Below are 57,671 nucleotides of genomic sequence, written 5' to 3'. Positions count from 1 at the left end.
GCTCACTAACGGGTTTGTTTTGATTGCTATTACGCCAATGTCTAACTAATTGCTTTTTATATTCTGCAAAGCGTTTGGCACAAATTTTTACGTTAAATAGTGCATCAATCAGCTGATCGACTAATTCGAGTTGGCTTGAAGAAAGCCCCGCAGTATGAAGCGTTAAGCCACCTTGATGAGAGGTTAAGTGATAACTTAAGCCCGCAAGTTCCGCTGGGTAAAACTGTTCGCCAACACTGTCCATGAATAAATCTGAAAATAACCGCGTCAGGGCCATATGTTTCACATCTTTTACTGCAAAGTCAGAGTCCATGGCTAAATAAAAATGCCCTTTGGCGACTCTAAAGGTGGCGTCTTGTTTAAACCAAAAGTCAAAGCCTGCTTCTTTTACCAGTAATGTTGGATGTCGTTGCTGTGATTCAACCGGATATAAAATGACATCTTTAGCTAAATAAGGATTAGCCGTGGGCAATAGCATTTCACTTTGTGGCTGGCTAATCTGTGCAAGTGCTTCGAGCCAATGTAGCGACAATTTTTCAATTTTATAGGGGGTGTTATACCAAGCAGCTGTGTGTTCAGGCTCTACATCAGGATGAATAAGCACTAAACGCATGTTGTGCGGAGTTAACCACTGCATAGCCATTTCATGCGTGCTGGCTTTAAAGCCCTCCATTAAATAGTCACCCTGTAAGTAATTAACTTCATCGTAATGTTGCATGTTAATACTTAAATTACTGACCCAATCAATTAGGCGAGACTTTTCTTGGTTATCAAATGCGATTTGTAATAGTTTTTGCTTATCTTGATATAGGCGAGGTAATTTGCTGGTGTTGTTATTAATTAAACAAATGTATTCAAACACCATTTCAATAATATCTTCGTAGTATTCAATGCCTTCATCGGTCAGCGCCATACTAATATTAAAGTCTTTAAAATTACTGCCATTAATTCCGCCACCTGCAGAGAGGGCATTGATCCAACCTTGCTCTTTAAGCACAGAATACAACGAGCCTTGCCCCTCATAACCTAGTAAGTGCGCAATAAAGCTGACCGTTTTATGACGATAAAAATCGTCAATGTTTGGCATGGCAAAGCTAATAATCAGCTTTTGTACATGTTTGTGTGGCTCAATATGAAGCAACTTACCCAAGTCTTGGCTGCGATAAAGCGGCGCTTCTATAGGTGGCTTTAATTGGTGTTTATCTCCCTTTATCTGGGAAAAATACTGGGTTGCCCATGCCTCAAGTGTATCTAATGACTCATTGGCACAAATCACTAACGTCATCCACTGAGCTTGGTAATGCTGATTAAAAAAGTCACGTAATTCATCACTAATACAGCGCTTTCTATCTGCTAATGTTTGCAAGTTTCCCACTGAGAACTTAGCAAAAGGATGTTCTGGGTTAACCGTTTCTTTATGCACTTGATAAATTCGACGGCCATCGTCTTTAATTTTTAATTTAAACTCAGCCTCAATAGCATTACGTTCTTTTTCTGTTTCTGCTGGGTTTAATGTAGGCGCTATAAAAAACCGGCTAAATTGCGCTAATGCTGTTTCAATATGATGGTTATTAATATCAAAGAAATAGCAGGTATGCTCTGTGCCAGTCCACGCGTTGGTATTGCCACCAGACTGCGAGACAAAATTATTAAAACTTCCTGATTCAGGATAAAGGTCAGTGCCTAGAAACAACATATGCTCTAAAAAGTGCGCTAGGCCTTGTCTATCAAGCGGATCATCAAAGTGACCAGCGTTAACAGCCATGGATGCGGCAGCTTTTGCTGAGTCTTGATCGTGCACTAAAAGTACTTTTAGACCATTGTCCAGTGTTAGTGTGCGGTAAGCTCTGTTATCATTGGTGCTGATTTTCAAATGATGCTCCTGAAACTAAACGTATAATTGTTAACAACAGATGATAACTTCAGGAATGCAATGCTATTTACCTGAACATCATGAAAGAACTATTTTAAGAAAATAAATAGGTTTGAGTTATTAATATAGCGGAAATTCGAGCAAACTGGCTACTGTTTTATATTCTTTAATTGGTTGATTTTTTATGAAAACAATCTTGATAATGCGTCATGGTGAAGCAATACCGATGCACTCTGATGATGTCAGTAGAAATTTGACTCCTTTGGGCCATCAGCAGGTAGAAAAAATGGGGCTGTGGTTACAAAAAAAGCATGCTCCAACGGGGTTATTAGTGAGTCCTTATGTAAGAGCGCAGCAAACAGCTGAGGGTGTTAAAAAAAATAATACCTTTTTATTTGAAGAGACCTGCCAAGATATTATTCCTGAAGGTAACCCGCAGGTTGCTGCAGATTACTTAGAAACGTTAATTGCGCTTCATCCAGAATGCGATACTTGGCTTGTGGTTGCCCATATGCCTATGGTGAGCTATTTGGTTGATCAGTTGTGTGCTGGGCACATGCCTATTTTTAATACCGGCGCTGTTGCACAAATTAGTTATGATGAAACTCGCCACAAAAGTGATTATATCACCATTAATGCACCAGCGAATGTAGATGCATAGTGTGTATATTAGCATTTAGCTAAGCCACTTTCTGTTAGATAAATGCCAATACTTTTAGGTATTTGTCTACAGTAGAATTGTTAACCACATACTAAAACTCACCACACTCAAAACTGTCGATAAAACAACCGCACTGGCTAACGTATCTTGATGTTGTTTTATTTGGCATGCAATTAAGTACGCATTAACCCCTAAGGGGGATGCGCTCAATAATACGAGTACTTTTAAGAGTGACTCATTAATAGCAAATACATGTGAGCCTAACACTAATACTAAGGCGGGCAATATAACTAGCTTTAACAGGCTGGCAATAGCTGCCGCTTGCCAGTTATCGCTAATTTTATAAAAAGCTAAGTTTGCGCCTAAAACAAATAACGCACAGGCAATGGCAGGTTTAGCTAAAAGCGCTAAGCCATTAGTTAAATCAGCAAATAAAGTAATCCCTGCTAAATTTACCAACAAACCCGTGCTAATACTCAATACGACAGGGTTGAGTAGCATATTTTTGGCAAATGTTGACCAAGAAAACACATGACTGGTACTGTTTGCACTAATTAAAAAGGTAAGGGTGAACAATAGCGCGCTATGAAAGGTGATGATCATAAAGATAATGCCCATCATTTGCTCACCTAATGCTGCAATAATAATGGGCAAGCCCACCAATACGGTATTTGAATAACTACTGCCAAGGGCAAATACACTGTGACGTTCATATTGAGGATGTTTAGAGAGAGTGTAGCGGTCAATAATGAGCGCAAAAAAATAAATTAAAATAACGGGAATATAAAAGCTTAAAAAGCCATTTAAGCTCACGCTGGTTTTTAGGTCTGCCTGGGCCATATTTAAAAATAAAAAACTGGGTACACTAATGTAAAAAGTAAATTTACTGAGCCCTGTTATATGAATGCGTTCTAAAAACTGACTTCGGCTTGCTATGTAGCCGCATAACACAATAAAAATAAGCGGAAATATAATCGAAAATATATGCACTAAAAAAGACTCTTATTGATTGGCTCTAGTGCTCAGCGTCTAAACTCATCACTTTGCGGTAAGTTAATTAATATGAGTACCGCCCCTTTACCGCCATACTCAAGCGGAGCTTGGTGCATAGCAATTACATCGGGGTGTTGCACTAAATATTGCGGTACTTTATGCCTGAGGATATGGCCGCCAATTCCGTGTACAACACAGGCACAATAGTAATGCTTTTTTTTACACTCATGAATAAGCCCTGCGAGTTCATCTTTGGCTATCTCTTTATTTAAGCCATGCAGGTCGAGGGTTAAATCAGGAATAAAATCTCCTCGACGAAGTTGTTTGGCTAAAAAACGATCCTGACCCTGTTGCACATAATTAACGGTACCATGTGTGTCTATATCGGGCACATATTCATCAGAAAAGAAAAATTCTGACTGTTGTTGCTTTTTTTGCTGGGCAAATTGCTTCGCTTGTGACACTTTAGGTTTATTGCTAAAACGGTGAGTGTCTTGTTTAAATACACGCGCACCACTGATACTTTGACGGAACAAGTCAATGTCGTCAGGACTAATTAGGCTGTTTGAGTGGGGATCTTTTTTCATAGCGGCAGTCTAAACAAAAAAGCGGTAAAAATCGAGTAAAAAGGTGTGATACCCAAGCAGCTTTGAGGTGCATAGTACAGCGCCATTAAGGTTAGTTTAAAAGCGATTTATACTGCGTTATTGATTTGAACAATAGAGTGACTATTATTTGCAATCAAAGCCTTACCTAAATCGCTTTTAACACTAACTGCGCTCGCACCTAGAGGTGGCTTGGGTATACAATAGGGCAATCATGGGGCCAATGATGCGCCCCGATTGAGTTTATTTTTTTTGAAAGTAGCAGGCAGATAATACTGATGAGTGAATTACTAATAGAAGAAGCAACCCTAGATGAAGCTGTTGCAGAACTTTCAACCTTACACGATTGGCTTCGTTGGACAACTAGTCAATTTGCAAGTAGCGGTATTTTCTTTGGTCATGGCACCGATAACGCATGGGATGAAGCGGTAAGTTTGTTATTACCGGCGCTTAGTTTGCCTATCGATGCACCCAAAGAGCTGATGCATGCGCGTTTAACCAGTACTGAAAAAAATCGTTTAGCGGGCTTGATTGCCGAGCGCATTAACGATTTTACCCCAGTACCTTACCTTACCAACATTGCATGGTTTGCTAACATGCCATTTTATGTGGATGAACGCGTATTAATTCCTCGCTCGCCTTTTGCTGAGCTTATTAATAATCGCTTCACCCCTTGGTTAGAAAAACCAGAGTCAGTAGGGCGTATTTTAGATTTATGTACAGGCTCAGGTTGTATTGCTATTGCCTTGGCACAAGCGTTCGAGAATGCGCAAGTTGATGCGGTTGATATATCCTATGAAGCGCTTGAAGTGGCTGATATTAATATCACTGACTATCAACTAAGTGATCGCGTACTACCGATTCAGTCTGACGTATTCAGTGGTGTACCTGGGCAAAAATACGACTTAATCGTAGCAAACCCACCGTACGTTGATGCTGAAGATATGGCTGATTTACCACGTGAATTCCACCATGAACCAGAACTAGGATTAGCATCGGGACACGATGGCCTTGATGTAACACGTACTATTTTAGATCAAGCTAGTGAGCATCTAACAGATAACGGTTTGTTATTTGTCGAAGTAGGTAACTCTATGGTACATATGGATGCACTGTATCCAGGCGCACCATTTGAATGGATTGAGTTTGAACAAGGCGGATTAGGGGTGTTTGTTATTAGCAAACAACAACTAGATGCCTACTTTGCACAGTAACAATTAATACTAGCCATTCATCCGAAATGGCTGGGCAAAACAATAGCCGAGTTAATCCTCGGCTATAAGTCATTAGGAATGAGGAAAGTTAATGGCAGGTAATAGCATAGGGCAGTTATTTAAAGTGTCCACCTTTGGCGAAAGCCACGGCGTTGCATTAGGCGGCGTAGTGGATGGCACGCCCGCAGGCCTTGAAATCACTGAGGCCGACATACAACACGATTTAGACAGACGCAAACCTGGGCAAAGTCGCTATACCACGCAGCGCCGTGAGAGCGACCAAATCAAAATTTTAGCGGGCGTTTTTGAAGGTAAAACCACTGGTACTAGCATTGGTTTATTAATTGAAAATACCGATCAACGTTCACAAGATTATGGCAAAATTAAAGACGTATTTCGCCCAGGCCACGGTGACTATACCTACTGGCACAAATACGGCCTTCGCGATTACCGTGGTGGTGGCCGTTCATCTGCGCGCGAAACCGCTATTCGGGTTGCCGCAGGCGCTATTGCTAAAAAGTATTTAAATCAATTTCATGGTATTGAAGTACGTGCGTGTTTGAGCCAATTAGGGCCAATTAAAGCTGAAAATTACGATTGGGATGAGGTGGAAAATAACTTATTCTTTTTCCCAGACGTTAGCAAGCTTGAAGCACTCGATGAATATATGCGCGAGCTTAAAAAGCAAGGCGACTCAGTGGGCGCGAAACTCAAGGTGGTCGCTAAAAATGTGCCTGTTGGTTTAGGTGAGCCGGTATTTGATAGGCTAGATGCCGAACTTGCACATTCATTAATGAGTATTAACGCTGTAAAAGGCGTTGAAATTGGCGATGGCTTTGATGTGGTTGAGCAAAAAGGCTCAGAGCACCGTGATGAGTTAACCCCTGATGGTTTTACCTCAAATCATGCCGGCGGCGTATTGGCAGGTATTTCTACAGGGCAAGATATAATCGCATCCATTGCGCTTAAGCCAACATCAAGCATTACCATTCCCGGTAATAGTATTAATACCGAAAATGAAGCGGTCGAGATGATCACCAAAGGTCGTCACGATCCTTGTGTAGGCATTCGTGCTATTCCGATTGCTGAGGCAATGATGGCCATTACTTTAATGGATCATTTACTACGTCAACGCGGTCAAAACCCACATGTTAACCACGAACATGGGCCAATTAAAGGCGCTATTTAAGCGCGCTTTACTATAAATTAATAATAAACGCGCACTAGCGCGTTTATTATGTACAGGCTATACATCTTTATTGCCGCTCAATAATTTCCATGTGCTTAGCGCACCTAAAAATAAAGAGCAGTTATTATGCAAAAAAATAATCAATCTCACGTTACACAAGCTGAATATAAAGCCACCATAAAACGGCTTGAAGAGTTTAGCCGCTTTACCGACAGCAGCATTGGTATTCCGTTTACTAAATTTAGTTTCGGTGTCGAATCATTGATAGGGCTATTGCCAGTGGTAGGCGATTTAGCCGGGCTTATTTTATCTGGGTATGTACTAATTGAAGCGCAGCGATTGGGTGTTGGTAAGCGAGTAAAAAGCCGGATTATTTTAAACATGTTAGTTGATTTTGTAGGTGGGCTTATTCCATTTTTTGGTGATATTTTTGATGCTATGTTCAAAGCAAATACGCGCAACACCCGCATACTTAAAAAGCATTTAAGCGATAAGCTAACCACAAATCCATAAACCATTTAAGTTAATAAATGTGTAATTAGCTCCCATTATTAATTATTTATTTGGTATCAAAGAAGTACTTAGCGATGACCTGTTTTTGTTGCCCAAACTGATCAGAAATTCCAATTCCAATCCCAATTATTTCACCTTGTGCTTGCGGTGGCTCAGCTTGCATGACTTTATTAAACGCAGCCAATGCAGGGTTTTGCTCATTTGCAAGTAGGGTTAAATGTGGCTGAAAGTTTTGAAACACATTTGGGCTACCATAACGCTCAAAGGCCACGAGTTTATTAGGGTAATGCTTTACCCAACTTGGTACTGGCGCTTGATGATCGCGAAGTGGCTCAAGTTTAAGTGTCACTTCATCGGCTAAGCGTTGTAACTGATAAGATTTTTCTAAGTCTATAAAGGCCCAATTACTGGCAGATACACTAAACCCATTGGCTTTAATTTCAAAAGGTTGATGTTTCTTTACAATACGCCCCACCACCTGCTTAATTTCATTTTGTGCCTCTTGCGGATAATCAGTCAAATATAATGTGGCATGCACGGGTAAGCCTTGCTGATAAAACGTGGTTATTTGCTGTTTGGCTAGTTCATTGCTGGTTGTAGCCATGAGCTCAACAATTGGCGAAGAGGGAATAGCAAACACGTTAATACTCACGCTTTTTGCATAACTATTGGCAGAGGCACTCAGTAGCGCTAAAAAAGTAAGAATGCTAACTGGCCATGCTTTAGTGGTGTGTTGTTTAACCATAAGAGTGTATTCATTTAGGTTTTTAGTTTGCATATGGTAAGCGCAATTAGGTGTTCAGTAAATAATGGCATAAAGTTTTTAAATTTCTGATTTTGTGACTAATATTATTTTAGCTCAAACAATTAATGATTAACTTACTTCATAGGCTTTGAATATTGCTAAATTGCAATTTTCAACGACGTATATTTACTGCTTTTAAAAGTGTCGCAAGGAACGTTCAATGATATTTAAAGCGCTTAAAAAGTTAACAAAAACAGTACGCTTTTCTATTCGTTTAACGGTTGTGGCAGTATTTGTGTTGGCAACGTCTATTACCGCTATTATAGCCACGAGCTTACAGTATTATTTCAGTGAAAAAATGGCGCTCGAGTCGAATGTGCAACACTTTAATATGACCACTCAATCGGTTGCTGATTACCTAACACGCATTAATGAAAAATCTGAAAATACTTTATATATGATGGTAAAAAACACCTCGTTAGTCGGTGAAAACCTTTCAGATAAAACAGAGCTACGAAATGTATTAAGTGAAATGATGGATTTGAACCCTTTGTTTTATGCTTTTTATATGGGCTATAACAATGGTGACTTTTTTGAGGTTATTAATCTTGAAAGTAGTGCGATGGTTCGTCAGCGCCTTGGTGCAACGGATAATGACCGCTGGGTCGTTATTCAAATAAAATCTGAAGAAGGGCAAAGAATACAGCAAACGCTTTATTTTGATGCGTCATTTAGCTTAAGAGAAAAAACCAAAAAACCGACGTATTTTGATCCCCGCGAGCAAGCATGGTTTAAGCAAGCAAACTCACAGCAAGTAAACAAAACCAAGCCTTATCTATTTACCCATTTACAAACCTCTGGGCAAACGTATTCGATTAAAATAGCGGGTAAAAACCATGTGCTTGGCTTAGGGATTATCGTTGATAACATGTCTAATTATTTAATCGAACAGCAACAGCGTTTGGAGATGCACAGCTCAACACAGTTACTTATTTATAACCGAGAAGGAGAAATTATTGCATCAAATCAGCCCTTTAGCTCAACGGTTGAGGCAAGGCTAAATCGGTTGATACTGGATGAGCAACAGCAAAAAATAGTTGCCAAATATCCTACTATCACAGTTTCAAATGAAACCAATTGGGCACCTATGGATTTTAGTGTCAGTGGTAAGCCTAAAGGCTACAGTGTTGAATATATAAATGCGATTGCTGAACTGTTGGGTATTAAGGTTAATTATATTAATGGACTCAGTTGGCAAGAATTACTTAATTTATTTGAAAATAAGCAGATAGATGTGATTCATCCGGTACTTAATACAGCATCGAATAATGCATTGGGTATGCTCAGTATACCCATGGTAACTTTGCCTTTAAGTATTGTTAATCAACAAAACAATCCACCAATTACCCATATGCAGCAACTTGCTGGTAAGTCAGTTGCGGTGGGAGAGGGCTGGTCAATTGTAAAAATATTACGAGCGCAATTTCCAGAAATTAACCTCGTGGAAGTTCCCAACACAAAGGCGTTGTTAATGCATGTTGCCAATGGTGATACTTATGCGGGAATAGACAGCAAAGCCGTATTGCAATATATACAGCAGCAATTTTTTATTGAGGGGATCCAATACAATCCGCTTGATGAAGACAGTGCCGCGCTTTTTTCAAATGACTACCATTTATTGTTTCAAAACCAAGACGCGCAATTAAAAGCTTTGTTTGATTACGCAGCCACGCAACTTCCTCTGCAATTTAAACAACAGCTTAGTGATAAATGGCTCAATACTAACTCAGGGAAAAAATCAAAAATTGTAGGCACTGTTCCTGATGAGCAATTAATCACTTTATTGGATGATGATAGTAATTTCTCTAAGCTACAGTTAGTGAACATTAATGGTAAAGAACAGTATGTTTTTATTAAGCCACTATCTGATTATTTAGCGCTAGCTAGTACGGGCTATTTAGCCATTATGGTTTCTAAAGAAGATGTATTGAGCTCCACAAGAGAAAAAATAAAGCTTTCAATAATAATTACGGTTGCCTGCTTAATTATGATGTTACCAGTGTCGTGGTTTTTTGCATCCCCCATTGTCGGTCCTATTAAAACGCTGGTGGGTGAAAACAATAAAATTAAAAATCGGCAGTTTAAACAAGTCTCGACTTTAAAAAGTCATATTAAAGAAATTAATACGTTAGCTTACTCTATGGTTGATATGAGTAAGTCGATACAGCAACATGAAGACAGTCAAAAAGCACTCATGGCGTCGTTTATCGAGTTAATAGCACAAGCCATTGATGATAAATCTCCCTATACAGCGGGGCATTGCGAGCGCGTACCTGAGCTCGGTATTGAGCTTGCTAAGGCCGCTTCAGAGTCAGAGTTACCCGCTTTTAAAGGGTTTAAGTTTAAAAATGATGATGAGGTTGAAGAATTTAGTTTAGCCGCTTGGCTACATGATTGCGGTAAAATAACCACTCCAGAGCACATAGTTGATAAAGGCACTAAGCTGGAGACTATTTATAATCGTATTCATGAAATTAGAACGCGTTTTGAGGTACTTTGGCGAGATGCCGAACTTGATTACTATAAATCATTGCAACACAGTCCTCAAAATCAGCTCGACTTAACCAAGCAGTTGGCAGCTAAACAGCAACAGTTGCTGGACGACTTTGCTTTTATTGCACAATGTAATATTGGCGGCGAAAAAATCACAGAAGCTGCCCTTGAGCGTTTAACTGCGTTGAGTAATATTACTTGGCAGCGTCATTTTGACGATAAGTTGGGGCTTTCACCAGTAGAAATGTATCGCTATGAAGGGACTGATGACACGCTTCCCATCACAGAAAAATTACTCAGTGATAAACCTTGGCACTTAATTCCTCATGATAAGCCGATTGAATATGATGAGCGTTTAGGGATTAAAATTGCCCCATGTAAATATAAATATAACCTAGGGGAGCTTTATAATTTAACAGTTTCAAGAGGCACTCTTACTAAAGAGGATAGGTTTAAAATTAATGAGCACATGATAAGTACGATACGTATGCTCGATACACTGCCGTTCCCTAAAGAACTTGAGCGCGTACCGCGTTATGCCTCTACTCACCATGAAACATTAAAAGGAACTGGCTACCCGCGTAAACTCAATGCGGATGACTTATCGATACCAGAACGAGTATTGGTGCTAGCTGATATTTTTGAAGCCCTAACGGCGGCCGACAGACCCTATAAAAAGGCAAAAACACTCAGCGAGTCGATGAGTATATTAGCCAAAATGGTGGCCGATCATCATGTTGATAAAGCCGTGTTTGAACTGTTTTTAAGTTCAGGTATTTATCTTGATTACGCTAAACGCTACCTCAGTGCTGAACAAATAGATGAGGTAGATATCTCTCAATACTTGTCATAACAACAATGAGCATGACTTAGCGTGTGTAAACTTAAAGAGATTTATGTGAACATCGCTTTAAATCGCTAGCTTTTTACTTTGTGCAGAAAAGTACGTACAATTCGCCTCGTTTTTAGTGCGCTTTATATTAGTTTTATATGGCTATAAAGCATCGGGTTCAAACGAGTATACGAAATATTTATGCATCAAATAGCGGATTTAATTTCTATTTTCGAACACACTTTTTTCCAAAGCTATAATACGCGTTTGGTAAAAGGTGAGCACGAGCCTATCTACATTCCCGCAAATGATACAACGCCTTATCATCAAATTGTATTTGCCCATGGTTTTTACGCCAGTGCGCTGCACGAAATAGCCCATTGGTTAGTGGCAGGTTCTCAGCGCCGCTTAGTTGAAGATTATGGTTATTGGTATTGCCCCGACGGGCGCGATGCTACACAGCAAGCAGAGTTTGAATCTGTAGAGGTAAAACCCCAAGCAATAGAGTGGGCATTGAGTGTGGCTGCCGGGTTTGATTTTAACGTATCGGTAGATAATTTAAATGGTGAGCAAACTTGTCGATTTGCGTTTCAATCGCGTGTACATGCAAAGTTATTAGAGTTATTGCAAAACGGGTTTAACCCAAGAACAACCTTACTATTAAAAGCACTGTGTAAATTTTATAACACAACGTGGCCTTTAAATGCTGCGCAGTTTTCATGGCATTCTCCCGAGGAGCTAAAAGATGCAGTTTAAGTTAGGGCTGATTGTAAACCCGGTTGCAGGATTGGGCGGTAGCGTGGCGTTAAAAGGCAGTGACGGCGAAGACACCGCCGCTAAAGCCATTGCATTAGGCGCTGAGCCTAAATCAAATAGCCGCACTAAAGCTGCACTTGAAGTGCTTGTACCTCATCAGTCAAATATTACTATTTATACTGTTAATGATGAAATGGGGGAGCAAACAGCAAAATCACTCGGCTTTAATACGCAAGTGGTTTATCAAAGTAGCTCACCCACAACCAGTGACGATACTGAAGCGGCAGCACGTTTATTACAGCAGCAAGGTGTAGATTTAATTTTATTTGCAGGTGGCGATGGCACAGCACGTAATATTTGCCATGCGGTAGAAGATTCTGTACCTGTGTTGGGCATTCCTGCAGGGTGTAAAATTCACTCTGGAGTATATGCCATAACGCCAAAAGCTGCAGGCCGCGTAGTTGAAATGTTAGTTAAAGGTGAGTTGGTAACGCTAAGCGATGCCGATGTCATGGACATTGATGAAGTCGCCTTTCGCCAAGGAACAGTAAAAGCAAAACGTTATGGCGAAATGCAAGTACCCAGTGAAGTGCGCTATGTACAAGCGGTTAAAAATGGCGGTAAAGAAACTGATGAGCTGGTGCTAGCAGATATAGCTGCTTATGTCGTTAGTGAAATGGATGCCGATACCCTCTATGTAATGGGCAGTGGCTCTACCGTTGGCGCGGTGATGGAAGAAATGGGGCTTGAGAATACGCTGCTCGGTGTTGATTTAGTTGAAGATCAAGCTTTAGTAGGCCAAGACTTAACAGCTCAACAATTACTTGAACTTACGACAGGGCGTGAGACAAAATTAGTGATCACTCTAATTGGCGGTCAAGGGCATATTTTTGGTCGAGGCAATCAACAACTCAGTCCTGCGTTAATTAAAGCGATAGGCCGCGACAATATTATTGTCGTGGCAACAAAAACCAAATTACAGGCTTTAAATGGCCGACCGCTAATTTGTGACACCGGCGATAGCGAGTTAGATGATGAATTAAGCGGTTATATCCGTGTAACCAGTGGGTTTAACGACCATATTATGTATGCAGTAGGTCATCAAGATGGGCTGCACCTTGAGGAGAAGTAACACATGAGTTTAGTAAATTACATAGATGCTGCGCAGCAATATTTTGATGATTTAGTGATAAAAGCCACTGATGATGAGCTATTTGCCGGCGGTTATTTACGTGGTCACTTTGATTTAGCGGTAGGGTATGCCCAAGTTGAGGAGCTAAATTTAGAAATTACTGAGCTAAACGACACCGTTGAAAAAAGCCTAGTAAAAGCCTATCGCAATGGCGAACTTAATGAAGACGATAAAGCACTCGTAGTAAGAATATGGGATGAAGTAAAAGCACTCGCATAAGCTTTTTTATTCATTTATAACTGCGCGGCCACTGAGCCGCGTTTTTTTGTGCCTAAAAAAGAACTTGTTTATTCAGTTAAAATTTACCTCATTCCTTAGATACGCTAAAGTAGCACAGTCTAAATTCTAGGGAACAAGTGAAATGAATAACAATAATGATGCGACAATGCCAACGGGCATAGTTGCGCGATTTTTAAATTTTGTTGAGCGGGTAGGTAATAAGCTGCCTGATCCAGCAATTATCTTTTTGTTTGCCATGTTATTAATCTGGTTTTTGTCTTGGTGGTTTTCAAGCGTCACATTTGATGCAATAGACCCTCGTACTGGCGAAGCCATTATCATTAATAACATGCTTGCCAGCGATTCGTTGGCCACTTTTTTATCTTCTATGGTAAAAACATTCACCGGTTTTGCACCACTGGGTGTAGTGCTGGTTGCAATGCTAGGTGTGGGCGTTGCAGAGCATTCGGGCTTTATTAATACCGGCCTTAAATTAATGCTCAAAGTAACGCCTAGAAAATTACTAACACCCTCAATTATTTTAGTGGCTATTGTGAGCCATACGGCGACCGATGCAGGGTATGTGCTGGTTATTCCACTTGCTGGGGTAATATTTTTTGCAGCAGGTCGTCATCCGCTTGCCGGTATTGCAGCGGCATTTGCTGGGGTAAGTGGTGGCTTTGGGGCTAACTTTATTCCATCTGGAATTGACCCGTTACTGCAAAGCTTTACGCAAAGTGCAGCACAAATTATTAATCCAACAATGAGCATTAACCCGCTTAATAACTGGGGCTTTGCTTCAGCATCAAGTTTATTTATTGTGATGCTAGGTTGGTATATCACCGATAAAATTATTGAACCACGTTTAAAAAATTCACCCGTTGATGGCGAAACTCAAGACCTACCAGCATTTGAAGATGCGCGTAGTGACGAAAAGCGCGCCTTTTTTATTGCTAGTTCCGTAATGATTGCAGGTATTGCATTATTAGCGTATGTATCTGCACCAGCTGATTCAGCGATGCGCAGCAGCGATGGCTCTTTAACAAACTTTAGCTCACCACTAATGCAATCAATAGTACCGCTGATATTTTTGTTATTTTGGATCCCAGGCGCAGTATATGGTTTTACCGTAGGCACCTTTAAAACCTCTAAAGACATGATAGATGCAATGAGCAAAGCCATGAATGGTATGGCGTATTACATTGTTATGGCATTCTTTTGTTCATTATTCATTGCTGCATTTAGTAAATCAAACCTAGGTGCATTGCTGGCAATTGAAGGGGCTCAAGTATTAAAAGCAATGGAGTTACCGAGCTCTGTAACGGTCGTAGGGATTATTTTCTTAACTGGTTTTGTAAACTTATTTGTTGGTTCAAGTTCGGCTAAGTGGGCACTATTAGGTCCGGTATTTGTTCCTATGCTAATGCAACTCGGTATTTCGCCAGACTTAACGCAAGCGGCGTACCGTGTGGGAGATTCTAGCTCTAATATTATCACTCCGCTCATGCCATACTTCCCACTAGTTGTGGTGTACTGTCAAAAATACGTTAAAGGTACAGGCATAGGTACGCTTATCGCGATGATGCTACCGTATTCAATCGCCTTTATGATTGGCTGGAGTATCTTCTTGCTAGGCTACTGGGCACTGGGTATCCCATTAGGGCTTGATGCCAGCTACGTGTACCCAGCAGTAGCGCCTTAACTTAAATCTTGATTCATAAACCTCACTCACTCGAGTGAGGTTTATACAAAAGTGCTGTAATATTCAAAGTAAGTCTAAGTTACCTTTCTAAATCTCTCACTATATAGCCAAACAAACTGGCCTCACCAAAAATATAAACATAATCGTTTTTGTTATTGATTATTGTAGACTTATCTTCGTACCATCTAAAATCATGAGTTTCGTTTGTTTTAGGATCTTTAAAATATAAACGAGTACAACTATCTTCATAATCAGAACCACACTTTTGTACATCAGTTAGGATATATTCCTTATACCAATAGTCGCCTTGCGTGTAGTAAGCCCATAACTTAATGGGCTCAGAGATAAAAATATAGAGTGTTCCATAGATTAAAAAAGGGATTAATGGATACGTGAATATTAATGATAATTTCGTTTTTGTATCTGAGAAACTATATTTAAGATGCTCCCTGTATTTACTGCAGCGTCTATATTTATTGAATACAAGTATATTTAAATAGATGAATGATGCGCCACAAATAATAGGGAGTGCTATAAAGAAAATAACGTCGTATATTTCATTTGTGATAAATGGTGGATCTGTAAAGTCCATTAAGATAGGAATAATGATACATAATAAAATAGGGAACATTATTGCTACAAAGAGTAAGTTGTCGTAATTTCTTTTCAATTTTTAATTCGTCCATGAATTATAGCCTTTGCTTAGTTTACATAAATTTTATTGTTTTAAAAATCAAAGAAAACATGTTTATACACATTAAGTAATCTGAGTTTTGGATAATAAAGCTATCTCAATCAGCTTTTTCAACGCTAATTGCGTTGAATTTACTTACAATAGGCTAGCTATTGACGCGTAATTTCGCCTTGTTTTCACTGCAATCTCTGGTTAGAGAAAACAAAAAAATATTTTTTAATTCAATCTGTTAGTTAAGTGCCTAATACTGACTTGCGGCTTCAAGTTACGGAAATTAAGCTGATACCTGAATTCCAGACACAAAAAAGCCTTGGCACTTTCATGCCAAGGCTTTTTTTCTAAAGAGTCGTTGCTTACTTAGCGGTAAAGCTAACTGGGCGACGTTCTTTACGAGGGCCGCTACGCTTATCAGGGCGTTGACCATCTTTATTAAAGCTACGCTTCTTGTCACCAGCAGGGCGTTCAGAACGCTCGCCGCGTGGCTCAGAAGGGCCTTGATCTTGTGTTAATGTCATACCCATTGGGCGTTTACAAATAAACACTTTTTGGAAGTGATCAAGTACATCTTTAGGCATGTTTTGCGGTAATTGAACCGTACTGTGACTGTCGTGAAGACGAATGTCACCAATAAACTTGCTTGAAATGTCTGCTTCGTTAGCAATTGCGCCAACAATGTTCTTAACCTGAACACCATGCTCACGACCTACTTCGATACGGTATGTATCCATAGGGCCTGCATCACGGCTGTTACGCTCGCGTGGTTTACGCTCAGCGCGCTCACCACCGCGTTCAGGGCGTTCGTTACGACGACCACGGTCATTGCTACGAGGATTACGATCATTACGTTCGTTACGCTCACGCGGTTGAATCTTAACTTCTTCAACTTTAATTGGTGATTGTTGCTGTGCTAAACACAGTAACGCACCCGCTAAGTCTTCAGGAGCAAGCTCAAGTTTTTGTGCCATGTTAGCAGCCACTTCATTGAAGAAAGTAATATCTTTGTTTTCAAGAGCAAGCGTAAGCTTTTCTTGTAAGGCATTGATACGTTTTTCTTCAACAACTTTAGCTGTAGGTAATTCAACTTGTGCGATTTCAGATTTAGTATGACGAATGATATTTTTAAGTAAATAACGCTCGTTATGCTTAACGAAAAGAATCGCTTTACCAGTACGACCAGCACGACCTGTACGGCCGATACGGTGAACGTAGGCTTCAGAGTCTTGTGGAATGTCGTAGTTGATAACTAAGCTTAAACGGTCTACATCAAGACCACGTGCCGCTACGTCTGTTGCAATAACAACGTTTAGCATGCCGCTTTTTAAACGATCAACCGTGCGCTCACGCGCTTGCTGGTTCATGTCACCGTTAAGTGGCGCTGCAGAGAAACCTTCGCGCTCTAATAACTCAGCAAGTTGCACTGTGTCGTTACGCGTACGTACGAAAACAATAGCACCTTCATATTGTTCAGCTTCTAAGAAACGAACAATCGCTTTATTTTTATGTACGTGTGCATTCCAAAACACTTGCTCAACTGATGATACAGTTGAGTTGCGCGCAGAAATATGAACCTGTTCAGGGTTATTCATATATTTGCTGCTGATGTTTTGAATTTGCTTAGGCATAGTCGCAGAGAAAAGACATGTTTGCTTTTCACGCGGTGTTTTTTCCATGATGCTTTCTACATCATCGATAAAGCCCATACGTAGCATTTCATCGGCTTCATCAAGTACAAGTGCTTGTAAAGCATCAAACTTGATAGTGCCACGGTTTATGTGATCGATTAAGCGACCTGGTGTAGCAACGATAATCTGTGCGCCACGACGAAGTGCGCTCAGCTGGATGCTGTAGCTCTGGCCACCATAAAGTGCCAATACTTCAACACCACGAGTGTGTTTTGCATATTGTTCAAATGCCTCAGCTACTTGGATCGCAAGCTCACGGGTAGGTGTGAGTACAAGGATCTGTGGCTGTTTCACAGACGGGTCAATATTATTTAGTAATGGCAGTGCAAATGCTGCTGTTTTACCTGTACCCGTTTGTGCTAGTCCCAGTACGTCCTTTCTTTCTAGCAATAACGGTATACATTGAGCTTGGATTTCAGATGGTGTCTTGTAACCCAACTCTTCAACTGCCTTTAAAATTGCAGGAGAAAGATTTAGAGATTCAAACGTGACTGGTTCTGACATTAATACGCCTCAACGAATTTAAAGAGGCGCGCATTGTATAGGAAATGCGAGGCAAATGCTTGTATAAATTACAACTAATTTATATGTGTTTGATGTTGGTCGAAATTTAACCAGTCTCAATTGTGCGTTAATTGAGCTGGTTAACACTCTGTCTACAAAATTACTGGTAAAGGCCTAGGTTTTCTTTAGCATAAGCTTCAAATTCAGTGAATCCACCAATATGAGTTTGGTCTACAAAAATCTGCGGTACGGTTGGGCATGGTTTGCCTGCAGACTTCTCTAAATCTTCTTTACTGATACCTTCTTTGATGATGTCAATGTAGCGGTATTTAAAATCATCGCGATCATTAGCAAGTTGCTCTGCAACATCTTTAGCGCGAACACAAAAAGGGCAGCCTTCACGGCCAAAAATTACTGTTAACATAACGCTCTCCTCAAATTAGTTGACCCTAGTGTAACTAATTTCATTTTTTATTACAGTGCAAAAAAACGATTATTGCGTTCGCTTTTTTTAGGGCCTGTAAAAAAATAAAAATATTTTATAAAAAAATCTTGAAATAAAATTGCCCGCCCATAAATAGTTATTTGAGGACGCCTGATGGGTCTTCAGTAAATCAGAACTATTTGAAAATTATATTATTAATTAACTTTTGCCGTTACTTGTTCAAACGAAAAGTAGCAGCAATATATCGCTTAAATATGAGGATATTATTATGCGTACAGTAGATTTATCACCCCTATACCGTTCATTCATTGGTTTCGATCATTTAGCATCATTAATGGATGCCGCTGCACGAACTGATAAGCAGCCAAGTTTTCCTCCTTATAACATCGAAGCGCTTGATAAAGACAAGTACCGTATCACTATGGCAGTCGCTGGATTTAGTGAAGACGAGTTAAGCTTACAATCTGAAAACAACACTTTGGTTGTATCAGGCACTAAAGCAGGTAAAGAGCAAAATGATGAGCGCAAATTTATTCATCAAGGGATTGCCGAGCGTAACTTTGAGCGTAAGTTCCAGTTAGGCGACCACGTTAAAGTACTCGGTGCAGACTTAGCCAATGGCTTACTAAGCATCGACCTTGAACGTGAGATCCCAGAAGCGCTTAAGCCACGTAAAATCGAGATTGGCTCAGGCAATATGCTAGAAAGCAAATAGTTAAGCTAGCACATGTATTTTCCCTGTGAAAAGCCGCCATTTGGCGGCTTTTTGCGTTGTTAGTCTTTTAAGTTTATTTGCATTTGTTTTAAAGCGTTAATTTTATCTATCGCAACTTGCAGTTGTTCTTGTGAAAGCTTTTTTTGTCGGCCTTTAGCCAGTAATTCTTCAAGTTTTAATATTTTGGCTTGTGCAGCAATAACAAAACGTTGCTCTAGCTGTCTTTGCTGTTCAAGGTGGAAATCTTGATATGCCTGGTGATTATTTAAATCACCGCTGTACTGAGCAACTGGCTGAGTATTTTTTACTATGTTGGGTAAATAGGCAGGAGAGGTTATTGGTGGCAAAGGCTGAGGGCTCGTATTGTTAGTTGTAACCGTGTTTAATTGCGTGCTTTTCAGCTCTTGGGTCATGTCAGCAGTAGTCAGCTCAAGTGACGTTATTTGCTTAACACTTTTAGCTTGGTTAAGGGAATCAATATTCTTTATCGTTGGTTTACTAGTATATTGAGTAAAAAGTGCGTACATACCAACACAAGCTACAACAACAGAAACGAAAACTTTTTTGCTCATAAAATTACTCCTGTCTTATTTTGCCACTTGAGCCAAGTATCCTCATACTGTTGTACCGCTTTTTGTTTTGCGATGGCCTTTGTTGCTTGGTATCGAACGGTTTCATCTTCTGGCGAAAAGTACTCAAACTGATGCTCATAACTGTGTATCACCACCCATTCACCACTGGGTGTACGTATAACAGGAGAAATGGTGTTTTCTTTAGTTGTGAACGCAAGTTGTACAACCCAGCTACTTTTGTTTTTACGGTTTAATTCACTGTTGTATTGAGCATATATATCTTGTTTTCCTGATATTACTAATGCTTGTTTTAGCGTTTTGTTACCGGCCAAGGTGCGAAAACCTACAGCATTGGCTCGATGAGCAAATTGAGCTCCATGTGCTTTTACGTGGCTTAAAAATTTAAACTGCGATTTATTGGCTTGATAAAACGCTTTAATTTCGTTTTTGTTTACTTGTTTCTCTAGTTTTTCAAGAACGGGGCTTTGCATATGCATCATTGTATTTATGCCTAGCCAGCTTTGAATGGAGGGGCGCAGAATATCTCCTTTAGCTATTTCATACAGATGTTCAATATCAATATTCTGTTTTGCCAAAATCGGTTTGGCTTTTGAAAACGCTATATTGAATTGCCGTTTTTTTATTAATTCACTTTTGAATAGTTCACTATCTCCTTTGTGGAGTTTAAAGCGTACCTGCATTGATAGTGAATCGACAAATTCATATAAATTAATAGCGTTATACAAAAGAGGGGTTAAATCAAACTGCTGCATTTTTTTGATGGCGCTTTGCACATACTGGCCATTTTTAGGGTAGGGCCCTAATGTGTGTTTAAGCCATTGGTTATCATAAGTTTCAAGCTTTATCGGGCTTGACCGTGCGCTTATAGCTAATTGTGAATCGAACAGATTTTTTAAGTAACGTTCAACATGGTATTGAGTACTAAAACCAACGGCAGATTGTCGTTTTATTATCGCAGGTGTTTTTAGCGCAGCTTGTTGTAATAAAAACTGATTCTCATACAGACGAGTTTTAACTTCATTGACTGTAATATCAGGGTTGTGCTTTAAATAAGCACGATGCATAAAGTTAATTTCATCACTGCTGTATTGTGTAAATGATGCCATTACTAGGGAGTGGTAAAACACACCTAGTAATGTAATCACTAAAATAGCCATTTTTTTCATTAGCGAGCAACCATGGCGTGGTTTAATAAGTGCACCACCATTGCTATTGCATGGGGCACGACCTGCTTAGCTACATTAAGGCGATCAAAATGATCTTCTGAGTTGAGTACAATCCCACCTTGTGCATAAGAAAATGAACCGCCTTGAGTTAATAATGGGCGAACATCTTGGCTATTTTTATCTAAAGGCGAGAACGTTTGCATTGCTTGAGTAACGAGTGATAAATCGTTGAGCTGCTCTTGATCATAGTAATCGTTTACCCAACTTTCCCAGCTAGAATGATTTAGATCTGATGTGGTCCATGTGTGGTGAGGTTGTAATAAATCAGTAGTATGGAACACAAACCCTAATACTTGCGGATTGCCGCTTTGTAAGTAACTTTGATACCAATATTGCCCTAAATTATCGATAGGTTGAAATGGCATTTCTTCAAAGTCATCGTACATAGAATAGGTTGAGTTGCTATCGATTCTATAGTGAGATTCTGTCACACCATAACTGTTATATTTTGAAGAATCGGCATTAAACCAACCTGTTTCACCCCCTTTACCATCATCAAGGTAGTCACCTTTAAGCCAAGCAGACGCAAGATTATCAATAGTGCCCCAAACAGTGAGTTTCTCATAATTATAACCACCAAAATCGTTACCATGTTGGTCTGCACCTTGAGTATGATTTTGAAAATGCCAATAGCTTGTATATTTAACTATGCTTTGCGCTGCTCCCCATACAGGCGCTTGAACACACGAACCTGTGATTGCACCACAGAAAAAAGTGTCTTCAAAGTCATCTACATCATAAGCAGCTTGTCCCAGCAGCTCGGCTAATTCAGAGATAGTCAGATTGTTTTGTTCGGCGTACTGTCGTAGGGCTGCATATTCAGTACTAGTTGGGTGCTGCTGCATATAGTTAACAGCATCAAGAACAATACGTTTGTGAGTTTCTTGACTAAAAGCTTGAGCTTGGCTTGTACTCAGTAGTAAAAGTGTCGCTGCCATTAATTGTTTTTTCATTTTATTCTCATCATAGTCTGGAGTAAGAGATGCAATTAAAAAATAAGCTCATTACACTGACATGACAAACAGATTAAACATTTAATTAACAATATTACCTGTATTTGGTACTTTAATATTAACTATTAAGGATGTTGCCGCCAATTGACGGCATTTGTATTTATAGCTCTTCAATACTATTTAAATAGTGGCTAGCTTGCTCTAAGGTTTCTTGGCGTAATGATTCATCTTGTTTATCCCAATTGCGATAAACCATGCCTATCCGTGGATTTTTTTCAAGCCGCTCTCGGTGTGTTTGCATAAATTGCCAATAGAGGCTATTTAACGGGCAAGCGTCTTTTCCTACTTTTTCTTTCACCTTATATTGGCAGCTTTTACAGTAGTCGCTCATTTTATTTATATAGTTGCCGCTAGCCGCATAAGGCTTGGTAGCAATGATGCCATCGTCAGCAAATTGGCTCATCCCTCGTGCGTTAGGCATTTCTACCCATTCAATAGCATCGATATAAACACCCAAATACCATTCATCCACTTCATCAGGGTTAATAGCGGTTAGTAAACAAAAATTACCTATTACCATTAAACGTTGAATATGATGGGCATACGCGCTGTCTAAGCTTTGTGTTAATGAGTGGCTTAAGCAGTTCATTTTTGTTTTACCATTCCAAAAATAACGTGGCAGTGCACGGGTTGCATTAAGCTGGTTTTTGTTAGCGTAATCGGGCATGTTTTTCCAATACACGCCACGCACATATTCGCGCCAACCCAGTACTTGACGAATAAAGCCTTCAACCTGAGAAATAGAAATTTCATCTTGGCGTTGTTGGTATTCTTTGACCACACGGTCGATAACATAGCGAGGGTGTAAAATTTTGGCATTTAACGCAAATGATAACCGGCTGTGATAAAAGGTATCTTTATCAGGGCATTGATCTGTCATCGCATCTTGAAATTGACCAAAGCGGGGGAGTAAATGTGCACAAAAGTGATCAAGTGCGCTTATTGCTTGTTTACGGGTTGTTGGCCAGCTTAATTGGGTTTCTATTTGCCCAAAGTATTTTATTTTATGTTTATCTAAACGCTCAATGATGGTGCTAACATCATTTTTAAATAACTTGGGTTTGGGGATATCGGCTAAATCGCTTTTTGAAAACTTATTACGGTTATTCGCATCAAAGTTCCATTGACCACCTTGAGGTTTGTCATCGTCCATTAAAATATCAAACTGCTTTCGCATTGCCCGATAAAAATGCTCCATAGTGACGTGTTTATCTTTTTTAAAGCGTTTGTCTATATCGTTAAATGCTAATAAAAAATGCTCGCTGTCACAGGCAGTCACAGCTAATTCGCTGTTAGTGGCAAAGTCGTGCAGTTGTGTTTTTAAACGGTACTCATCTGGGTATTGATATTCAATTGAGGTGCATTCATGCTGCTTAGCTAATCGAGTTAAAAGAGCGGGTAAGTTATCATCGTCTTTGGTGTCATCTAACGTTAAATGCAACACGTTAAAGCCGGCATCTTTTAAGGCGTTAGCGAAGTTTTCCATGGCTTTAAAAAATGCTGATATTTTTTGCACGTGATGCTTTACGTACTGCGCTTCTTGCATGAGCTCGGCAATAACAAACACGGTGTCATCGGATTTATCTTTAAACCAAGAATGAGCGGGGTTTAGCTGGTCACCTAAAATTAGTTTTAAGGTTTTGAATTTTTTCATAATGAGCCAAAATTATTTTTATACGCTGTATTTTAAAAAGCGATCGATTTCTACATGTCGTTTTAATCATAGAGCAAAGCAATAAACAGCATTGCTTTTTTTATCAACTTATTACTTATTGTGGTTGCTAATTTAGGTGTACATCTTTATAATAGCGGCCATTGTTTAGTAGGTTATAAAATTTACTAACAGCGATATTAAGTTATTAACTTTTTATCTATTGGCGCGGGATGGAGCAGTCTGGTAGCTCGTCGGGCTCATAACCCGAAGGTCGTTGGTTCAAATCCGGCTCCCGCAACCAATCTTAATAGTAGGTTTATACTTACTACTTTATATCGCGCATTCTAAGTAATGCGCGTTTTGCGTTTAAGCTAATGAAGTTTAATTTGGTCAGGGTACTGACTCGCAACCAAGCTTGGCCCTAGGCCACACAGTTTTGCGTTTTTTGGTGTGACGCCCCGCTTGGTTCGGGGCGTTGTTGTATCTGCACCGTTTGATTTAATGTTTATCGATTAAATCAAAATTTAAACTCAGTATTTTAGGGCTATAAGCCCTTTTTTTGTTTGTATGGAGGATTTTCGTGACAAAACTTGAACAAGATTTAGTAACCATGTTAACGCCTGCGGTAGAAATGTTAGGCTTTGAATTACATGGGCTTGAGTTTGTACAAGCGGGTCGCCATTCTACCTTAAGAGTATACATTGCTCATGAGGATGGGATTTCAGTTGACAACTGCGCCGATGCAAGTCGTCAAATTAGTGCGATTTTAGACGTCGAAGACCCAATTACAAACGAATACGATTTGGAAGTGTCGTCTCCTGGTGTTGATCGTCCATTATTCAAACAAGATCACTACGAGCAGGCGCAAGGAGAGGAAGTACGCGTGCGTACTAAGCTTCCACAAGATGGTCGCCGTAATTTTAAAGGCGACTTAATAGCAGTTAGCAGCGATATGATCACACTATCTAGCGATGGTGCGGAGCATTTAATCATGCTTAGTAACATTGAACGTGCGAACATAATCGCAAAGTTTTAATTCGAGTGCGAAGGAATAGGGCAAGCGAGGCATTACCCATGGCAAAAGAAATATTATTGGTTGCTGAAGCCGTTTCCAATGAGAAAGCGGTTCCAAAAGAAAAGATTTTTGAAGCTCTAGAGTTCGCATTAGCGACAGCGACAAAGAAAAAGCATGATGGTGAAATTGATGTACGTGTTGCAATTGACCGTAAAACCGGCGATTACGATACCTTCCGTCGCTGGCAAATAGCTGAAGTTTTAGAAGATGGTTCTTTAGAGAATCCATACAGCGAAATCACGTTAGAAGCTGCTCAAGTTGAAGAACCTGACTTGAAAATGGGCGACTACGTAGAAGAGCAGATTGAATCAATTAAATTTGACCGCATAACAACACAGATGGCTAAGCAAGTGATCGTACAAAAAGTACGTGAAGCAGAGCGCGCCTTAGTCGTTGAAGCATATAAAGATCAAGAAGGCGAGCTGGTAACGGGTGTTGTTAAAAAAGCAACCCGTGATGCAATCGTACTTGATTTAGGTAACAACGCAGAAGCGGTTATTTATCGTGACGACATGCTGCCACGTGAAAACTTCCGCCCGGGTGATCGTATCCGCGGTCTTTTATATGAAGTGAAGCCTGAAGCACGCGGTGCACAATTATTTGTAACCCGTTCTAAACCAGAAATGCTGATGGAATTATTCCGCATTGAGGTGCCAGAAATTGGCGAAGAAATGATTGAATTACGCGCTGCAGCACGTGATCCAGGTTCACGCGCTAAAATCGCGGTTAAATCTAACGACAAGCGTATTGACCCTGTTGGTGCGTGTGTTGGTATGCGTGGCGCACGTGTTCAAGCGGTATCGTCAGAACTTGGCGGTGAGCGTGTTGATATCGTACTTTACGATGACAACCCTGCACAGTTTGTTATTAACGCAATGGCACCAGCAGAAGTGGCTTCAATCGTAATGGATGAAGATACACACTCAATGGATATTGCTGTTGAAGCTGATAACTTAGCACAAGCTATTGGTCGTAATGGTCAAAACGTACGTTTAGCAAGCCAATTAACTGGCTGGGAATTAAACGTAATGACCGTTGATGAAATGCGCGCTAAGAACGAAGCTGAGTCAGATAAGTTAATTAACTTATTTACTGAAAACTTAGATATTGATGACGAATTTGCATCATTACTTATCAACGAAGGTTTCTCAACACTTGAAGAAGTTGCTTATGTTCCGGCTTCAGAGTTTTTAGAAATCGACGGCTTAGATGAAGAAACAGTGGACGTATTACGTTCACGTGCAAAAGATGCATTAACAACGAAAGCCCTTAAAACGGAAGAAAGCTTAGAAGGCGCTGAGCCTGCTGAAGACTTACTTGCGCTTGAAGGCTTAGAGCGTCATTTAGCATTTGTTATGGCAAGTAAGGGTGTAGTAACACTTGAAGACTTAGCTGAGCAAGGCATTGATGAGCTTGTAGATATTACAGAGCTATCTTCAGAGAAAGCGGGCGAGCTAATTATGGCTGCACGTAATATTTGTTGGTTTGCAGACGAGTAATTTATTAACGGAGGTATTAGAGACTATGGCAGAAGTAAATGTTGAAAAACTAGCCGGTGATATAGGTACAACTGTTGATAAATTACTACAGCAGTTTTCACAAGCCGGTATTACTAAACAAGCAGGCGATAATGTAACTGAAGCTGAAAAAGCGACGTTACTTGATCACCTAAGCAAGCAACATGGTGGCACGGGCTCTGAAGGCCCTGCTCGCATGACATTGCAACGTAAGAGCAAAAGCACATTAAGTGTGACGGGCTCTACGGGTAAAGCAAAAGCTGTGCAAGTTGAAGTTCGTAAAACACGCACTTATGTGAAAAAAAGTGCTGTTGAGCAAGAACAAGAACAGCAACGTCTAGCCGCTGAAGAAAAAGCACGTCTTGAAGAGCAGCAAAAAGCTGAACAAGCCGCTGCTGAATTAAAGGCAAAACAAGAGGCAGAACGTAAAGCAAAAGAAGACGCTGATCGTAAAGCCAAAGAAGAAGCTAAACGCAAAGCAGATGCTGAGCGTAAAGCGAAACAACAGCAGATGACCCCTGAGCAAAGTGCTAAGTCTGAGAAAGATCGCATCGAAGCTGAGCGTCTGCAAAAAGAAGCAGAAGAGGCCGCATTGAAGAAAGCTGAAGAAGAAGCGAAACGTCAAGCAGAAGAGGCAAGAAAGCTAGCTGAAGAGAACTCAGCACGCTGGAAGAAAGAAGAAGAAGAACGTAAGAAACGCGAAGAAACCGCGGATCACCACCTTACGACTTCAACATACGCACGTGAAGCAGAAGATGTAGCTGATGCTCGCGAAGAGCAAGGCTCTCGCCGTGCGAAGAAAAAGAAAAAAGCGCCAGCAAAAGATAAATTTGCAGCGTCTAAAGGTAAAAAAGGTAAGCTAAAAGCGCCAGCGTCATTACAGCACGGTTTCCAAAAACCAACGGCTGATGTTAAAAACGAAGTGCGTATTAGTGAAACAATTACAGTTGCTGAGCTTGCATCACGCATGGCGGTTAAAGGTGCTGAAGTTGTAAAAACTATGATGAAAATGGGTGACATGGTTACTATTAACCAAGTTATTGACCAAGAAACTGCGCAACTTGTAGCAGAAGAAATGGGCCATAAAGTTATCATCGTTAAAGAAAACGAATTAGAGCAAACAGTACTTAATGACCGCCATGAAGATGGTAAGTCAGAGCCACGTGCGCCAGTAGTAACTGTTATGGGTCACGTTGACCACGGTAAAACATCGACGCTTGATTACATTCGTTCAGCTAAAGTTGCATCAGGCGAAGCCGGTGGTATTACACAGCACATTGGTGCATACCACGTTGAAACTAACGGCAACATGATCACTTTCTTAGATACTCCGGGTCACGCCGCATTTACATCAATGCGTGCTCGTGGTGCAAAAGCGACTGATATCGTAATCCTAGTAGTTGCAGCTGATGATGGCGTAATGCCACAAACTAAAGAAGCGGTACAGCATGCTCGCGCAGCTGGCGTTCCTTTAATTATTGCTGTTAACAAAATGGATAAAGAAGGCGCAGATCCAGATCGCGTTAAAAACGAACTAGCTCAGCTAGACGTTATCCCAGAAGAGTGGGGCGGCGATACACAGTACGTGCACATTTCAGCAAAAACAGGTTTAGGTATTGATGACCTGCTAGAAGCTGTATTAATGCAATCTGAGCTTTTAGAGTTAAATGCGCCGACCGAAGGTATGGCTGCAGGTGTTGTTATTGAATCACGTCTTGATAAAGGCCGTGGTCCTGTTGCGTCTATTCTTGTTCAGTCAGGTACGCTTAATCAAGGTGACATTGTATTATGTGGTCTTGAATACGGCCGTGTTCGTGCAATGCGCGATGAAAACGGTAAAGACATTAAGTCTGCCGGTCCTTCTATTCCAGTTGAGATTTTAGGTCTGTCTGGTATTCCAGCTGCCGGTGATGAAGCAACTGTAGTTAAAGATGAGCGTAAAGCGCGTGAAGTTGCACTTTACCGTCAAGGTAAATTCCGCGATGTTAAACTAGCGCGTCAACAAAAAGCGAAGCTTGAAAACATGTTTACGAACATGACTGAAGGCGACGTATCTGAAGTTAACGTGGTACTTAAAGCAGACGTTCAAGGTTCAATCGAAGCAATTTCAGACTCACTAACTAAGCTTTCTACTGATGAAGTAAAAGTGAAGATTGTTGGTTCTGGTGTTGGTGGTATCACAGAAACTGATGCAACCCTTGCGGCAGCGTCTAACGCGATTGTGGTTGGCTTTAACGTTCGTGCTGATGCATCAGCGCGTAAAGTGATTGACTCTGAAAACCTAGATCTTCGTTACTACAGCGTAATCTACGCGCTAATCGAAGAAGTTAAGCAAGCCATGTCTGGTATGCTTGCGCCTGAGTTTAAACAAGAGATCATTGGTCTTGCTGAAGTACGTGACGTATTTAAGTCTCCAAAAATTGGTGCAATTGCCGGTTGTATGGTTACTGAAGGTACAATTAAGCGTAGCGCACCAATTCGTGTACTTCGTGATAACGTGGTTATTTACGAAGGCGAGCTTGAGTCATTACGTCGCTTTAAAGATGACGTAGCTGATGTTCGTAACGGCATGGAATGTGGTATCGGCGTTAAGAACTACAATGATGTTCGCGTTGGTGACCAAATCGAAGTATTTGAAACAGTTGAAGTACAACGTACTCTTTAATTGTTATTAGGTGGTGTTGGACATTCAAGGTTGTACCTCGATAGCCCAACATAACCTATGCTAAGATTTTAAATGGGGGCTCAGCCCCCATTTGTGTATCCATTATTTAGTTAGCTTATTATTATTTTTCAATAAGTTATAATTTTAGGAAAGTGAAATGAGAGAATTTTCTCGCACTGATCGTGTTGCTCAGCAAATTCAAAAAGAAATTGCGGTGATTTTACAACGCGAAATTAAAGATCCACGCTTGGGCATGGTGACAGTGTCTGCGGTAGAAGTATCGCGCGATTTATCTTATGCCAAAGTTTTCATTACTGTGTTTAACACCGAAGATGAAAATGCAGCCAAGCAAAGTGCCAAAGTACTTAACGAAGCAACCGGTTATATCCGCTCGTTGCTAGGTAAACGTATTCGTGCGCGAATCATGCCTGAGCTTAAATTTGTGGTTGATAATTCATTAATGGAAGGGATGCGAATCTCTAACTTAGTGGACTCTATCATTCGTGAAGATAATGCTAAGCATGTTGATGATGAAAAAGATAGCGAAGAAGGCACTAAAGACTAATGGCAAGACGCAGTAAAGGCCGTCCAGTTGATGGTATTTTGTTGTTAAACAAACCAGAAGGTATTTCATCAAACAAAGCACTGCAGCAAGCGAAAGGTATTTATTTTGCGCAAAAAGCAGGGCACACTGGTGCGCTCGATCCGCTTGCGACCGGTATGCTGCCTATTTGTTTTGGTGAAGCCACTAAGTTTACCCAGTTTTTACTCGATACAGATAAAACCTATGTTGTGCGAGCAAAACTGGGTGAGCGTACTACCACGTCAGACTCTGATGGTGAAGTGGTCGAAACGCGTGATGTTAATGTTACTGCTGAACTGCTTACACAGGAAATTGCTAAGTTTTTAGGTGAGTCAGACCAATATCCATCAATGTACTCAGCGCTTAAATATGAAGGCAAGCCTTTATATAAATATGCGCGTGAAGGCATAGAAGTTCCTCGCAAATGTCGAAAAATTAACGTATTTAGCTTAACGCTTGATGAGTTTGATGAGCAAGCCAACGAAATACAAATGACTGCCCATGTATCTAAAGGCACATATATTCGTACTATCGTTGATGACTTAGGTGAAAACCTTGGCTGCGGCGCGCATGTGATTATGCTGCATCGTAGTGCTGTAGGGCATTACCCAGCAGATAAAATGGTCACACTTGAGCAGTTAGAAACGTTATTAAATCAAGCGAAAGAACAAGACGTTGCGCCTTCTACTTTCCTTGACGAACTATTATTGCCAATGGATACCGCGTTAGTTGATTTACCTGTTGTGGAAATTACTAAAGAGCAGGGAATAGCATTTAGCCATGGTCAAGCTGTGGTGCTAGGTAAAGAATTACCTGAAGGTGCAATAAAAGTTCTGGCTGACGGAATTTTTATTGGTACTGGTGAACGTAATCCTGATGGCCATCTAAAATCAAAACGTGGCTTGTCTAATCAGCAACCAGAGTAAAGTTTAACTTGTAGTTATGCTGATAATTGGTAGAATACGCCCGCTTAATCGTTTTGGCTGAATTAGTGATCGGCTAAAGCACCTATTAAATTTAACTTTTGGAGTTATTATGTCACTAAGCAATCAAGAAAAAATCGATATCATTGCTAAATTCGCACGCGCTGAAGGCGACACTGGTTCACCTGAAGTACAAGTAGCATTACTTACTTTTGATATCAACAAGCTTCAAGGTCACTTTGCTGATCACAAGCATGACTTCCACTCACGTCGTGGTCTGCTTCGTAAAGTAAGCACTCGCCGTAAACTGCTTGATTACCTTAAAGGTAAAGATATCTCGCGTTACACTGCGTTAATCAAAGAGCTTGGCCTACGTCGCTAAGAACTTGATTATCAAAAGGGGAGCTTTTTAGCTCCTTTTTTTGTGCTTAAATTTTCTCGTCTTCCCCAGTACTTCTCAGTAAACCCCTTGAAATATCGAATAAAAGCCATACTATTATCTTTCACAAAGCGAATGTATTTGGCATTGTTGCAAGCACTATTTTATCTCGGTGCTAAGCTCGCAATTTTACCTGACTTTGTTATATACTATGGCGCGTAGATAAAAAGGTTTATCTACGGTTATTTACATCATTGCCAATTGTAGTACTTAATTGATTTCCAACTGAATACAATTATGTACTGTAATTGGTACTTTGATGAAAACTTAATTAATACTAAAAATACATTTAAGGAATATTTTAAGTGCAAGCAATTATAAAAGAATTTCAACTAGGTCAACACACAGTGACGCTAGAAACAGGTGCTATCGCTCGTCAAGCAGATGGCGCAGTACTAGCAAGCATTGGCGACACGTCAGTGCTAGTAACGGTTGTTGGTAAGCGTGAAGCTCAACCAGGCCAAGACTTTTTCCCACTAACAGTTAACTACCAAGAGCGTATGTACGCTGCAGGTCGTATCCCAGGTGGTTTCCTTAAGCGTGAAGGTCGTCCTAACGATGGCGAAACGCTAATTGCACGTCTTATTGACCGTCCAATTCGTCCACTTTTTCCAAATGGTTTCGTAAACGAAGTACAAGTTATCGCGACTGTTGTTTCTGTAAACCCTGAAATCCAACCTGATATGGTTGCGATGATTGGTACATCAGCAGCACTTGCTATCTCTGGTATCCCGTTCAGCGGTCCAATTGGTGCATCACGTGTTGGTTACATCAACGGTGAATACGTACTTAACCCAACACTAAAAGAGCTTGAAGAAAGCCAACTTGATTTAGTTGTTGCTGGTACTGATAACGCCGTACTTATGGTTGAATCAGAAGCAGACGTACTTGCTGAAGACGTAATGCTAGGCGCAGTTGTATACGGCCATGAGCAATCACAGTCTATCATCAAGGCAATCAACGAATTTAAAGCAGAAGCAGGCAAGCCTACTTGGGATTGGACTGCACCTGAGAAAAACGTTGCATTAGAAGAGAAAGTAGCAACACTTGCTGCTGATAAAGTAGGCGAAGCTTACCGTATTACTGATAAAGTAGCGCGTAAAGAAGCATTAACTGCAGCAAAAGATGCCGTAGTTGAAGCGCTTACTAGCGAACTTGCTGAAGGCGAAACGCTTGATAAGCAAGAAGTAGGTAAAGTATTCGGTTCACTTGAGAAGAAAATCGTTCGTGGCCGTATCGCTGCTGGCGAAAAACGTATCGATGGTCGTGAACCAGATATGATCCGTGCACTAGATGTAATGACGGGCGTACTTCCACGTACTCACGGTTCTGCAATCTTTACACGTGGTGAAACGCAAGCATTAGTAACAGCAACACTTGGTACAGAACGTGACTCACAGTTAATCGATGATTTAACTGGCACGCACAAAAACCACTTTATGCTTAACTACAACTTCCCTCCATTCTGTGTAGGTGAAACGGGTTTTGTAGGTTCTCCTAAGCGTCGTGAAATCGGCCACGGTAACCTAGCTAAGCGTGGTATCCAAGCTGTAATGCCAACATTAACTGAGTTCCCTTACTCAATTCGTGTTGTATCTGAAATCACTGAATCAAATGGTTCATCTTCAATGGCATCGGTTTGTGGTACGTCTCTAGCGCTTATGAACGCGGGTGTACCAATTAAAGCCTCTGTTGCGGGTATCGCGATGGGTCTAGTTAAAGAAGAAGAAAACTTTGTAGTACTTTCAGATATCTTAGGTGATGAAGATCACTTAGGTGACATGGACTTTAAAGTAGCGGGTACAACTAACGGTATCACTGCACTACAAATGGATATCAAGATTGAAGGTATCACGCAAGAAATCATGCAAATCGCGCTTAAGCAAGCTAAAGCAGCTCGTTTACACATTCTAGGTGTGATGGACGAAGCGATTTCTGCACCTTCTGAAGAGTTATCTATGTTTGCTCCGCGTATTTATACGATGCAAATCCCACAGAAGAAAATTGCTGAAGTAATCGGTAAAGGTGGCGCAACTATTCGTCAACTTACTGAAGAAACAGGTACTACGATTGAAATCGGTGATGATGGCACAATCAAAATTGCTGCTACAGACGGTGAAAGTGCAGCAAATGCAATTAGCCGTATTGAGCAATTAACTGCTGAGCTTGAAGTTGGTACTATCTACGAAGGTAAAGTTGTACGTATCGTTGACTTTGGTGCGTTTGTAAATATTCTTCCTGGAAAAGATGGCCTAGTGCATATCTCACAAATCAGCACAGAGCGTGTTAACAACGTTGCTGATCACCTTAGTGAAGGTCAAGAAGTTAAAGTTAAAGTGCTAGAAGTAGACCGCCAAGGCCGTGTACGTCTAAGTATTAAAGAAGCAATGGAATCAGCAGCACCTGCAGCTGACGAGTCTAAAGACGCGTAATTGCTAATCTTTCATCCAGATAATTACTGGATAGTATAAAAAGGGGCTGTTTAGCCCCTTTTTTTATGCTTTAATGTTAGCAACCTATTATGTTCAAGACGTTAAGTAACATATAACAAGAATGAACCTTACAAGACAGCTTATGTCTTATCTATTTGCTACTTACCTCGGTATTAAGGATTTTAATGAGACTTAAACATTTAGCCTTGGCATCTTTTGCTATTTTGTCTTTAAGCGCTTGTCAGGCTACTACTAAACCCGCTGCTATTATTAATGTGCCATTTACTGCGCCACTTGCATCAGACTTTAGAAATGAAATTGCCATTGCTCGTTTTTCAGAACTATTAAATAGAGCAGACTTAAGTACAGAGCAACAAGCAAAGCTGTATTATGACCGTGGTGTGCTTTTTGATAGCTTAGGCATGACCACTTTATCGCGAATTGATTTTAACCGAGCAGTTAAACTGAAGCCTGATTTAGCCGAGGTGTATAACTTTTTGGGGATTCAACATACCTTGATGCAGCAATACGAAAAAGCATACGAGTACTTTGATTCAGCCATAGAGTTAGACCAAGAACATGAATATGCGTATTTAAATCGCGGTATTGCTTTGTACTATGGCGATAGAGCCACGCTTGCAAAGGATGACTTTAAAACGTTTTTGGAGCGCTCTCCTAACGATCCTTATCGTGTGCTGTGGCTTTATTTAGCGCAAGCGGCACAAGATAAAACTCAGGCACTCGCTTCGTTAAAAGCTAATGCGGCGGCCCTTGATGAAAACGAATGGGCATATCAGCTTATTGCTTTGTATGTAGGTGATATGAGTGAAAAAGCATTTTTTTCAGGGATAGCCGATGGTGTGAGTTCACAACAAGAATATGCTCAACGTTTATGTGAAGCTTATTTTTACTTAGCTAAACAGCACCAAGCCGCAGGTGAGCTTTCAATTGCAACAGATTACTTTAAGTTGGCGCTGGCAACGAACGTTCATGAATTTATAGAATATAAATATGCACGTTTAGAGCTTGAGTTGATGGCTAGTGAAAGCGCGGGCTAATTTTTTTAAATTAAGTATTTTATTACTGTGCACTAGCTTAATTAGTGGCTCCAGTAATAAACAAAATAGCATTGGCTTTTGGCAAGTATTGCACGCCAAAGCCAATGTGATTGATAGTTATTGGCAATTCCCTAGTTACTTTGCATCGCATATTTTACAACTCCCCCCGACCTCATTAGCCACCTTAGCACGCAATAAAATAGCCCATGCACAATACGGCTATGGGTTATCATTAATAGCCAATAATCAAACTGAAACCGCCAAGCTCTTTTGGCAAGCAAGCCTCGATGAGATAACAATTAAACAACAAAAACATCTCGCAGCTTCATTGCTTGCTCAACAGCGTTGGCAAGATTTAGCGTTATTAAAAGCTCACAATAAGTTACCTAAAGGGGATGCCTTTTATCATTTACAGTTACAACAGCATGCTCCCTTCGATGCATTAAACCACTCCTTTATGAATAAATTAGGGTTTTTGGTAGCGAGCGATCAAATTGAGATACAAAAGCAATGCACATTTAATGTGCTAATGCTGAGCGATCACCGTGATGGTTTATATAGGCTCAACCACTTTGTGAAAAAATACGCACAACACCCAGAGCCTAGTAGTAATGCATTTTGTTTTTCAAAGCCTATATATGTTGGTAATGCAATTGCTTGTAACAGCACTAAAGCAACGCTTGCGCAGTGCGATTGGCAACAGTCATCACTTAAGCAGCGGCTTCCTAAAGGATTCGATTTTGCGATTATGATGCCCAAGCAAGGTACTGCCAATGTGCATCAGGGCTTAATGCATATTAACTCGCAGGCTAATTATGCAGTCTTTTTACATGAATTAATGCACTTTAATGGTTTTGAAGATGAATATGCTTTACCAGCAAAAAAACAAGCTTGGCTTTGTCAGCTTGAGGGGTTGGTTGCCCCTAACTTGTTTATTGCTCATAACACTGATGCGCCAAAAGGATGGCACAAAAGCAAAAGCTGTCAGCAAGGAGGTGTTGCTTATAAGCCAAGCGCACAGTGGTCTATTATGCAATATCAACAGGTTGGACTTTCAGAGCAATATCGGGCTTTGTGGCAAACTCATATAGAGCAACATGCAGATTTATTCCCGCGCTTTTAATCATTAAATAGAGTGCTTTTAGGTTGTTTAACCAATGATTATATGAGCCTATTAAAACTGCTTAAAAGCTGAGCCGGTTTTATCCCAGTTCATTAATTTATAGACTTTTTTGTTTGATTATTGCCCCGCTAGAAGCGCTTTCTATAGACAAAAACCGTGTTTATCAGTATAACTGTACGTATTAATGTTGTTAAAAAACAGATATAAAACGTATACCCAAGTCACTTTGGTATTTAATAATAACAAGTAGCGAATTGATAAACTTTATGATTCAAAAAGGCCCTTCATTATGACTTTGCTCTGGATACCCCTGTTATCCTTATTAGGCAGTGTTATTTCTGCATGCACCGGCAAACTTTCTCGAAATCAGGCAACGAGCCTAACGGCTATTGCGCCTTTAGCCGCGCTTGCAATTACACTTTATCATGCGCCTGCGGTTCTCGCGGGAGAAACCATTCGTTTTAGCGCGCAGTGGATACCTGCTTTAGGGCTGGATATTTCCTTACGCTTAGATGGTTTGAGTTTACTGTTTTTATTTATGATTTTAGGAATAGGGCTGCTGGTTATTTTGTATGCCCGTTATTACCTAAGTCAAAACGATTCACTGCCAAAGCTATTTAGTTACTTAATGTTATTTATGACCGCCATGCTGGGCATTGTTATGTCAAACAATGTGATTCAGTTATGGGTATTTTGGGAGCTAACCAGTATTAGCTCGTTCTTGTTGATTAGTTACTGGTGGCATAAATCAGAGGCGCGCAAGGGGGCGCGTATGGCACTGGCGGTAACCGGTGCGGGTGGTTTAGCATTACTGGGCGGCTTAATGCTGCTAGGTGATATTGTTGGAAGCTACAACCTAGACACTATTTTAGCTAGCAAAGCGATTATTCAATCACATGATTTATACGAATTAGCGCTGGTGCTAGTATTACTAGGCGCCTTTACCAAGTCTGCACAATTTCCGTTTCATTTTTGGTTACCCCACGCCATGGCAGCACCTACGCCTGTTAGTGCCTATTTACACTCTGCGACTATGGTAAAAGCAGGTATCTTTTTACTTGCGCGTTTTTATCCAGCACTGGCGGGAACTGACACTTGGTTTTTATTAGTCGGTTTGACGGGTTTAACTACACTTTTATTTGGCGCTTACATCGCGCTATTCAAACATGATTTAAAAGGCTTATTAGCCTATTCAACAATTAGTCATTTAGGCCTAATTACTCTATTACTCGGCCTAGACACACAACTTGCAACCGTAGCCGCTATTTTTCATATTATTAACCATGCTACGTTTAAAGCGTCGTTATTTATGGCCACGGGTATTATTGACCATGAAACCGGCACGCGTGATATGCGCAAACTCAATGGCATGTGGCGCTACTTACCTTATACGGCCACATTGGCGATGGTGGCCGCTGCCGCTATGGCGGGTGTACCGCTATTAAATGGTTTCTTATCTAAAGAAATGTTTTTTGCTGAAACACTGCATCAGCAAGTACTTGGCTCTATGTCGTGGTTAATTCCTGTGCTGGCAACCGTTGCAGGTGCGCTGTCGGTAGCGTACTCATCTCGCTTTATTCATGACGTGTTCTTTAATGGTGAACCGATAGACTTACCACGCACCCCTCATGAGGCGCCACGTTATATGCGTGTGCCTATCGAAATTTTAGTGGTGCTATGTATTTTAGTGGGTATTTTTCCGCACTTTGCAGTAGATGGTATTTTATCGGCTGCCTCATTGGCCGTACTTGGTCAAGCTATGCCTGAGTACAAGCTAACTATTTGGCACGGTTTCAATTTACCTCTACTTATGAGTGGTATGGCGGTGATTGGTGGTTTATTTATTTACGTTAATCGTAAGTACTTGTTCCAGTTTCAGGCGTCGTTACCTCCTTTTAACGCTAAAAAAATCTTCGAGCGTTTTTTAGCAGTTGTGGTTAATTGGTGTCAAAACAAAATCCAATCAACAGAAAATGGCTCATTACAACGCTATGTATTTATTATGTTAGGCGTTGTATTACTTGCCTCAGGTTGGCCATTATTTGAAATGAAACAGCTAGCTGGCAGTGTACCTAACACCCCAGTTGATATTCAAAATGCTATAGGTGCAGGGCTACTGATTATTGGTGCTATTGCTACCGTTATTTGGCATCGAATTCGGATGGTGTCGTTATTAATGCTGTCGATTGTGGGATTAATGGTTTCGGTAGCGTTTACACGTTTTTCAGCGCCTGACTTGGCCTTAACGCAACTTACAGTAGAAGTTGCGACCATCATATTATTAATGTTGGCACTGTTTTTCTTACCGCAAAGTACGCCAAGAGAGTCAAGCTCGTTGCGTATTTTACGTGATGTGGTTATTTCCTCTACGGTGGGGGTAATTATTGCTAGTATTTGTTATGCCTTACTGACTCGTCCTCTTAATTCAATTTCTGAATTCTTTGTTGCTAATGCTAAAACAGGCGGTGGGGGTACTAACGTTGTTAACGTTATTTTAGTTGATTTTAGGGGCTTTGATACCTTAGGTGAAATCACCGTGTTAGGGATTGCAGCACTGGGTATATTTAAACTGTTATCAAGAATTCCGCTTTATATGCCAGCAAGCGACAGTGAAGGGCGCCCATGGTCTAAAGACCGTCACCCTATTTTATTGGCTTGTATTTCACAAAGCTTATTACCATTGGCGCTATTAGTATCCGCTTATATTTTCTTACGTGGTCATAACTTACCGGGCGGTGGATTTATTGCCGGCCTCGTGACCTCTATTGCCTTTATTTTACAATATATGGCCCATGGTACTGCGTGGATTAATGAACGTTTTGATGTTAACTATCGAAAAATTATTGCATCAGGTATCGCTATCGCCATGTTTACGGGTGTCGGAAGTTGGTTCTTCGATAAACCATTCTTAACTACCTGGTTTGATTACTTTGATATTCCGTTTGTTGGTAAAACAGAGCTAGCTAGCGCCATTGTATTTGACTTGGGCGTGTACTTAACCGTCGTTGGCGCGACGCTAATGATCCTTGCGAGCTTAGGTAATATGACAGCGAACGCAGAGAAAGAAGAGGTAAATATTTAATGGAACTGTTATACGCATCTTGCGTTGGCGTGCTAGTCACCTGTGGTGTGTTCTTATTATTGAGAGCGCGCACATTCCCAGTGGTATTGGGGCTGACAATGATTTCTTACGCGGTTAATTTGTTTTTATTCTCATCAGGGCGCTTAACTATCAATAAAGCGGTGGTACTTGGAACTGGCGCTGATTACGCCGATCCGCTGCCACAAGCCTTAGTATTAACAGCTATTGTGATAGGATTTGCCATGACTGCGTTTGTGGTTATTTTATCGATACGAGGGCGAGCAGATTTAGGGAATGATCATGTTGATGGCACCCTAACCAGAAGTAAACGCAAGGAGAGAAAATGATTCAGCATTTAGCATCTTTGCCTGTTTTAATGCCTATGCTAGCGGCAATCATTCTGCTACTGCCACCGTGTGGCAAAAGTTTATTTGCACGGCGATTAACTTCAAGCCTAATGGCTATTTTAACCTTTGTAATTACAGTATTACTGCTGGTTCAGGTTAAAGATAACGGGATTATTGTTTATGCAATCGGTAACTGGTCAGCGCCGTTTGGTATTGTACTGGTAGCAGATATGCTCTCAACTTTACTGGTTACTTTAACCGCCTTTTTAGGTCTTGGTGTGGTTTTATATGGGTGTGCCGGCGATGACGAGCAAGGCAGCTTTTTCCATCCCTTGGTTCATTTTTTAATATTAGGGGTAAATGGTGCGTTTTTAACGGGTGATCTATTTAACGTCTTTGTCTTTTTTGAAGTGTTACTAATTGCTTCTTATGCGCTATTAATGCACGGCGGCGGTAAACCAAAAACACGTGCAGCACTGCATTACGTTATTTTAAACTTGGTTGGCTCAAGTGTATTTTTAATCGGCTTAGGTATTTTATATGGGGTATTGGGTACCCTAAACATTGCTGATATGGCTAATAAAGTACCGCAGTTAACCGGTGATGATGTTTATTTAGCTAAAGCGGGCGGGTTACTATTGCTTGTAGTATTTGCCCTTAAAAGTGCACTATTACCACTGCATTTATGGCTCCCAAATGCCTATTCAAGTGCGACACCTGTGGTTGCTGCATTATTCGCGATTATGACCAAAGTAGGTGTTTACGCCACTTTACGCGTATATACAGTGGTATTTGGTGAGCAAGCCGGTGAACTTGAGCATATGGCGCAGTCTTGGCTATGGGCGTTGGCCATTGCTACCATAGTGATTGGGGCAATCGGGGTGTTGGCAGCACAAGATTTACGTAAGCTTACCGCAAACTTAGTACTGGTTTCTGTGGGTACTTTAGTGGCACTGGTTGCACTTCAAAATATAAACGCCACAGCTGCACTATTGTATTATTTGGTGCACTCAACGTTAGTGACTGCAGCACTATTTTTACTGGCTGATTTAATTGCAACTCAGCGAGGCAAAGCCGGCGACAGATTAGTTGGCGGACGCGCAGTTAAACAACCATTCTTGTTGGGAGCGTGTTTTATTATCGCTGGACTAACCGTCATAGGTATGCCGCCACTTTCAGGTTTTGTAGGTAAAATTTGGATTTTAAAAACCACCTTAAACAGTGAGCAAGCACTGGTATTTTGGCCTGTTTACTTAATTATGAGCTTAGCGTTAATTGTTGCTATATCACGTGCAGGCACGAGTTTGTTTTGGGAGCATAAAGACAAAGGCGGTGAGGCTGCTGATGTTGCTAATGCACATCCGTTGCAAGTTATCGTACTTGTTGGCCTGCTCACAAGCTCAATACTGTTGGTTGTTTTTGGTGATTTGGCAACGCAATATGCACTTGAAACAGCAACACAACTTCACGATATTAGTGGTGGTATTAATGCGGTACTCAAGGGAGGTCTGTAATGCGCTTAGAAGCTCGTTTTCGTTGGTTACCCACACCGTTTCGTAGTCTATTTTTATTTATAGTATGGCTATTATTAAATAACAGTGTGTCTGTAGGGCATATTATATTGGGTGCATTGTTAGCACTGCTTATTCCTTTATTCAGTATGTCATTTAGAGATCCACAACCACTCATATTAAAGCCTGGCTTGGCGTTTAAGCAGTTACTTATTGTGCTTTACGATATTATTGTGGCTAATTTACAAGTGGCCTTATTAATACTGGGCCCTTCAAAAAATTTACGTCCAGGTTTTGTTAAAGTGCCTATCGATTTAATGCATGAAATGCCAATTACTATTTTAGCTAGTTGTGTGTCTTTAACGCCGGGTACAGTAAGTGCTGAGGTTTATCCTCTTATTAAGTCACTTAATGAAGATGATGAACCAGCGCAGCGATATTTATTAATTCACGTGTTGGATTTAGATGATGAGCAAGCACTTATCAAACAAATTAAAGCACGCTACGAAGCTCCCCTAAAGGAGATATTTCAATGTTAGATACAGTATTACTGATTGTTTTTTCAATGGTTGGATTGTCATTACTACTAAATTTATGGCGACTTATTATTGGTCCATCAGTACCAGATCGTATTTTGGCGCTCGATACAATGTACATTAACGTTATTGCATTGATTATTTTATATAGCATCAGTATGGGAACAGGTTTATATTTTGAAGCCGCTTTGCTTATCGCAATGTTAGGCTTTATAAGTACGGTGGCAGTATGTAAGTATTTACTTCGTGGCGATATAATTGAGTAAGGTATTAAAATGATAAGTGAATGGATCGTATCAATATTGCTGTTGTTAGGTGGGCTCTTTATTTTAATTGGCTCTATTGGCTTAATTAAACTGCCGGACTTTTTTATGCGTTTACATGGGCCAACTAAAGCAACCACTTTAGGGATGGCAAGTATACTCACGGCTGCGATGGTATTTTTTGCCAATTCAGCTAGTGGCTTAAGCGTAAAAGAAATATTAATCACTATATTTTTATTAATCACGGCGCCCATTAGTGGTTATATGCTAATTAAAACCGCTATTCATCATAAGTTAAAAGCCAAAGATGGAACGAAAGGACTCGATAATATCGAAAAAGATTAACCCTAACAAACGACAAAAAGCCGAATAATGGTAGTTATTCGGCTTTTTGTTTTTTTGGTTGTTCCCATTTACAACACTTATTGAACATGTGAGTATGGCGTAAATTCAAATACAAAAAGGATATTAATATGGGTAAGGTATTACTTTTATCACTACTTATTTTTTCAACTAACTTATATGCAGCGGAAACTACTAAGCAACAAAAAATTGATGAGCTGGTAGAGGTGATGGATATGGACGCTATGGTTGACTCTATGTATTCTCAAGTTGAGGGCATGATGCAAAATATGTCGGTGCAAATGGGGGTAAAGCCAGATGAAAAGCCAATATTTGACAAATATTATGCCGATATGACTAAGGTGCTAAAAACCAAAATGAGCTGGCAAAAAATGCAGCCTATGATGGTTAACCTTTATGATAAGCAATTTAGTGAGCAAGAGATTAGCGATATGCTCGATTTTTATAAAACAGAGTCAGGGCAAGCTATTTTGAAAAAAATGCCACAGGTGATGCAAGCATCTATGCAAATGTCACAATCTCTAGTGCAAGAAGCCATGCCTGAGATCCAAGCAATTGCTGGGCAGCTAGGTGAAGCACTTAAACAATCGCGTAGCGAAGCTAATTAAACTATAGTTAACCTAACTCGTAGCAAAATAACGTCTACATTTTCTAGCAGTCACTATTTTGTGACTGCTGTATTCTTCCTCTTCTTTAAGCAAACGTAATCACTTATTTAATGTGCCGATAACGCATTCCCTGAGTTTTAAAATAGCGGTTGACCTGTGTGTTACACATAGGTTTATTATATTGTCATTAAATAACCAGAGATTTAGTGATGTACGTAAAGCAATTAGCTAACGCTATGGGTGTAACCCAAGACACTGTGCGGCACTACACGCGTATAAAGCTACTTAACCCCATTCGTAGCCAAAGCAATGGCTATCAAGTGTATACCGCTGCCGATCAACAGCGTTTAAAGTTTATTATTAGTGCACGGCAACTTGGTTTTTCTATTAAAGATATTCAGCAAATAGTTGCTCAGTCGGAGCAAGGGAATTGCCCATGCCCACTGACACGACAATTAATAGCAAAGCGACTTGAAGAAACAGAGCGGTTATTTCAAGAAACACTCAAACTAAGAACGCGTATGCAAGCTGCGGTAAAACAGTGGGAAAACTCAAGCGATGGTGCTGTAAGTGCCGATATATGTAGTTTAATTGAGACCTTTGTAGATCCCCTTAACGAACAAGTGAGTTCCGAGGAAGCAAAATGAGCAACAATAAAGACACAGTGCAAAATTTTATAATTGAAGGTGCCAATTGCGGCAGCTGCGTCGCAAAAATAGAAAAAGCGCTAAAAAGCGTATCAGGTGCGCAGCGTGTTGAAATGAACTTTGCTGATCGCAGTGTGCAAGTTGAAGGCAATGCGCCATCAGCTGAGCTGATTGAAGCAGTCGAAAATATTGGTTACAAGGCTAAGCCAATGAATAGCGAGTCGGAGCAAGACGCGCTAGATGAAAAAGCCAAAGCCGATAACGCACACTATAAAAAGCTAATGCGTAATATGGTATTGGCGCTAGGCGTTGGCGCTCCGCTTATGCTTTATGGGCTTATTTTTGATATGAGTGTTACCACTAACGCGCAGCGTATTGGCTGGTTTATTGTTGGTATAGTCACTTTAGTGGTTATGGCCATTGCGGGTAAACAGTTTTACAACGGCGCATGGCAGTCATTTAAAAACCACACCGCCAATATGGATACACTGATTGCATTGGGCACAGGTACCGCGTGGTTGTATTCTATGGTGGTAGTCATTGCGCCAAGCGTGTTACCCGAGGTGGCTAGGCATGTTTATTTTGAAGCCTCAGCGATGATCATTGGTTTAATTAGCCTAGGCCTTGCCTTTGAAGTAAAAGCCCGCGGTCGTACTTCTGAGGCGATAAAACGCTTAATCGGTTTGCAGCCAAAAACCGCTCGGGTAGTGCGTGATAACAAAGAGCAAGATATAGCTATTAGTGAGGTACTAAAAAACGAGACTGTGCGTGTACGCCCCGGTGAAAAAATCCCTGTGGATGGTGAAGTCATTGAAGGTAGCAGCTCAGTGGATGAGTCAATGCTCACGGGTGAGCCTATGCCAGTGAACAAAATTGAGGGCGATACCATTGTTGCAGGCAGCATTAATAAAAGTGGCACGTTACTATTTAAAGCCACCCATATTGGCAGTGAAACCACACTTGCCGCTATTATTAATATGGTTAAACGAGCACAAAATTCTAAACCCTCCATAGGGCGTTTAGCCGATGTAATATCCGGCGTATTTGTTCCTACGGTAATGATTATTGCAGTGCTCGCGGGCCTTGCTTGGCTTAATTTTGGCCCCGAGCCGAGCATTGCTTATGCGGTAGTGGCCGTGACTACGGTGCTTATCATTGCCTGTCCGTGTGCGCTGGGTTTAGCAACCCCTATGTCAATTATGGTTGGGATAGGTAAAGCCGCTGAATCGGGAATACTTATTCGTAATGGAGAAGCGCTGCAAACCACTTCTAAAATAACCACCATGATTTTAGATAAGACTGGCACGATCACAGAAGGAAAACCCACCGTTACCGATATCATTAATTTTAATGACAGCGATAAAGTACACGTGCTAAAGCTTGCCGCTAGTCTTGAAAGCGGCTCTGAACATCCTTTAGCGCAAGCTATTGTAAGTTATGCTGAAAATGAAGATATCACGATTGAAAAAGTCAGCGATTTTAACGCTGTGACGGGGCAAGGTGTTACAGGCAGATTAAATGGGCAAACTTTATTGTTTGGCAATGAAGCGCTTATGAGCCAACACAATATCAGTATTGCAGAGGCAAAAGAGCAAGCTGAGCAATTAGCCAGCGCCGCTAAAACGCCAATGTATTTTGCAATTGATACCCAACTACAAGCCATTATAGCGGTGGCCGATCCGATAAAAGACGATTCAGCAGAGGCCATTAAACGTCTACAAAAAAAAGGTATCCATGTTGTTATGCTGACCGGTGATAACCAAGCTACCGCCAGAGCCGTCGCTAACAAAGTCGGTATTAAGGACTTTATTGCCCAAGTAATGCCTGATGACAAAGCCAGTGAAGTAACTAAACGCCAAGCTAAAGGTGAAATAGTCGGTATGACGGGTGATGGTATAAACGATGCGCCGGCACTGGCACAGGCTGATGTTGGGTTTGCTATTGGCACTGGCACCGATGTGGCGATAGAGAGCGCTGATATCACCTTAATGCGTGGTTCATTACAGAGTCTTGGCGATGCCATTGCGGTTAGTAGCGCCACTATAGTCAATATTAAGCAAAATTTATTTGGTGCATTTATTTACAATGTGGCAGGTATTCCAATTGCTGCGGGGCTGTTATATCCATTCTTTGGTATATTACTCAACCCGGTTGTTGCAGGTGCTGCTATGGCGTTGTCATCACTAACTGTGGTCACAAACGCCAATCGCCTGCGCTTTTTTAAACCCAGTAAATCGTAATTTTATAAATAGGAGTAGCATTATGTTGATGATCAATATACTCGGCGCGTTGTTAATTGCGGTTATTATTTACTGGTTTTGGCTATACAAACCTAAGCAAGTGCAGAGTAATAATAACAAAATAACGATAGTGGTTGATAACGGCGTTTATTCTCCTGCCCATATTAAAGTGGCTGCTGATAAAAAAATAACGCTGACGTTTAATCGACAAGACAGCGCCCCATGCGCCGAAACGGTGGTGTTTCCTTCACTCGATATCAGTAAAACGCTCGCTATGGGTGAGAATAACACTGTTGAGCTGCCGGCACTTAAAGTGGGTGAATATGCTTTTCATTGCCAAATGCAAATGTATAAAGGCACGTTATTAGTGTCTTGAATATTAGATTAATAAAACTAAAAATGGCTCTGATGCGTATGTTCAAGCAGAAAACTTATAAGGCGTAGTATGAATAAATTAAATCCTAAAAAACTGCTTAATAGTAAATGGACAGCGATCCCAGCAATTAATAAGGAAAAACATTTTATTATTGTTGAGGTTGAGTTTGATGAAGACGGCAACGTCATTGAATGTATCACTGAGGCGGTAATGTCAAAAAACCAATACCCAATCCAGTGGCGCGATTTAAAAGATCAACAAAAATGGCTGCAAGGTTGGAAATAAAGCAGACTTTGTAAAATACATTGCTCATGCTCATAGCCCTTATGAGTATGAGCGACTAGTTTATTGATTTTTAGAGCAACACATTGCTAGCGACTCTCCTCTATTACAGCTTGTTTTCATCCCAATTCGCCATTTGGCAACAAAACGATAGTTTTTAAATCGTTCTTCAAACGTTTTTATAAAAAATAATAGAAAGGTTATTTTAGTTTTATATTTCAATGTGTTATGCGTACTATTTTATACCGTTAAAGTAAGTATGTCGGATGTGTTCAGAGTCGGTTTATTCTCATAACTGCTCTAAACATGATTTTTCCGGTTTTTTCATTCCCATGTCTCTTTTTATTATAATTTAACTTATTGATTTTAAATGTTTATTTATTTCAGCCTCAGTGGTTGTTGCTAAAAAGCAACAAAATCATGGTTTATTTTTATTAAAATGCTTCAAAATCATTCTAACTGCATGTTTTTAAATAACTTTAAAAACATGGCATCGAAGTTGTAATACCTAAGCTGTATTTAGCAAAAAACGTGATAAAGCATATCGGTTTTATCGCACAACCTAATGAAGGAATTACATTATGAAAACACTTAAATCAACACTGGTATTAATGGCTTTAGCTTCTTCATCAGCGGCTTTTGCAGCAACCGATTTTGACACACTCGATGTGGATGGCAACGGCGCTATTAGCCAAGCTGAAGCATCAGTTGACGCCTCACTTATGAGCCAGTTTACTGAGCTTGATACTGACCAAAACGGTGAGTTATCTAAAGCAGAGTTTTCTAAGGCGTAACCAGCTTTAGTGCTCAATACTACCACTGATTCTGAGTTGCCCAAGACAACCTAAATAGGCAAGGGAGCCTATGACAAAGAATCGCAAGGATATGAGGTTGATAGTTTTGAGCCAATTATTTTTTATTTGACGAACATTGCACACTTTGAAGGATTATATTATGAAAAAGTTACAATCAACACTGGTATTAATGGCGCTTGCTTCTTCATCTGCAGTATTTGCAAGCACAGACTTTGAAACGCTTGATGTAGATGGCAGTGGCACCATCAGCCAAGCAGAGGCATCGGTTGCTGCTGAGCTTATGGAGCAGTTTGCAGAGCTAGATGTAGATGGTAATGGTGAACTTTCTAAAGACGAATTTTCAGCGTACTAGTTTCCCTTAAGGATCTTTGAAAAGGACTTCTTACCATTTTAATTAAGGCATTTAGCCTAAGGATTAATTATGAAAACATTTACTAAAATACTCGCTTTAATTGCACTTGCTTCATCTTCAGCGGCTTTTGCTGCGGTTGACTTTGATTCTTTCGATACTGATGGCGACGGTGTTATTAGCCAGTCTGAAGCACAAGCTAACTCACAACTAGCTCAATTATTTGATGATTTAGATGTTGATGGCAACGGTGAGCTTTCAAAAGAAGAGTTCGCAAAAGTTCAGTAATTACATTACGGATGAAAGCGTTTATGTAATTTATAAACGAGACATAAAAAGCAGCTAAGTAGTAAATACTCAGCTGCTTTTTTGTGCGTGGCGGGAAATAGTGTGTGCAGTTGTCACTAAAATAGTGCAATGGCATCAATGTATTTAATTTAATCTATTGATTTTTATATTCTTTAATTCTTGGTTTTAAACTTGCTTAGCTGTTGATTAGGGTATTTAAGGAGCCTAACTATGGCGAGAATGAGTTATATAAGTAGTGTTGAGCGCTATAACGAATATGAGCAGATAATACATAGCTTATTAGAATCAATTTTAATGAGTATAGATGACGGCATCGCTAATAATCGTGATATGCGCTATTTAACAAAGCATTATCCTTTTTTAGAATTACAATACTGTTTGGACGAGAAGGGCTCACAACAGGGCAATAACGTTTGTTTTAAACGTGCCTACAATAAAAAATTGGCACAGAGAGGCAATAATCAGGATTTAAGTGAGCGGCCTTATTTTTTAAATGTAAAAGCCTGTAATGCTATTTGTTTTACTGCGCCTTATATTTCTATTGCGACCAACCATTTATGTATATCTGCGATTAAAGAATTAAACAAACCTATCAATAATCAACATTATTTAGTTGTTGATGTAAGTTTAACGCAGCTTATTGAGTTTGTGATGGGTGATACCGCTCGTGCGACTATGTCACCTTATTTTAAAGCAGGTTATGGCATTATTGTGGCGTGCTTATTTAGTTTGGTGCTTTTTTTACTCAACATCGTATTTATCGACATCTATGAATTAATAACTCACGTAAATAGTTCGTCCGATCCCCTAGAACCCTTTAGCATCATTATTTATATCACGTTAGCATTGGCTGTTTTTGATCTAGGCAAAACAATTCTTGAGGAAGAAATCCTCATGCATAAAGATATTTTTAGACACTCATCAACACGACGAACCATTACCCGGTTTATCTCTACCGTGTTAATTGCTATATCAATTGAAGCACTACTCACTATGTTTAAAGCCGCATTAGGGCAATCAGAGTATTTAATGCCAGCTATAGCGATGATGCTTGCAGTGGTGGGACTTTTAATTGCTTTAGCGATATATGTGTATTTAGGTGCAAAAGCTGAAACATTGCTTACACAGGCACGGGTAAAACTAAAATCCTCCGAGTAGGAGGATTTTAAATAGTAATGTTTAATTGTATTTATTGTTTGTCAGCGGTGCGTTTAGTTTTAAAGTCAGACTCGCTTGTCCATTTTGGCCAATCACCGTTATTCGCCAGTTGTGAGGCTATATCAACAATCAGTTCTATATCTTGTTTTACCCCACCTAATGACCAATCAGCTGAGTAATCGTCAGCTTCTTTATGGTATTTATGAGTGATGTAGTCAGGATCGGTATCACCTAAGCTCATAAACAGTAAGCTTGGCACACCTTGTTTGGCGAGTGAAAAATGATCCGATCTAAAAAATAAGCCATTTTGCGCACGAGGATCCAGTTTAACTTGACGTCCTTGCGCGTTTGCGGCTTTAGCTAAATAGTGTTCCATAGTCGAGAGGTCTTTACCGTACTGTAAAATATAGTCGGTGCTATCGAGTACGTTCATCCCATCAATATTTAGTAGGGCAACCATATTCTTTGTTGGGATCACGTCACCAGAGGCAAACTGCGCTGAACCAATTAAACCGGTTTCTTCGGCGGTGAAGTTGGCAAAAATAATCGAGCGTTTAAACGGTGTTTGCTGATGCATTTTTTGCATTATTCGAGCAATCTCAAGGGTGGCCGCGGTGCCTGATGCGTTATCAATGGCGCCATTATAAATTTTAGGACCGCTGTCGGTTTGTTTAGTGCCAAAGTGATCCCAATGGGCACTAATAACGATGTATTCATCTGGGCTTTCACTGCCTGTGATTTTTGCGACCACATTATGTGATTTTGCATGTGACACTTCGTTTTTAAATGCAAGGGTTGCTTTTAAATTCAACGCTTTAGCTTGAAATTGCTCACTAAGTGCTTGTTGCTTTAATTGTTGGTAATTTAAGTGTGCTGATGCAAATACTTGCTCGGTGGCATCGAGTGTTAGCCAGCCCATAACGGGTAATTCAGATGCATTGAGGTTGTTATCCATTAGACTGTATTTAGTGCCGGTATTTGAGCTTTCAACTACCCCCCAAGGGTATGCGGCAGGAGCTGTTTCGTGAACAATAAATACCGCTTTAGCGCCTTGGCGCGCGGCTTCTTCATATTTATAAGTCCAACGACCATAGTAAGTCATGGCATTACCAGTAAATAACGTATCGTCTTGAGTGGCAAAGCCTGGGTCGTTTACCAGCACAATAACGGTTTTACCGGTTACATCAATATTGGCGTAGTCGTTCCAGTTATATTCAGGGGCATTTATACCATAACCGACAAAGACCACATCAGAATTGCGAACATCAATAACAGGCTGTAATTGTTTAGTACGAGCAGTAAAGTCTTTACCCGCTTTAAAGCTTAAATCACCCATGGTCAATTGCATGTTTTGATCTGCGGTGATCATGGCCATTTTAACCGGATGTAAAAAATCACCGTTATAGGCACCAGTTAACCCTATGGCTTTGTATTGTTCACTCAAATAGCCAACGGTTTTTACTTCACCCAATGTTAATGGACCGCGGCCTTCAAAGTCATCAGAGGCAAGGGTTTTAATATGCTGTTTTATATTATTTAAACTAACGCCCGGACTGTTTTCGAGCGAGGAAGTGGGGGTTGCAGACTCTGAGCAACCCGTTAGTACAATAACTAAAAAAAATGTGATGGTTTTTATATAAGACATAATAAGTTAGGAAATAATATTTTTTTCGACTATAACCCCAAACAATAACACAATGCGAATTTTTATCCCTTTTAAACCTATTTTTATGCAGCTTACCTCTTTGGCCCTTTACCCATTAACAGCCATTAGGTAAGTTAAAAATAATAACAAAAGGGATAAGTAATGAAGCAATTTAATCGTCGGGATTTTTTAAAGGCAGCCAGTGTAGCTGCCGCTGCTGGTGTGGTTAGTGGCTGTGCATCTAGTGGCAGTGTTCATACTAGCGCGCCTATGCAACAAGGGCGCTCCGTTATCGGTTTGGTCGCACCTAAAATGGATGTGGTGAGAGTAGGGTTTATTGGTGTGGGTCAGCGCGGGTATGGCCATGTAAAGCGTATGAGCCACATTGAAGGCACTCAAATAGTGGCTATTTGCGATACTCATACAGAGGTTTTAGAACGTGCCGCTAATTATTTAGTTGATACGGGAGTGGCAAAGCCTGCATTGTATAGTGGCAGTGAGCGCGCTTATCAACAAATGCTCGAACGACAAGATATTGATATTGTTATTATTTCAACACCATGGGCATGGCATGCGCCAATGGCTATCGATACCATGAACAGCGCAAAACATGCTTTTGTTGAAGTGCCTCTGGCACTGACTGTTGATGAAATGTGGCAAATTGTCGATACCGCAGAGCGTACGCAAAAAAACTGCATGATGATGGAAAATGTTAACTACGGCCGCGACGAGTTAATGGTATTAAACATGGTACGCCAAGGTGTATTTGGGGAGCTGTTACATGGCGAAGCGGCGTATATTCATGAACTGCGCTGGCAAATGAAAGAGCTTGAGCACAAAACAGGCTCATGGCGAACGCAGTGGCATGCAAGACGTGACGGTAATTTATATCCTACGCATGGATTAGGGCCGGTATCGCAATACATGAATATAAACCGTGGCGATCGGTTTGATTTTTTAACCTCAATGAGCTCACCTTCACTTGGCCGAAGCGCCTATGCACAGCGTGAATTTGCTGCCGATCATCCCCGTAACCAGCTCAATTATATTGCTGGTGACATGAACACGACGCTGATTAAAACTCTCAAAGGGCGCAGTATTATGGTGCAGCACGATACGACAACCCCTCGCCCGTACTCACGACATAACTTAATACAAGGCACGAATGGCGTGTTTGCCGGTTTCCCTAATCGTATTGCCCTTGAAACTGGTGGCTCAAAAAGTTTTCATGAGTGGGATTATGATATGAGCGCATGGTATGAGCAGTACGACCATCCCTTATGGACAAAAATGGGTGAAGAGGCGCAGCGCAATGGTGGCCACGGTGGCATGGACTTTTTAATGTTTTGGCGGATGATTTACTGCTTAAGAAATGGTGAACCGCTAGATCAAGACGTTTATGACGGGGCGGCATGGTCGGTTATTTCGCCGTTATCAGCCCAGTCTGTGAGTGAGCGTAGCCGCTCAATAGATATTCCCGATTTTACTCGCGGGGCATGGCAAACCGCACAGCCTTTGGGCATTGTAAGCTAAGCCAAATAAAAAAGAGCGCATGCGCTCTTTTTTTATTTATTGGTTATGTTTATTAGCTACTTCTCACATCAACCTTGAGTTTAAGCTTTTGGCCTGGCTGTAAGTATTTTTGCCCAGCCAAGTCATTCCATTTAATTATATCGCTCACGGTTAAATTAAACTTAGAGGCTATACGCGCTAATGAATCACCCCGACGCACTTTATAAGTAATAGTGCGATTGGCGTTATTCGCTGACTCTTTAGGCTGATTTGCTGATTTATAAACAACCAATTTTTGATTTAAACGCAGTACTGCATTTTTCTTCAGCTTATTCCACTTAGCTAATTCACCCATAGTGACATCGTATTCGCGGCTTATGTCCCACAATGTGTCGCCACTTTTTACCGTGTGTGAGAGCTTAGTACGCAAACTTTTATTAGCGGCCGCACGTACTTGCTGAGGTAAATGTTCACTGTTAATTTTACCATCTGTTAGCGGCACTAAAATTTGTTGGCCAACACGAATGACGTTTGAATTAAGCTTATTTAATGACTTTATTGCATTGGTGCTAGTGGTAAATTTACTGGCAATTACCGACAGGCTATCACCTTTTTTAACTTTGTATTGTTGCCAGCGAAGACGATTTTTAATGTCAGTTGCAGCTAATTTTTCTGTAAATTGCTCTACTTTATCGGTGGGTATTAATAAAAAGTGTGGGCCATCAGGGTCTGTTGCCCAGCGGTTAAATCCAGGGTTTAGTCTGTATAGCTCGGTAAGGGTCATGTCAGCCATATCGGCTGCCAGCGCTAAATCAATCTGTGACTCAATATTGACCACTTCAACCACTTGCGCGTTAATGATAGGCTTCCATGACACATTAAAATCATCAGCGCGCTTTAATAAATCGGCTAATGCTAATAATTTAGGCACGTAGGCAGTGGTTTCACGAGGTAAATCAAGTGACCAAAAATCGGTAGGTAAATGCTTTTTACGATTCTTTTTAATCGCACGCAGTAAGCGGCCTTCACCTGAGTTATAAGCTGCAATTGCGTTCAGCCAGTCACCCTCAAGGGTTTTGTGTAAGTATGAGAGATAATCAAGCGCTGCGCGAGTTGATTGCACAATGTCGCGACGCCCGTCATACCACCAGTTTTGTTTTAAATCAAAACGCTCGCCGGTTGCTGGCATAAATTGCCAAATACCCGATGCGGTGCGGTGTGAGTAGCCATAAGGGTCAAAAGCACTTTCTACTATGGGCAATAGTGCAATTTCGATTGGCATTTCACGCTTTTCAATTTCTTCAACAATAAAATGCAAATACGGCTCAGCACGTTTAGAAATACGATCTAAGTATGCTTGATGGCGCGCATAATAGTTACGCTCAGCGACCACTGGGCGGTTTTGTGGAATATCGATGGATAATTGGTAACGAATACGCTCCCAAACATCGTCAAACACAGGGGCTTCCTCTTCGATATCGTTCACTTGTTGATATTGCGCGTTCATCATCAGCGCCGTGCTAATATCGTTTGGGCTTGCGCCTTCAAGCTGGTCTAGTGCCTGATTTTGTGAATCTGTGTTTAACGTTGTCAGTGTTTGACAACCGCTTAGCGTCATCGCTAAGACCAATAAAAGAGGAGATTTATTCATAAATACCAATACATAGGGTAAAAAACTCGGCGAATACTACCCATAATGAGTCAACATTGCCACTTATGACCGTTAAAAGTTCCAAACAAATATGATTAGAAAATGTTAACTTATTGTTTATTAACTAATCGTTTTATTATTGTTGTTAGCGCATGTTTAACCTTGAAAGGTCAACAGGCCCAAATTAAAAATGATCTTTGAACTTTCTCAGACTAGCAAAGTTTTCCCAAGGTTCATTGTTTTTTGTAACTAAACAATATTCTTTTGGTATTAATTCTGTAATGTTTGGCAAATTACTACGCATAAAAGGGTTAATTTTCAGCTCATGGCCTATGGTACTTGGCAACGTTATTTCATCTTTATTACGCAATTCATCCACTTGCTGGCTGTAAGCGAGTAACTCGGGGTTTCGTGGCTCAACCGCTTTTGCAAACGCCAAATTCGCCTGGGTGTATTCATGAGTGCAATACACTTTGCAATCACTCGGTAGTGCACTAAGTTTATTAAATGAATGCCACATTTGCTCTGGGCTGCCTTCAAATAAGCGCCCACAACCACCGCTAAATAATGTGTCGCCAGTAAAGGCAAGTGCATCATTAACATAACAAATATGATCGAGTGTGTGGCCAGGCGTGGTGATAATATTAAATGAGGTGCCTAAAACGGTAATCGTTTGGTCTTCATTTAAAGGCTCTGTTATTCCTTTAAATGAACTGTTACTTGGGCCGTAAACCTCAACGTTTGGATACTGTTTTACTAATTGGGCAACGCCATCAGTGTGATCATAATGATGATGCGTTATTAAAATACCGCCTAGGGTTAAATTATACTGTGCTAAATGCTCAGTGACCGGCGCAGATTGGCCAGGGTCAACCACCCACGCTTGATTATTATGCTCGGTGGTTAAGCACCAAATGTAGTTATCAGAAAAGGCTTTAATTGCTTTGACTTGCACCATGTATCGTTGCTCTATAAAGTGGTATTTAATTAATATTATAACGAGCTTATATAATGAAACCAGCCCTTAGTTTTCAAGAAGGCCCCAAACCGTTGTCATGGCAACAGTTTCCGCATGGTGATTATTTACGTTGTGATATAGAACGCAAATTGTCGCCGTGGTTACCACGTATGTTTGGCTATCATATGCTTAAATTGGGTAATTTAAGTGGCGAGTTAGATACCAGCAAGAGTTCCATTAAGCATCAAGTATGCGTTGCAGAGCCAGGCCCTTATACCGGAGTGGTGGCTGACATAGACGAACTGCCTTTTTATGAGCACAGTATAGATGCGTGCATTATGAGCCATTGTTTAGAGTATCACTCAGATCCGCATCATATATTACGTGAGGCTCATCGTACGCTTATTCCCGGCGGTTATATTGCCATTACCGGTTTTAATCCTTTTAGCTTTTGTGGGTTAGCGCAATTACTGCCATTTAGTGGTCAAAAATTACCGTGGACAGGGCGCTTTTTTACCCCTGCACGCGTTAAAGACTGGCTTAATTTACTTGGGTTTGAAATTGTGGCCGATGAGCGCTTTATTTATTCATCGTTGGCACGCGGTAACCGGTTGTCGCGGTTTGCGTTTTGGCGCAGCTTTACCAAGCAATATTTAAAACCTATGGGCAGTGTATATTTGCTGGTGGCACGAAAGCGTGTTGCGCCACTTACGCCAATAAAACCTAAGTGGCATGCACGGCCACAATTTGCGCCAATAAAAGGGGTAGGGCTTAGGCAGACCTCAAAGCAACATTATCAGCAAAATAAAAAATAGTGCGATATTGAGGGTTACGGTTGGTAACCTTCATCATCAATTAAGTTGTTGCCGCTGGCCGCATCACGGGCAAGGTCGTCAACAATTTCATTATATTTATGGCCACTGTGACCTTTTACCCATTTCCAAGTAACATCGTGCTCGGCGCAGGCTTTATCGAGACGTTTCCATAAGTCGACATTTTTAACCGGCTTTTTAGCAGAGGTTTGCCAACCGCGTTTTTTCCAATTGGTGATCCACGACTCAATGCCTTGTTTTACGTATTGGCTATCGGTAGTCAGGGTAACAGGGCATGAACGATTAAGTGATTCTAGCGCAACAATGGCAGCTAGCATTTCCATGCGGTTGTTTGTTGTGAGTTTGTAACCTTGACTTAATTTTTTTTCGTGGGCTTCATAAATCATAAAAATACCATAACCACCGGGGCCTGGATTACCTAAACACGAACCATCGGTGTAAATCTCTACGGTTTTTTGCACTGTTTTACCTTGATATTATGTACAATAAAGTGATTATAGAAAGATACCAGAGTCAGGCTTAATTCGATATGGCACGCAGACAAATAGTTTTAGATACAGAAACCACCGGCATCGACCCTAAACAAGGGCACCGTATTATTGAGATAGGCTGTGTGGAGCTAATGAATCGTCGGCTAACCGGCAATAATTTTCACGTTTACATAAATCCACAACGCAGCATTGAAGAAGAAGCAATCGACGTTCACGGTATTACCAACGAATTTTTACGTGACAAACCGCTTTTTAGAGACATTGCCCAAGAGTTTTTTGACTATATTAAAGACGCAGAACTCGTTATTCATAACGCGCCGTTCGATATTGGCCATATGGATAATGAATTTGCGTTATTAAATCAAGGTTATCAAAACACCCATGATTTTTGTGGCGTGCTTGATACCCTTAAAATGGCGCGTGACTTGCATCCAGGACAAAAGAACAACCTAGATGCGCTTTGCCGTCGCTACGATGTTGATAACACTAAGCGTACGTTACACGGCGCCTTACTGGATTCTGAGATTTTAGCCGATGTTTACTTGGCAATGACCGGGGGACAAGTAAAGCTAAATCTTAATCAAAATAAAGATGACTCAAGTGAAGATCAAAAGGGCGGTATTAGGCGCTTAAACAGCGATAGAGCCCCATTGGTTGTTGTAGCAGCAAGCGAAGCAGAGCAAAGCGCACATCAATCACGTTTAGACATTGTACAAAAGGAGGGCGGCCATTGTTTATGGCGCGCTGAATAAGGCACTATTATGAAAACGCTATTAGTAGTTTCACTGTTTTTAATCGCCGCGTGCTTCATTCCCGATGCACACAGCGTTAAACAAGTTGAAGAGTTAAAAGGCAGCGGAAAACAAAATGAAATACCGTTACTGGATAACCGTTTTCGTATAGATGACAAAATTGATGAAATAAAATTAATATTTTTTAGACGTCCTGGCTCGCCTGCCGTTATTTTAGTTAGACCCGATGGCACTAAGTACTTTGCAACCAATGCGGTAAGAAACACCAGCCTAGATTGGTACGACGAATTAAATTACGATCTAGTGGTTATTCGCAACCCTATGCCTGGGCCATGGCAAGTTATTGGCCAAATAATGCCACAGAGCCGTATTGTTGTAATTGGTGAGCTATCGCTTAAGGTTGATCCACTCCCTAAGATTCTTTTTCAGGGTGAAACTGTAAAGGTAACCGGTGAGATTTTAAATGATGGCGAGCCCATTCGCGCTAATCTTTTCAAAGATGCGGTATCGCTCAATGTGAGTTTTGTGAGTACTAATAATGAAAATTTTGAAAATTTTGGAGCAGGCATACAGCAAGTTACTGAATTTAAAGACGATGGCTACGGATTTGATGAAAGTGCAAAAGACGGTGTGTTTACGGGTGAGTTTACTTTAAATTTTACTCCAGGCGAGTGGCGGCCAGAACTTTATATTACCACCGACGTCCTTGAGCGACGAGTTGTTCAAGACACTATAGTTGTGCATGAGCCGCCTTTTAGTTTTACCTCAGTTGAAGCAACCGATGAGGGGGACGATCACCGTATTACTATAAATATTGATGAAAAGTTATTAAAGCCTGAAACCGTGATCATGCAAGGGAAAATTTATTATCCCAATAATGAAGAGCAAGTATTTTACTTAGACACTAATAACACCGCAGTAAGAGAACTGGCTTTACAAGATTACGGATGGGGACGTTACAACATTGAAATTTCTGTGTTTGGCTCAACAGTAAATGACAGAGAGTTTATGGCTACGTTGCCAACCTATTTATTTGAAATAGAAAGACCGATAGAAGTTATTCCTGAAATTCCAAAAGCGAGCATCATTAAGGAAGAAAATATTCCAGAGCCTGTTATAAAACCAAAAGTAATGGCCACGGGATTAATGGTTAGTTTAATTATTGGTGGGAATTTGGCCATATTATTTATTGGTTGGTTATGTATTCGTGTTTTTGTGCAGAATAAACCGATAAAACTTAAATTGAATTTTGCTTTTTTAAAGAAAAAAAAAGCAACCGAGGCAAAAAAATCAGATCAGCAAAAAACAACTGATGCAGAAAATGGCTCAAAAAATGACAAAACAGGTGAAATTTTAAACCTTTCGATGTCAGATGACTAAAAAACCTGTAAAAAAACAAAAAAGCCCTTGACGAAGTAGGGGCTGGTTCGTATTATTCACGCCGCTGTCAGGGGAGACTCAGACAGCAACGAAAATGCGGAGTGGTAGTTCAGTTGGTTAGAATACCGGCCTGTCACGCCGGGGGTCGCGGGTTCGAGTCCCGTCCACTCCGCCA

Annotated in this window: 52 protein-coding genes and 2 tRNA genes (1 of these 54 running past the window's edge); 40 read left to right on the top strand and 14 right to left on the bottom strand. The window is 40.6% G+C overall.

From position 1 onward, the window contains the following. Positions 1 to 1,873, bottom strand: partial view of an insulinase family protein gene (locus N523_RS0116065; protein WP_028835367.1) — the 5' portion only. 851 nt of this gene lie to the left of the window's left edge; the window shows 1,873 of its 2,724 coding nt (coding positions 1-1,873); the start codon lies at positions 1,871 to 1,873; its stop codon lies beyond the left edge, outside the window. Between the two features lie 184 nt (positions 1,874 to 2,057). Between N523_RS0116065 and sixA the strand changes: the two genes are divergently transcribed. Continuing rightward, positions 2,058 to 2,534 carry a phosphohistidine phosphatase SixA gene (sixA, locus tag N523_RS0116060; protein WP_024602806.1) on the top strand — a complete coding sequence of 159 codons (477 nt, stop codon included), beginning with the start codon at positions 2,058 to 2,060 and terminating at the stop codon, positions 2,532 to 2,534. 66 nt (positions 2,535 to 2,600) lie between these two features. Here the strand turns inward: sixA and N523_RS0116055 are convergent, their stop codons facing one another. Together N523_RS0116055 and smrB are read right to left on the bottom strand one after the other, a co-directional pair. Beyond that, positions 2,601 to 3,524: an AEC family transporter gene (locus tag N523_RS0116055; protein ID WP_028835366.1), complete on the bottom strand. Its 924-nt coding sequence runs from the start codon at positions 3,522 to 3,524 to the stop codon at positions 2,601 to 2,603. 32 nt (positions 3,525 to 3,556) lie between these two features. Then, positions 3,557 to 4,114: an endonuclease SmrB gene (gene smrB, locus N523_RS0116050; protein ID WP_016899440.1), complete on the bottom strand. Its 558-nt coding sequence runs from the start codon at positions 4,112 to 4,114 to the stop codon at positions 3,557 to 3,559. Positions 4,115 to 4,410: 296 nt separating this feature from the next. Here smrB and prmB point away from each other — a divergent pair, with 296 nt between their 5' ends. The 3 genes from prmB (at position 4,411) to N523_RS0116035 (ending at position 7,048) form a co-directional block, all read left to right on the top strand. Beyond that, complete coding sequence (prmB, locus tag N523_RS0116045) at positions 4,411 to 5,346, top strand: 50S ribosomal protein L3 N(5)-glutamine methyltransferase (protein WP_013464520.1); 936 nt, start codon at positions 4,411 to 4,413, stop codon at positions 5,344 to 5,346. Between the two features lie 91 nt (positions 5,347 to 5,437). Next, positions 5,438 to 6,535 (top strand): chorismate synthase, encoded by a 1,098-nt coding sequence (gene aroC / locus N523_RS0116040; protein ID WP_028835365.1) that lies wholly within the window; start codon positions 5,438 to 5,440, stop codon positions 6,533 to 6,535. Positions 6,536 to 6,661: 126 nt separating this feature from the next. Then, the gene (locus N523_RS0116035; protein ID WP_028835364.1) at positions 6,662 to 7,048 is read left to right on the top strand and encodes a DUF4112 domain-containing protein; all 387 of its coding nucleotides are present in this window, start codon (positions 6,662 to 6,664) and stop codon (positions 7,046 to 7,048) included. A 46-nt stretch (positions 7,049 to 7,094) separates the two neighbouring features. Here the strand turns inward: N523_RS0116035 and N523_RS0116030 are convergent, their stop codons facing one another. Next, positions 7,095 to 7,793, bottom strand: a complete 699-nt coding sequence (locus tag N523_RS0116030) for a 2'-5' RNA ligase family protein (protein WP_028835363.1) — start codon at positions 7,791 to 7,793, stop codon at positions 7,095 to 7,097. Between the two features lie 220 nt (positions 7,794 to 8,013). Here N523_RS0116030 and N523_RS0116025 point away from each other — a divergent pair, with 220 nt between their 5' ends. From N523_RS0116025 to N523_RS0116005, 5 genes are all read left to right on the top strand, one after another. Next, on the top strand, positions 8,014 to 11,199 hold the full coding sequence (locus tag N523_RS0116025; RefSeq protein ID WP_028835362.1) for an HD domain-containing phosphohydrolase: 3,186 nt from the start codon (positions 8,014 to 8,016) through the stop codon (positions 11,197 to 11,199). 180 nt (positions 11,200 to 11,379) lie between these two features. Next, entirely contained in the window at positions 11,380 to 11,934 is a 555-nt protein-coding gene (locus N523_RS0116020) for an elongation factor P hydroxylase (protein WP_028835361.1), read from the top strand. Then, on the top strand, positions 11,924 to 13,066 hold the full coding sequence (locus N523_RS0116015; protein ID WP_028835360.1) for an ATP-NAD kinase family protein: 1,143 nt from the start codon (positions 11,924 to 11,926) through the stop codon (positions 13,064 to 13,066). Before N523_RS0116020 ends, N523_RS0116015 begins: the two co-directional genes overlap by 11 nt. Before the next feature lie 3 nt (positions 13,067 to 13,069). After that, the gene (locus N523_RS0116010) at positions 13,070 to 13,345 is read left to right on the top strand and encodes a YfcL family protein (RefSeq protein ID WP_024602794.1); all 276 of its coding nucleotides are present in this window, start codon (positions 13,070 to 13,072) and stop codon (positions 13,343 to 13,345) included. A 142-nt stretch (positions 13,346 to 13,487) separates the two neighbouring features. Then, positions 13,488 to 15,047 carry an AbgT family transporter gene (locus tag N523_RS0116005; RefSeq protein WP_024602793.1) on the top strand — a complete coding sequence of 520 codons (1,560 nt, stop codon included), beginning with the start codon at positions 13,488 to 13,490 and terminating at the stop codon, positions 15,045 to 15,047. 1,047 nt (positions 15,048 to 16,094) lie between these two features. Here N523_RS0116005 and N523_RS0115995 read toward each other — a convergent pair. Further along, positions 16,095 to 17,927, bottom strand: coding sequence for a DEAD/DEAH box helicase (locus N523_RS0115995; RefSeq protein ID WP_016899447.1), 1,833 nt, complete (start codon positions 17,925 to 17,927; stop codon positions 16,095 to 16,097). 160 nt (positions 17,928 to 18,087) lie between these two features. Beyond that, the gene (locus N523_RS0115990; protein ID WP_008114535.1) at positions 18,088 to 18,351 is read right to left on the bottom strand and encodes a GrxA family glutaredoxin; all 264 of its coding nucleotides are present in this window, start codon (positions 18,349 to 18,351) and stop codon (positions 18,088 to 18,090) included. Between the two features lie 289 nt (positions 18,352 to 18,640). Between N523_RS0115990 and N523_RS0115985 the strand changes: the two genes are divergently transcribed. Then, the gene (locus N523_RS0115985; RefSeq protein ID WP_016899448.1) at positions 18,641 to 19,087 is read left to right on the top strand and encodes an Hsp20 family protein; all 447 of its coding nucleotides are present in this window, start codon (positions 18,641 to 18,643) and stop codon (positions 19,085 to 19,087) included. A gap of 59 nt (positions 19,088 to 19,146) precedes the next feature. On the opposite strand, the gene N523_RS0115980 is transcribed toward N523_RS0115985, so the two are convergent. The 4 genes from N523_RS0115980 to N523_RS0115965 all read right to left on the bottom strand — a co-directional run bounded on the left by N523_RS0115980 (position 19,147) and on the right by N523_RS0115965 (position 23,573). Next, positions 19,147 to 19,659 (bottom strand): hypothetical protein, encoded by a 513-nt coding sequence (locus N523_RS0115980; protein WP_016899449.1) that lies wholly within the window; start codon positions 19,657 to 19,659, stop codon positions 19,147 to 19,149. Continuing rightward, positions 19,656 to 20,846, bottom strand: a complete 1,191-nt coding sequence (locus N523_RS0115975) for a peptidyl-prolyl cis-trans isomerase (RefSeq protein WP_028835358.1) — start codon at positions 20,844 to 20,846, stop codon at positions 19,656 to 19,658. Before N523_RS0115975 ends, N523_RS0115980 begins: the two co-directional genes overlap by 4 nt. Next, positions 20,846 to 21,859 carry a phospholipase gene (locus N523_RS0115970; protein WP_028835357.1) on the bottom strand — a complete coding sequence of 338 codons (1,014 nt, stop codon included), beginning with the start codon at positions 21,857 to 21,859 and terminating at the stop codon, positions 20,846 to 20,848. The genes N523_RS0115975 and N523_RS0115970 overlap by 1 nt, the downstream gene beginning before the upstream one ends. 160 nt (positions 21,860 to 22,019) lie before the next feature. Continuing rightward, the gene (locus N523_RS0115965; RefSeq protein WP_028835356.1) at positions 22,020 to 23,573 is read right to left on the bottom strand and encodes a cryptochrome/photolyase family protein; all 1,554 of its coding nucleotides are present in this window, start codon (positions 23,571 to 23,573) and stop codon (positions 22,020 to 22,022) included. A 224-nt stretch (positions 23,574 to 23,797) separates the two neighbouring features. On the opposite strand from N523_RS0115965, the gene N523_RS0115960 reads away from it, so the two are divergent. The 25 genes from N523_RS0115960 to N523_RS0115840 all read left to right on the top strand — a co-directional run bounded on the left by N523_RS0115960 (position 23,798) and on the right by N523_RS0115840 (position 48,274). After that, positions 23,798 to 23,874: transfer RNA gene (locus N523_RS0115960), tRNA-Met, on the top strand. A 279-nt stretch (positions 23,875 to 24,153) separates the two neighbouring features. Further along, complete coding sequence (rimP, locus tag N523_RS0115955; protein WP_008114543.1) at positions 24,154 to 24,609, top strand: ribosome maturation factor RimP; 456 nt, start codon at positions 24,154 to 24,156, stop codon at positions 24,607 to 24,609. 38 nt (positions 24,610 to 24,647) lie between these two features. Beyond that, on the top strand, positions 24,648 to 26,147 hold the full coding sequence (nusA, locus tag N523_RS0115950) for a transcription termination factor NusA (protein WP_013464535.1): 1,500 nt from the start codon (positions 24,648 to 24,650) through the stop codon (positions 26,145 to 26,147). A gap of 25 nt (positions 26,148 to 26,172) precedes the next feature. Beyond that, on the top strand, positions 26,173 to 28,830 hold the full coding sequence (gene infB, locus N523_RS0115945; protein ID WP_013464536.1) for a translation initiation factor IF-2: 2,658 nt from the start codon (positions 26,173 to 26,175) through the stop codon (positions 28,828 to 28,830). Positions 28,831 to 28,987: 157 nt separating this feature from the next. Continuing rightward, the gene (gene rbfA / locus N523_RS0115940) at positions 28,988 to 29,395 is read left to right on the top strand and encodes a 30S ribosome-binding factor RbfA (protein ID WP_028835355.1); all 408 of its coding nucleotides are present in this window, start codon (positions 28,988 to 28,990) and stop codon (positions 29,393 to 29,395) included. Beyond that, positions 29,395 to 30,339: a tRNA pseudouridine(55) synthase TruB gene (truB, locus tag N523_RS0115935; RefSeq protein WP_028835354.1), complete on the top strand. Its 945-nt coding sequence runs from the start codon at positions 29,395 to 29,397 to the stop codon at positions 30,337 to 30,339. Before rbfA ends, truB begins: the two co-directional genes overlap by 1 nt. Positions 30,340 to 30,448: 109 nt before the next feature. Beyond that, complete coding sequence (gene rpsO / locus N523_RS0115930; protein ID WP_006793376.1) at positions 30,449 to 30,718, top strand: 30S ribosomal protein S15; 270 nt, start codon at positions 30,449 to 30,451, stop codon at positions 30,716 to 30,718. Between the two features lie 362 nt (positions 30,719 to 31,080). Continuing rightward, entirely contained in the window at positions 31,081 to 33,207 is a 2,127-nt protein-coding gene (pnp, locus tag N523_RS0115925; protein ID WP_013464538.1) for a polyribonucleotide nucleotidyltransferase, read from the top strand. A 185-nt stretch (positions 33,208 to 33,392) separates the two neighbouring features. Continuing rightward, positions 33,393 to 34,265, top strand: a complete 873-nt coding sequence (gene nlpI / locus N523_RS0115920) for a lipoprotein NlpI (RefSeq protein WP_013464539.1) — start codon at positions 33,393 to 33,395, stop codon at positions 34,263 to 34,265. Continuing rightward, complete coding sequence (locus tag N523_RS0115915; protein WP_028835353.1) at positions 34,249 to 35,388, top strand: hypothetical protein; 1,140 nt, start codon at positions 34,249 to 34,251, stop codon at positions 35,386 to 35,388. Before nlpI ends, N523_RS0115915 begins: the two co-directional genes overlap by 17 nt. 289 nt (positions 35,389 to 35,677) lie before the next feature. Beyond that, positions 35,678 to 38,470 carry a monovalent cation/H+ antiporter subunit A gene (locus N523_RS0115910; protein ID WP_028835352.1) on the top strand — a complete coding sequence of 931 codons (2,793 nt, stop codon included), beginning with the start codon at positions 35,678 to 35,680 and terminating at the stop codon, positions 38,468 to 38,470. Beyond that, positions 38,470 to 38,817, top strand: a complete 348-nt coding sequence (locus tag N523_RS0115905) for a Na+/H+ antiporter subunit C (protein ID WP_013464542.1) — start codon at positions 38,470 to 38,472, stop codon at positions 38,815 to 38,817. The genes N523_RS0115910 and N523_RS0115905 overlap by 1 nt, the downstream gene beginning before the upstream one ends. Continuing rightward, positions 38,814 to 40,331: a monovalent cation/H+ antiporter subunit D gene (locus tag N523_RS0115900; RefSeq protein WP_024602786.1), complete on the top strand. Its 1,518-nt coding sequence runs from the start codon at positions 38,814 to 38,816 to the stop codon at positions 40,329 to 40,331. Before N523_RS0115905 ends, N523_RS0115900 begins: the two co-directional genes overlap by 4 nt. Then, entirely contained in the window at positions 40,331 to 40,867 is a 537-nt protein-coding gene (locus tag N523_RS0115895) for a Na+/H+ antiporter subunit E (protein ID WP_016899457.1), read from the top strand. The genes N523_RS0115900 and N523_RS0115895 overlap by 1 nt, the downstream gene beginning before the upstream one ends. Continuing rightward, the gene (locus N523_RS0115890; protein WP_008114565.1) at positions 40,861 to 41,130 is read left to right on the top strand and encodes a K+/H+ antiporter subunit F; all 270 of its coding nucleotides are present in this window, start codon (positions 40,861 to 40,863) and stop codon (positions 41,128 to 41,130) included. The genes N523_RS0115895 and N523_RS0115890 overlap by 7 nt, the downstream gene beginning before the upstream one ends. A 9-nt stretch (positions 41,131 to 41,139) precedes the next feature. Continuing rightward, positions 41,140 to 41,472, top strand: coding sequence for a Na+/H+ antiporter subunit G (locus N523_RS0115885; protein WP_013464546.1), 333 nt, complete (start codon positions 41,140 to 41,142; stop codon positions 41,470 to 41,472). A 128-nt stretch (positions 41,473 to 41,600) separates the two neighbouring features. Further along, complete coding sequence (locus N523_RS0115880) at positions 41,601 to 42,098, top strand: DUF2059 domain-containing protein (protein WP_028835351.1); 498 nt, start codon at positions 41,601 to 41,603, stop codon at positions 42,096 to 42,098. A 209-nt stretch (positions 42,099 to 42,307) separates the two neighbouring features. Continuing rightward, positions 42,308 to 42,745 carry a MerR family transcriptional regulator gene (locus N523_RS0115875; protein WP_028835350.1) on the top strand — a complete coding sequence of 146 codons (438 nt, stop codon included), beginning with the start codon at positions 42,308 to 42,310 and terminating at the stop codon, positions 42,743 to 42,745. Continuing rightward, the gene (locus N523_RS0115870) at positions 42,742 to 44,985 is read left to right on the top strand and encodes a heavy metal translocating P-type ATPase (RefSeq protein ID WP_028835349.1); all 2,244 of its coding nucleotides are present in this window, start codon (positions 42,742 to 42,744) and stop codon (positions 44,983 to 44,985) included. Before N523_RS0115875 ends, N523_RS0115870 begins: the two co-directional genes overlap by 4 nt. 22 nt (positions 44,986 to 45,007) lie before the next feature. Beyond that, positions 45,008 to 45,361 carry a cupredoxin domain-containing protein gene (locus N523_RS0115865; RefSeq protein ID WP_028835348.1) on the top strand — a complete coding sequence of 118 codons (354 nt, stop codon included), beginning with the start codon at positions 45,008 to 45,010 and terminating at the stop codon, positions 45,359 to 45,361. Between the two features lie 69 nt (positions 45,362 to 45,430). Beyond that, complete coding sequence (locus N523_RS0115860) at positions 45,431 to 45,646, top strand: TIGR02450 family Trp-rich protein (RefSeq protein WP_008467123.1); 216 nt, start codon at positions 45,431 to 45,433, stop codon at positions 45,644 to 45,646. A 578-nt stretch (positions 45,647 to 46,224) separates the two neighbouring features. Next, positions 46,225 to 46,437 carry a calmodulin gene (locus N523_RS0115855; protein ID WP_008467122.1) on the top strand — a complete coding sequence of 71 codons (213 nt, stop codon included), beginning with the start codon at positions 46,225 to 46,227 and terminating at the stop codon, positions 46,435 to 46,437. A gap of 160 nt (positions 46,438 to 46,597) precedes the next feature. After that, positions 46,598 to 46,810 carry a calmodulin gene (locus N523_RS0115850; protein ID WP_008467121.1) on the top strand — a complete coding sequence of 71 codons (213 nt, stop codon included), beginning with the start codon at positions 46,598 to 46,600 and terminating at the stop codon, positions 46,808 to 46,810. A gap of 69 nt (positions 46,811 to 46,879) precedes the next feature. Next, a complete protein-coding gene (locus tag N523_RS0115845; RefSeq protein WP_028835347.1) occupies positions 46,880 to 47,095 on the top strand; it encodes an EF-hand domain-containing protein in 216 nt (71 codons plus the stop codon). A gap of 231 nt (positions 47,096 to 47,326) precedes the next feature. Continuing rightward, positions 47,327 to 48,274 carry an EAL-associated domain-containing protein gene (locus N523_RS0115840; protein WP_016899465.1) on the top strand — a complete coding sequence of 316 codons (948 nt, stop codon included), beginning with the start codon at positions 47,327 to 47,329 and terminating at the stop codon, positions 48,272 to 48,274. Positions 48,275 to 48,305: 31 nt separating this feature from the next. Here N523_RS0115840 and N523_RS0115835 read toward each other — a convergent pair whose 3' ends face one another. Beyond that, entirely contained in the window at positions 48,306 to 49,919 is a 1,614-nt protein-coding gene (locus N523_RS0115835) for a M28 family metallopeptidase (RefSeq protein WP_028835346.1), read from the bottom strand. A gap of 162 nt (positions 49,920 to 50,081) precedes the next feature. Here N523_RS0115835 and N523_RS0115830 point away from each other — a divergent pair, with 162 nt between their 5' ends. Beyond that, on the top strand, positions 50,082 to 51,452 hold the full coding sequence (locus N523_RS0115830; protein WP_028835345.1) for a Gfo/Idh/MocA family protein: 1,371 nt from the start codon (positions 50,082 to 50,084) through the stop codon (positions 51,450 to 51,452). Between the two features lie 52 nt (positions 51,453 to 51,504). Here the strand turns inward: N523_RS0115830 and N523_RS0115825 are convergent, their stop codons facing one another. Further along, positions 51,505 to 53,082: a lytic transglycosylase gene (locus tag N523_RS0115825; RefSeq protein ID WP_028835344.1), complete on the bottom strand. Its 1,578-nt coding sequence runs from the start codon at positions 53,080 to 53,082 to the stop codon at positions 51,505 to 51,507. Between the two features lie 184 nt (positions 53,083 to 53,266). Further along, positions 53,267 to 54,040, bottom strand: coding sequence for a hydroxyacylglutathione hydrolase (gloB, locus tag N523_RS0115820; RefSeq protein WP_028835343.1), 774 nt, complete (start codon positions 54,038 to 54,040; stop codon positions 53,267 to 53,269). Positions 54,041 to 54,093: 53 nt separating this feature from the next. Here gloB and N523_RS0115815 point away from each other — a divergent pair, with 53 nt between their 5' ends. Continuing rightward, positions 54,094 to 54,855, top strand: a complete 762-nt coding sequence (locus tag N523_RS0115815; RefSeq protein ID WP_008465729.1) for a class I SAM-dependent methyltransferase — start codon at positions 54,094 to 54,096, stop codon at positions 54,853 to 54,855. A gap of 14 nt (positions 54,856 to 54,869) precedes the next feature. Here N523_RS0115815 and rnhA read toward each other — a convergent pair whose 3' ends face one another. Then, entirely contained in the window at positions 54,870 to 55,334 is a 465-nt protein-coding gene (gene rnhA / locus N523_RS0115810; protein WP_013464557.1) for a ribonuclease HI, read from the bottom strand. Between the two features lie 68 nt (positions 55,335 to 55,402). On the opposite strand from rnhA, the gene dnaQ reads away from it, so the two are divergent. The 3 genes from dnaQ to N523_RS0115795 all read left to right on the top strand — a co-directional run bounded on the left by dnaQ (position 55,403) and on the right by N523_RS0115795 (position 57,671). Further along, positions 55,403 to 56,116, top strand: coding sequence for a DNA polymerase III subunit epsilon (gene dnaQ, locus N523_RS0115805; RefSeq protein WP_013464558.1), 714 nt, complete (start codon positions 55,403 to 55,405; stop codon positions 56,114 to 56,116). 9 nt (positions 56,117 to 56,125) lie between these two features. Next, complete coding sequence (locus tag N523_RS0115800) at positions 56,126 to 57,496, top strand: TIGR03503 family protein (protein WP_013464559.1); 1,371 nt, start codon at positions 56,126 to 56,128, stop codon at positions 57,494 to 57,496. A gap of 98 nt (positions 57,497 to 57,594) precedes the next feature. Beyond that, positions 57,595 to 57,671, top strand: a tRNA-Asp gene (locus N523_RS0115795).

The organism is Pseudoalteromonas sp. 23_GOM-1509m, from assembly GCF_000518425.1.
GTDB classification, from domain to species: Bacteria; Pseudomonadota; Gammaproteobacteria; order Enterobacterales; family Alteromonadaceae; genus Pseudoalteromonas; species Pseudoalteromonas tetraodonis.
Note: the sequence above shows the minus strand (reverse complement) of the source record. Positions and strands in the feature narration are given on the sequence as shown.

What these genes read in the sequence shown, in the direction of transcription:
- N523_RS0115880 (WP_028835351.1), top strand. Translation starts at nt 41,601, where the DNA reads ATGGGTAAGGTATTACTTTTATCACTACTTATTTTTTCAACTAACTTA.
- N523_RS0116030 (WP_028835363.1), bottom strand. Translation starts at nt 7,793, where the DNA reads ATGGTTAAACAACACACCACTAAAGCATGGCCAGTTAGCATTCTTACT.
- N523_RS0115965 (WP_028835356.1), bottom strand. Translation starts at nt 23,573, where the DNA reads ATGAAAAAATTCAAAACCTTAAAACTAATTTTAGGTGACCAGCTAAAC.
- N523_RS0115815 (WP_008465729.1), top strand. Translation starts at nt 54,094, where the DNA reads ATGAAACCAGCCCTTAGTTTTCAAGAAGGCCCCAAACCGTTGTCATGG.
- N523_RS0116025 (WP_028835362.1), top strand. Translation starts at nt 8,014, where the DNA reads ATGATATTTAAAGCGCTTAAAAAGTTAACAAAAACAGTACGCTTTTCT.
- N523_RS0115885 (WP_013464546.1), top strand. Translation starts at nt 41,140, where the DNA reads ATGATAAGTGAATGGATCGTATCAATATTGCTGTTGTTAGGTGGGCTC.
- gloB (WP_028835343.1), bottom strand. Translation starts at nt 54,040, where the DNA reads ATGGTGCAAGTCAAAGCAATTAAAGCCTTTTCTGATAACTACATTTGG.
- N523_RS0115825 (WP_028835344.1), bottom strand. Translation starts at nt 53,082, where the DNA reads ATGAATAAATCTCCTCTTTTATTGGTCTTAGCGATGACGCTAAGCGGT.
- N523_RS0115860 (WP_008467123.1), top strand. Translation starts at nt 45,431, where the DNA reads ATGAATAAATTAAATCCTAAAAAACTGCTTAATAGTAAATGGACAGCG.
- sixA (WP_024602806.1), top strand. Translation starts at nt 2,058, where the DNA reads ATGAAAACAATCTTGATAATGCGTCATGGTGAAGCAATACCGATGCAC.
- N523_RS0115980 (WP_016899449.1), bottom strand. Translation starts at nt 19,659, where the DNA reads ATGAGCAAAAAAGTTTTCGTTTCTGTTGTTGTAGCTTGTGTTGGTATG.
- N523_RS0115990 (WP_008114535.1), bottom strand. Translation starts at nt 18,351, where the DNA reads ATGTTAACAGTAATTTTTGGCCGTGAAGGCTGCCCTTTTTGTGTTCGC.
- N523_RS0115865 (WP_028835348.1), top strand. Translation starts at nt 45,008, where the DNA reads ATGTTGATGATCAATATACTCGGCGCGTTGTTAATTGCGGTTATTATT.
- N523_RS0115855 (WP_008467122.1), top strand. Translation starts at nt 46,225, where the DNA reads ATGAAAACACTTAAATCAACACTGGTATTAATGGCTTTAGCTTCTTCA.
- N523_RS0115830 (WP_028835345.1), top strand. Translation starts at nt 50,082, where the DNA reads ATGAAGCAATTTAATCGTCGGGATTTTTTAAAGGCAGCCAGTGTAGCT.
- N523_RS0115850 (WP_008467121.1), top strand. Translation starts at nt 46,598, where the DNA reads ATGAAAAAGTTACAATCAACACTGGTATTAATGGCGCTTGCTTCTTCA.
- dnaQ (WP_013464558.1), top strand. Translation starts at nt 55,403, where the DNA reads ATGGCACGCAGACAAATAGTTTTAGATACAGAAACCACCGGCATCGAC.
- N523_RS0115975 (WP_028835358.1), bottom strand. Translation starts at nt 20,846, where the DNA reads ATGAAAAAAATGGCTATTTTAGTGATTACATTACTAGGTGTGTTTTAC.
- N523_RS0116035 (WP_028835364.1), top strand. Translation starts at nt 6,662, where the DNA reads ATGCAAAAAAATAATCAATCTCACGTTACACAAGCTGAATATAAAGCC.
- N523_RS0115875 (WP_028835350.1), top strand. Translation starts at nt 42,308, where the DNA reads ATGTACGTAAAGCAATTAGCTAACGCTATGGGTGTAACCCAAGACACT.
- N523_RS0115995 (WP_016899447.1), bottom strand. Translation starts at nt 17,927, where the DNA reads ATGTCAGAACCAGTCACGTTTGAATCTCTAAATCTTTCTCCTGCAATT.
- N523_RS0115800 (WP_013464559.1), top strand. Translation starts at nt 56,126, where the DNA reads ATGAAAACGCTATTAGTAGTTTCACTGTTTTTAATCGCCGCGTGCTTC.
- rpsO (WP_006793376.1), top strand. Translation starts at nt 30,449, where the DNA reads ATGTCACTAAGCAATCAAGAAAAAATCGATATCATTGCTAAATTCGCA.
- N523_RS0115895 (WP_016899457.1), top strand. Translation starts at nt 40,331, where the DNA reads ATGCGCTTAGAAGCTCGTTTTCGTTGGTTACCCACACCGTTTCGTAGT.
- infB (WP_013464536.1), top strand. Translation starts at nt 26,173, where the DNA reads ATGGCAGAAGTAAATGTTGAAAAACTAGCCGGTGATATAGGTACAACT.
- N523_RS0116010 (WP_024602794.1), top strand. Translation starts at nt 13,070, where the DNA reads ATGAGTTTAGTAAATTACATAGATGCTGCGCAGCAATATTTTGATGAT.
- prmB (WP_013464520.1), top strand. Translation starts at nt 4,411, where the DNA reads ATGAGTGAATTACTAATAGAAGAAGCAACCCTAGATGAAGCTGTTGCA.
- truB (WP_028835354.1), top strand. Translation starts at nt 29,395, where the DNA reads ATGGCAAGACGCAGTAAAGGCCGTCCAGTTGATGGTATTTTGTTGTTA.
- nlpI (WP_013464539.1), top strand. Translation starts at nt 33,393, where the DNA reads ATGAGACTTAAACATTTAGCCTTGGCATCTTTTGCTATTTTGTCTTTA.
- N523_RS0115835 (WP_028835346.1), bottom strand. Translation starts at nt 49,919, where the DNA reads ATGTCTTATATAAAAACCATCACATTTTTTTTAGTTATTGTACTAACG.
- N523_RS0115845 (WP_028835347.1), top strand. Translation starts at nt 46,880, where the DNA reads ATGAAAACATTTACTAAAATACTCGCTTTAATTGCACTTGCTTCATCT.
- smrB (WP_016899440.1), bottom strand. Translation starts at nt 4,114, where the DNA reads ATGAAAAAAGATCCCCACTCAAACAGCCTAATTAGTCCTGACGACATT.
- N523_RS0115870 (WP_028835349.1), top strand. Translation starts at nt 42,742, where the DNA reads ATGAGCAACAATAAAGACACAGTGCAAAATTTTATAATTGAAGGTGCC.
- rbfA (WP_028835355.1), top strand. Translation starts at nt 28,988, where the DNA reads ATGAGAGAATTTTCTCGCACTGATCGTGTTGCTCAGCAAATTCAAAAA.
- N523_RS0116005 (WP_024602793.1), top strand. Translation starts at nt 13,488, where the DNA reads ATGAATAACAATAATGATGCGACAATGCCAACGGGCATAGTTGCGCGA.
- nusA (WP_013464535.1), top strand. Translation starts at nt 24,648, where the DNA reads ATGGCAAAAGAAATATTATTGGTTGCTGAAGCCGTTTCCAATGAGAAA.
- N523_RS0116020 (WP_028835361.1), top strand. Translation starts at nt 11,380, where the DNA reads ATGCATCAAATAGCGGATTTAATTTCTATTTTCGAACACACTTTTTTC.
- N523_RS0115985 (WP_016899448.1), top strand. Translation starts at nt 18,641, where the DNA reads ATGCGTACAGTAGATTTATCACCCCTATACCGTTCATTCATTGGTTTC.
- N523_RS0115970 (WP_028835357.1), bottom strand. Translation starts at nt 21,859, where the DNA reads ATGAAAAAACAATTAATGGCAGCGACACTTTTACTACTGAGTACAAGC.
- aroC (WP_028835365.1), top strand. Translation starts at nt 5,438, where the DNA reads ATGGCAGGTAATAGCATAGGGCAGTTATTTAAAGTGTCCACCTTTGGC.
- N523_RS0115905 (WP_013464542.1), top strand. Translation starts at nt 38,470, where the DNA reads ATGGAACTGTTATACGCATCTTGCGTTGGCGTGCTAGTCACCTGTGGT.
- N523_RS0115840 (WP_016899465.1), top strand. Translation starts at nt 47,327, where the DNA reads ATGGCGAGAATGAGTTATATAAGTAGTGTTGAGCGCTATAACGAATAT.
- N523_RS0115900 (WP_024602786.1), top strand. Translation starts at nt 38,814, where the DNA reads ATGATTCAGCATTTAGCATCTTTGCCTGTTTTAATGCCTATGCTAGCG.
- N523_RS0115910 (WP_028835352.1), top strand. Translation starts at nt 35,678, where the DNA reads ATGACTTTGCTCTGGATACCCCTGTTATCCTTATTAGGCAGTGTTATT.
- N523_RS0115890 (WP_008114565.1), top strand. Translation starts at nt 40,861, where the DNA reads ATGTTAGATACAGTATTACTGATTGTTTTTTCAATGGTTGGATTGTCA.
- N523_RS0116015 (WP_028835360.1), top strand. Translation starts at nt 11,924, where the DNA reads ATGCAGTTTAAGTTAGGGCTGATTGTAAACCCGGTTGCAGGATTGGGC.